The 56,984-nt window shown below is 58.8% G+C and carries 51 protein-coding genes; 23 read left to right on the plus strand and 28 right to left on the minus strand.

Features of this window, described 5'->3' with window-relative positions:
* Positions 1-450: 450 nt before the first annotated feature.
* From proS to dnaE, 4 genes are all read left to right on the plus strand, one after another.
* The gene (gene proS / locus ACI3K0_RS09645) at positions 451-1,773 is read left to right on the plus strand and encodes a proline--tRNA ligase (protein WP_404945282.1); all 1,323 of its coding nucleotides are present in this window, start codon (positions 451-453) and stop codon (positions 1,771-1,773) included.
* A 97-nt stretch (positions 1,774-1,870) separates the two neighbouring features.
* On the plus strand, positions 1,871-3,178 hold the full coding sequence (locus ACI3K0_RS09650) for a lipoprotein-releasing ABC transporter permease subunit (protein WP_148147978.1): 1,308 nt from the start codon (positions 1,871-1,873) through the stop codon (positions 3,176-3,178).
* 14 nt (positions 3,179-3,192) lie between these two features.
* Positions 3,193-3,879 (plus strand): ABC transporter ATP-binding protein, encoded by a 687-nt coding sequence (locus tag ACI3K0_RS09655; protein WP_148147979.1) that lies wholly within the window; start codon positions 3,193-3,195, stop codon positions 3,877-3,879.
* Between the two features lie 957 nt (positions 3,880-4,836).
* Positions 4,837-8,331, plus strand: a complete 3,495-nt coding sequence (gene dnaE, locus ACI3K0_RS09660; protein ID WP_183826914.1) for a DNA polymerase III subunit alpha — start codon at positions 4,837-4,839, stop codon at positions 8,329-8,331.
* 55 nt (positions 8,332-8,386) lie between these two features.
* Here the strand turns inward: dnaE and ACI3K0_RS09665 are convergent, their stop codons facing one another.
* Positions 8,387-9,571: a diguanylate cyclase gene (locus ACI3K0_RS09665; RefSeq protein ID WP_183826911.1), complete on the minus strand. Its 1,185-nt coding sequence runs from the start codon at positions 9,569-9,571 to the stop codon at positions 8,387-8,389.
* 264 nt (positions 9,572-9,835) lie between these two features.
* Between ACI3K0_RS09665 and ACI3K0_RS09670 the strand changes: the two genes are divergently transcribed.
* A complete protein-coding gene (locus ACI3K0_RS09670; protein WP_148147982.1) occupies positions 9,836-10,423 on the plus strand; it encodes a hypothetical protein in 588 nt (195 codons plus the stop codon).
* 288 nt (positions 10,424-10,711) lie between these two features.
* Here the strand turns inward: ACI3K0_RS09670 and ACI3K0_RS09675 are convergent, their stop codons facing one another.
* The 4 genes from ACI3K0_RS09675 to ACI3K0_RS09690 all read right to left on the minus strand — a co-directional run bounded on the left by ACI3K0_RS09675 (position 10,712) and on the right by ACI3K0_RS09690 (position 14,537).
* The gene (locus ACI3K0_RS09675; RefSeq protein WP_183826908.1) at positions 10,712-12,043 is read right to left on the minus strand and encodes a L,D-transpeptidase family protein; all 1,332 of its coding nucleotides are present in this window, start codon (positions 12,041-12,043) and stop codon (positions 10,712-10,714) included.
* A gap of 138 nt (positions 12,044-12,181) precedes the next feature.
* Entirely contained in the window at positions 12,182-13,468 is a 1,287-nt protein-coding gene (locus ACI3K0_RS09680) for a DNA polymerase IV (RefSeq protein ID WP_183826904.1), read from the minus strand.
* A gap of 117 nt (positions 13,469-13,585) precedes the next feature.
* The gene (locus tag ACI3K0_RS09685; protein WP_148147985.1) at positions 13,586-14,227 is read right to left on the minus strand and encodes a hypothetical protein; all 642 of its coding nucleotides are present in this window, start codon (positions 14,225-14,227) and stop codon (positions 13,586-13,588) included.
* A gap of 1 nt (position 14,228) precedes the next feature.
* Positions 14,229-14,537, minus strand: a complete 309-nt coding sequence (locus ACI3K0_RS09690) for a DUF3572 domain-containing protein (protein ID WP_148147986.1) — start codon at positions 14,535-14,537, stop codon at positions 14,229-14,231.
* 131 nt (positions 14,538-14,668) lie between these two features.
* Here ACI3K0_RS09690 and ACI3K0_RS09695 point away from each other — a divergent pair, with 131 nt between their 5' ends.
* Both ACI3K0_RS09695 and ACI3K0_RS09700 read left to right on the plus strand, forming a co-directional pair.
* Entirely contained in the window at positions 14,669-15,040 is a 372-nt protein-coding gene (locus ACI3K0_RS09695; RefSeq protein ID WP_093003064.1) for a response regulator, read from the plus strand.
* Between the two features lie 16 nt (positions 15,041-15,056).
* Positions 15,057-16,427, plus strand: a complete 1,371-nt coding sequence (locus ACI3K0_RS09700) for a PleD family two-component system response regulator (protein WP_404945283.1) — start codon at positions 15,057-15,059, stop codon at positions 16,425-16,427.
* Positions 16,428-17,171: 744 nt separating this feature from the next.
* On the opposite strand, the gene rpmG is transcribed toward ACI3K0_RS09700, so the two are convergent.
* The 8 genes from rpmG to ACI3K0_RS09740 form a co-directional block, all read right to left on the minus strand.
* Positions 17,172-17,339 (minus strand): 50S ribosomal protein L33, encoded by a 168-nt coding sequence (gene rpmG / locus ACI3K0_RS09705; protein ID WP_112457312.1) that lies wholly within the window; start codon positions 17,337-17,339, stop codon positions 17,172-17,174.
* A gap of 90 nt (positions 17,340-17,429) precedes the next feature.
* Positions 17,430-18,614 carry an MFS transporter gene (locus ACI3K0_RS09710; RefSeq protein ID WP_148147988.1) on the minus strand — a complete coding sequence of 395 codons (1,185 nt, stop codon included), beginning with the start codon at positions 18,612-18,614 and terminating at the stop codon, positions 17,430-17,432.
* A gap of 10 nt (positions 18,615-18,624) precedes the next feature.
* Positions 18,625-19,308 carry an NUDIX hydrolase gene (locus ACI3K0_RS09715; protein WP_148147989.1) on the minus strand — a complete coding sequence of 228 codons (684 nt, stop codon included), beginning with the start codon at positions 19,306-19,308 and terminating at the stop codon, positions 18,625-18,627.
* Positions 19,305-19,739, minus strand: a complete 435-nt coding sequence (locus tag ACI3K0_RS09720; protein WP_183826898.1) for a DUF983 domain-containing protein — start codon at positions 19,737-19,739, stop codon at positions 19,305-19,307. Before ACI3K0_RS09720 ends, ACI3K0_RS09715 begins: the two co-directional genes overlap by 4 nt.
* Before the next feature lie 2 nt (positions 19,740-19,741).
* Positions 19,742-22,060, minus strand: a complete 2,319-nt coding sequence (rnr, locus tag ACI3K0_RS09725; protein ID WP_404945295.1) for a ribonuclease R — start codon at positions 22,058-22,060, stop codon at positions 19,742-19,744.
* A gap of 68 nt (positions 22,061-22,128) precedes the next feature.
* Positions 22,129-24,795: a type I DNA topoisomerase gene (gene topA / locus ACI3K0_RS09730; RefSeq protein WP_183826895.1), complete on the minus strand. Its 2,667-nt coding sequence runs from the start codon at positions 24,793-24,795 to the stop codon at positions 22,129-22,131.
* A gap of 417 nt (positions 24,796-25,212) precedes the next feature.
* Positions 25,213-26,358: a DNA-processing protein DprA gene (dprA, locus tag ACI3K0_RS09735; RefSeq protein WP_183826892.1), complete on the minus strand. Its 1,146-nt coding sequence runs from the start codon at positions 26,356-26,358 to the stop codon at positions 25,213-25,215.
* 578 nt (positions 26,359-26,936) lie between these two features.
* Positions 26,937-27,074 carry a hypothetical protein gene (locus ACI3K0_RS09740; protein WP_206825159.1) on the minus strand — a complete coding sequence of 46 codons (138 nt, stop codon included), beginning with the start codon at positions 27,072-27,074 and terminating at the stop codon, positions 26,937-26,939.
* Positions 27,075-27,171: 97 nt separating this feature from the next.
* Here ACI3K0_RS09740 and ACI3K0_RS09745 point away from each other — a divergent pair, with 97 nt between their 5' ends.
* Together ACI3K0_RS09745 and ACI3K0_RS09750 are read left to right on the plus strand one after the other, a co-directional pair.
* Positions 27,172-28,686 (plus strand): MFS transporter, encoded by a 1,515-nt coding sequence (locus ACI3K0_RS09745; protein ID WP_148147994.1) that lies wholly within the window; start codon positions 27,172-27,174, stop codon positions 28,684-28,686.
* A gap of 25 nt (positions 28,687-28,711) precedes the next feature.
* Positions 28,712-30,010 (plus strand): oligogalacturonate lyase family protein, encoded by a 1,299-nt coding sequence (locus ACI3K0_RS09750; protein WP_404945284.1) that lies wholly within the window; start codon positions 28,712-28,714, stop codon positions 30,008-30,010.
* A gap of 99 nt (positions 30,011-30,109) precedes the next feature.
* Here ACI3K0_RS09750 and plsY read toward each other — a convergent pair whose 3' ends face one another.
* Genes plsY through ACI3K0_RS09765 form a run of 3 tightly spaced genes read right to left on the minus strand, consistent with a single transcriptional unit; the run spans position 30,110 to position 32,960 of the window.
* Positions 30,110-30,727: a glycerol-3-phosphate 1-O-acyltransferase PlsY gene (gene plsY, locus ACI3K0_RS09755; RefSeq protein ID WP_343226863.1), complete on the minus strand. Its 618-nt coding sequence runs from the start codon at positions 30,725-30,727 to the stop codon at positions 30,110-30,112.
* On the minus strand, positions 30,724-32,025 hold the full coding sequence (locus ACI3K0_RS09760) for a dihydroorotase (RefSeq protein ID WP_404945285.1): 1,302 nt from the start codon (positions 32,023-32,025) through the stop codon (positions 30,724-30,726). The genes plsY and ACI3K0_RS09760 overlap by 4 nt, the downstream gene beginning before the upstream one ends.
* Entirely contained in the window at positions 32,022-32,960 is a 939-nt protein-coding gene (locus ACI3K0_RS09765) for an aspartate carbamoyltransferase catalytic subunit (protein ID WP_183826883.1), read from the minus strand. Before ACI3K0_RS09765 ends, ACI3K0_RS09760 begins: the two co-directional genes overlap by 4 nt.
* 195 nt (positions 32,961-33,155) lie before the next feature.
* On the opposite strand from ACI3K0_RS09765, the gene ACI3K0_RS09770 reads away from it, so the two are divergent.
* Positions 33,156-34,808 carry an acyl-CoA dehydrogenase family protein gene (locus tag ACI3K0_RS09770; protein WP_183826879.1) on the plus strand — a complete coding sequence of 551 codons (1,653 nt, stop codon included), beginning with the start codon at positions 33,156-33,158 and terminating at the stop codon, positions 34,806-34,808.
* Here ACI3K0_RS09770 and ACI3K0_RS09775 read toward each other — a convergent pair.
* On the minus strand, positions 34,790-35,725 hold the full coding sequence (locus ACI3K0_RS09775) for an AEC family transporter (protein ID WP_148148000.1): 936 nt from the start codon (positions 35,723-35,725) through the stop codon (positions 34,790-34,792). The two genes, ACI3K0_RS09770 and ACI3K0_RS09775, sit on opposite strands and share 19 nt — an antisense overlap.
* Before the next feature lie 172 nt (positions 35,726-35,897).
* On the opposite strand from ACI3K0_RS09775, the gene ACI3K0_RS09780 reads away from it, so the two are divergent.
* Both ACI3K0_RS09780 and ACI3K0_RS09785 read left to right on the plus strand, forming a co-directional pair.
* Complete coding sequence (locus ACI3K0_RS09780; RefSeq protein ID WP_148148001.1) at positions 35,898-36,542, plus strand: TetR/AcrR family transcriptional regulator; 645 nt, start codon at positions 35,898-35,900, stop codon at positions 36,540-36,542.
* 298 nt (positions 36,543-36,840) lie between these two features.
* A complete protein-coding gene (locus tag ACI3K0_RS09785; protein WP_148148003.1) occupies positions 36,841-37,173 on the plus strand; it encodes a DUF6105 family protein in 333 nt (110 codons plus the stop codon).
* Here ACI3K0_RS09785 and ruvX read toward each other — a convergent pair.
* Positions 37,110-37,604 carry a Holliday junction resolvase RuvX gene (gene ruvX / locus ACI3K0_RS09790; RefSeq protein ID WP_183826876.1) on the minus strand — a complete coding sequence of 165 codons (495 nt, stop codon included), beginning with the start codon at positions 37,602-37,604 and terminating at the stop codon, positions 37,110-37,112. The two genes, ACI3K0_RS09785 and ruvX, sit on opposite strands and share 64 nt — an antisense overlap.
* A gap of 17 nt (positions 37,605-37,621) precedes the next feature.
* The gene (locus ACI3K0_RS09795; RefSeq protein WP_148148005.1) at positions 37,622-37,927 is read right to left on the minus strand and encodes an alkylphosphonate utilization protein; all 306 of its coding nucleotides are present in this window, start codon (positions 37,925-37,927) and stop codon (positions 37,622-37,624) included.
* 460 nt (positions 37,928-38,387) lie between these two features.
* Here ACI3K0_RS09795 and ACI3K0_RS09800 point away from each other — a divergent pair, with 460 nt between their 5' ends.
* From ACI3K0_RS09800 to ACI3K0_RS09820, 5 genes are all read left to right on the plus strand, one after another.
* Entirely contained in the window at positions 38,388-39,098 is a 711-nt protein-coding gene (locus tag ACI3K0_RS09800) for a metal-dependent hydrolase (RefSeq protein WP_183826873.1), read from the plus strand.
* Positions 39,099-39,248: 150 nt separating this feature from the next.
* On the plus strand, positions 39,249-39,536 hold the full coding sequence (gene gatC / locus ACI3K0_RS09805; RefSeq protein ID WP_148148007.1) for an Asp-tRNA(Asn)/Glu-tRNA(Gln) amidotransferase subunit GatC: 288 nt from the start codon (positions 39,249-39,251) through the stop codon (positions 39,534-39,536).
* Between the two features lie 57 nt (positions 39,537-39,593).
* Positions 39,594-41,075: an Asp-tRNA(Asn)/Glu-tRNA(Gln) amidotransferase subunit GatA gene (gene gatA, locus ACI3K0_RS09810; protein ID WP_183826870.1), complete on the plus strand. Its 1,482-nt coding sequence runs from the start codon at positions 39,594-39,596 to the stop codon at positions 41,073-41,075.
* A gap of 20 nt (positions 41,076-41,095) precedes the next feature.
* On the plus strand, positions 41,096-41,560 hold the full coding sequence (locus ACI3K0_RS09815) for an N-acetyltransferase (protein WP_183826867.1): 465 nt from the start codon (positions 41,096-41,098) through the stop codon (positions 41,558-41,560).
* A gap of 20 nt (positions 41,561-41,580) precedes the next feature.
* On the plus strand, positions 41,581-41,847 hold the full coding sequence (locus tag ACI3K0_RS09820; RefSeq protein ID WP_183826864.1) for a hypothetical protein: 267 nt from the start codon (positions 41,581-41,583) through the stop codon (positions 41,845-41,847).
* A 40-nt stretch (positions 41,848-41,887) separates the two neighbouring features.
* On the opposite strand, the gene ACI3K0_RS09825 is transcribed toward ACI3K0_RS09820, so the two are convergent.
* Together ACI3K0_RS09825 and ACI3K0_RS09830 are read right to left on the minus strand one after the other, a co-directional pair.
* On the minus strand, positions 41,888-42,145 hold the full coding sequence (locus ACI3K0_RS09825; protein ID WP_183826861.1) for a YjhX family toxin: 258 nt from the start codon (positions 42,143-42,145) through the stop codon (positions 41,888-41,890).
* A 288-nt stretch (positions 42,146-42,433) separates the two neighbouring features.
* Positions 42,434-44,863, minus strand: coding sequence for a membrane-bound PQQ-dependent dehydrogenase, glucose/quinate/shikimate family (locus ACI3K0_RS09830; protein ID WP_183826858.1), 2,430 nt, complete (start codon positions 44,861-44,863; stop codon positions 42,434-42,436).
* A 301-nt stretch (positions 44,864-45,164) separates the two neighbouring features.
* On the opposite strand from ACI3K0_RS09830, the gene ACI3K0_RS09835 reads away from it, so the two are divergent.
* Positions 45,165-45,677, plus strand: coding sequence for a GNAT family N-acetyltransferase (locus ACI3K0_RS09835; RefSeq protein ID WP_183826855.1), 513 nt, complete (start codon positions 45,165-45,167; stop codon positions 45,675-45,677).
* Here ACI3K0_RS09835 and ACI3K0_RS09840 read toward each other — a convergent pair.
* A complete protein-coding gene (locus tag ACI3K0_RS09840) occupies positions 45,674-45,994 on the minus strand; it encodes a DUF1294 domain-containing protein (protein ID WP_404945286.1) in 321 nt (106 codons plus the stop codon). The two genes, ACI3K0_RS09835 and ACI3K0_RS09840, sit on opposite strands and share 4 nt — an antisense overlap.
* A gap of 125 nt (positions 45,995-46,119) precedes the next feature.
* Between ACI3K0_RS09840 and gatB the strand changes: the two genes are divergently transcribed.
* The 5 genes from gatB to ACI3K0_RS09865 all read left to right on the plus strand — a co-directional run bounded on the left by gatB (position 46,120) and on the right by ACI3K0_RS09865 (position 49,649).
* Positions 46,120-47,622, plus strand: coding sequence for an Asp-tRNA(Asn)/Glu-tRNA(Gln) amidotransferase subunit GatB (gatB, locus tag ACI3K0_RS09845; RefSeq protein WP_183826848.1), 1,503 nt, complete (start codon positions 46,120-46,122; stop codon positions 47,620-47,622).
* A gap of 3 nt (positions 47,623-47,625) precedes the next feature.
* Positions 47,626-48,129 carry a GNAT family N-acetyltransferase gene (locus ACI3K0_RS09850; RefSeq protein ID WP_148148014.1) on the plus strand — a complete coding sequence of 168 codons (504 nt, stop codon included), beginning with the start codon at positions 47,626-47,628 and terminating at the stop codon, positions 48,127-48,129.
* A 23-nt stretch (positions 48,130-48,152) separates the two neighbouring features.
* A complete protein-coding gene (locus ACI3K0_RS09855) occupies positions 48,153-48,614 on the plus strand; it encodes a GNAT family N-acetyltransferase (protein ID WP_148148015.1) in 462 nt (153 codons plus the stop codon).
* Positions 48,615-48,727: 113 nt separating this feature from the next.
* The gene (locus tag ACI3K0_RS09860; protein ID WP_148148016.1) at positions 48,728-49,126 is read left to right on the plus strand and encodes an NADH:ubiquinone oxidoreductase subunit NDUFA12; all 399 of its coding nucleotides are present in this window, start codon (positions 48,728-48,730) and stop codon (positions 49,124-49,126) included.
* A gap of 103 nt (positions 49,127-49,229) precedes the next feature.
* Positions 49,230-49,649 (plus strand): DUF2155 domain-containing protein, encoded by a 420-nt coding sequence (locus ACI3K0_RS09865; RefSeq protein WP_394353679.1) that lies wholly within the window; start codon positions 49,230-49,232, stop codon positions 49,647-49,649.
* 17 nt (positions 49,650-49,666) lie between these two features.
* Here the strand turns inward: ACI3K0_RS09865 and aat are convergent, their stop codons facing one another.
* The 6 genes from aat to ACI3K0_RS09895 all read right to left on the minus strand — a co-directional run bounded on the left by aat (position 49,667) and on the right by ACI3K0_RS09895 (position 56,717).
* Positions 49,667-50,284, minus strand: coding sequence for a leucyl/phenylalanyl-tRNA--protein transferase (aat, locus tag ACI3K0_RS09870; RefSeq protein WP_148148018.1), 618 nt, complete (start codon positions 50,282-50,284; stop codon positions 49,667-49,669).
* Positions 50,285-50,337: 53 nt separating this feature from the next.
* Positions 50,338-51,684: an acetyl-CoA carboxylase biotin carboxylase subunit gene (gene accC / locus ACI3K0_RS09875; protein ID WP_148148019.1), complete on the minus strand. Its 1,347-nt coding sequence runs from the start codon at positions 51,682-51,684 to the stop codon at positions 50,338-50,340.
* Between the two features lie 10 nt (positions 51,685-51,694).
* Entirely contained in the window at positions 51,695-52,162 is a 468-nt protein-coding gene (gene accB / locus ACI3K0_RS09880) for an acetyl-CoA carboxylase biotin carboxyl carrier protein (RefSeq protein WP_183826845.1), read from the minus strand.
* Between the two features lie 29 nt (positions 52,163-52,191).
* The gene (gene aroQ, locus ACI3K0_RS09885; RefSeq protein ID WP_183826842.1) at positions 52,192-52,629 is read right to left on the minus strand and encodes a type II 3-dehydroquinate dehydratase; all 438 of its coding nucleotides are present in this window, start codon (positions 52,627-52,629) and stop codon (positions 52,192-52,194) included.
* A gap of 141 nt (positions 52,630-52,770) precedes the next feature.
* Complete coding sequence (locus tag ACI3K0_RS09890) at positions 52,771-53,529, minus strand: DsbA family protein (protein ID WP_183826839.1); 759 nt, start codon at positions 53,527-53,529, stop codon at positions 52,771-52,773.
* A gap of 284 nt (positions 53,530-53,813) precedes the next feature.
* Entirely contained in the window at positions 53,814-56,717 is a 2,904-nt protein-coding gene (locus tag ACI3K0_RS09895; protein ID WP_183826836.1) for a ribonuclease E/G, read from the minus strand.
* Positions 56,718-56,984 lie beyond the last annotated feature (267 nt).

The raw sequence follows: 56,984 nt of genomic DNA on the forward strand, positions 1-56,984 counted from the left end.
AGCATTGTTGCCTGTCGAAAGGCAAAAAAAAACAAGGCATTGAAGCCTTGTTTTTCAGTTTCGCGTGATCCTAACCGTTTCCGGGGCAGCGTCTAGCGCGCCTAAGATCTGATCCTCCCAAGACTTTACCGCGATTGGCATGAATTTGAACTTCATGCCTGTTTTATGGGCTGAAACTAGCTCATAGGTTGGGCTTTGTCATCCTCTTTTTTTGTATTTTTGTGACAGGTGTGGAAAAAATTGCCTTTGGCGCATTTGTCGCACCCCTGCCTTCACGAAAATCACATCTTCCGCAAGTCCTTGCCGATTTTCGCTTCGGTCATCCACGGGCTTTTCGATAGGAGCCGGGTTTCCTTGGCGTCTGGGAACCGGTAATAAGCCACGCAAATGGTCTTCAAATCGGCCGATTCCTGCGAGATGCGGGAGGCCAGTCAAAAGTCGGAAATCACCATGCGCCTGTCCCGCTATTTTATGCCCATCCTGAAGGAAAATCCCAAGGAAGCGGAAATCGTCTCCCACCGTCTGATGCTGCGCGCGGGCATGGTCCGCCAGCAGAGCCAGGGCATCTATTCCTGGCTGCCGCTCGGCAAGAAGGTGCTGGACAAGGTCAACGCCATCATCCGCGAAGAGCAGAACCGTGCAGGCGCCATTGAGCTGCTGATGCCGACGCTGCAGTCTGCCGAACTCTGGCAGGAAAGCGGTCGTTACGAGGCTTACGGCAAGGAAATGCTGCGCATCAAGGATCGCCAGGAGCGTCCGATGCTCTACGGTCCGACCAACGAGGAAATGGTCACCGACATCTTCCGGTCCTACGTCAAGTCCTACAAGAACCTGCCGCTCAACCTCTACCATATCCAGCTGAAGTTCCGCGACGAAATCCGTCCGCGCTTCGGCACCATGCGCTCGCGCGAATTCCTGATGAAGGACGCCTATTCCTTCGACATGACCCGCGAAGATGCGATCCATTCCTATAACAAGATGTTCGTCGCCTACCTGCGCACCTTTGCGCGGCTCGGCATGCGCGCCATCCCGATGCGCGCCGATACCGGCCCGATCGGCGGCAACCACAGCCACGAATTCATCATCCTCGCCGACACCGGTGAATCGGAAGTCTTCAGCCACAAGGCATTTACCGATTTCGAGATCCCGGGAGAAAACACCGATTTCGATGATGTCGCAGGCCTGCAGTCGATCTTCGACAAGTGGACCTCGGTTTATGCCGCAACGTCGGAAATGCACGACGAGGCAGCGTTCAACGCCATTCCCGAAGGTGACCGGCTGTCTGCCCGCGGCATCGAGGTCGGCCACATCTTCTATTTCGGCACAAAATACTCCGAGCCGATGGGCGCAAAGGTGCAGGGACCGGATGGAAAGGAACATCCTGTCCACATGGGATCCTACGGTATCGGCCCGACACGCCTTGTTCCCGCCATCATCGAAGCATCGCATGACGAGAACGGCATCATCTGGCCCGAATCGGTCGCACCCTTCGATGTCGTGGTGATCAACATGAAGCCGGGCGATGCCGCCTGCGACGATATTTCGGAAAAGCTCTACGCCTCGCTCGGCAAAGCCGGCAAGGACGTGCTTTACGACGACAGCGACGATCGCGCCGGCACCAAGTTCGCCACCGCCGATCTGATCGGCGTGCCGGTCCAGATCATCGTCGGCCCGCGCTCTGCAGCCGCAGGTGAGGTCGAGGTCAAGGACCGTAAGACCGGTGCCCGCGAAGTGATGACGCTCGAGGCTGCACTGAACCGGGCAACCGGCTGATAATACTGCCGTTCGGGTTTCCGGCCGGATGACAGAATTGGGTGCTGGACAGGCCGGAATGGCCTGATCCGGCGCCGATCAAGACGAGGAAACGTGAATGGCAAGCGTCGCGGCGGGTCAAGAAAAGCAGAAAGTCGAAAAGGCTCCGAGTGCCGGCGCCTTTTCAGGCTTCGAGCGCATGGTTGCCTGGCGTTACCTGCGCTCGCGCCGCAAGGAAGCCTATATCTCGGTCATCGCCGGGTTTTCCTTCATCGGCATCATGCTGGGGGTTGCCACCCTCATCATCGTCATGGCGGTGATGAACGGTTTCCGCACCGAGCTGATTTCCCGCATCCTCGGCATCAACGGCCACATGATCGTCCAGCCGGTCGACACGCCGCTGAATGATTACGCCGAACTGACAAAGAAATTTTCAGCCGTGCCGGGCGTAAAGATGGCCCTGCCGCTGGTTGAAGGCCAGACGCTTGCCTCCGGTCGCGGTGGCGCAGGTTCCGGCGCGTTGGTCCGTGGTGTCCGCGCCGAGGATCTGGAAAAGCTCACCGAGGTCGCCGGCAATATCAAGCAGGGCGATATCGTCGGGTTTGCCTCGGGGCAGGGCGTTCTGGTCGGGTCCCGGCTTGCGGCACAACTCGGGCTGAATGCCGGCGACCAGATCACGCTGATCTCGCCTGAAGGCGATGTAACCCCGATGGGCGTCAATCCACGCGTCAAGTCCTACACGATCTCGGGCATCTTCGAGATCGGCATGTCGGAATATGACGCGACGATCATCTACATGCCGCTCGAAGAATCGCAGCTCTATTTCAATGCCGAAGGCATCGTTCAGTCGATCGAGCTGTTCATCAACGACCCGGAAGCCGTGGATGAGCTGCGCCCGAAGATAGAGGAGGCCGCCGGCCGTCAGATCTTCATCACCGACTGGCGCCAGCGCAACCAGACCTTCTTCTCCGCGCTGCAGGTCGAACGCAACGTCATGTTCATGATCCTGACGCTGATCGTGCTTGTCGCTGCCTTGAACATCATTTCCGGCCTGATCATGCTGGTAAAGGACAAAGGCTCCGACATCGCCATCCTGCGCACCATGGGAGCAAGTTCCGGCGCGATCATGCGCATCTTCTTCATGACGGGGGCAGCGATCGGTCTTGTCGGCACGCTTGCGGGCGTCGTCCTCGGGGTTGTCGTCTGTCTCAATATCGAAAGTATCCGGCAGTTCTTTTCCTGGCTTTCCGGCACAGTTCTGTTCAACCCGGAACTCTATTTCTTGAGCGAACTGCCCGCTGAAATGAGTGTCAGCGAGACCGTTTCCGTCGTCACCATGGCGCTGGTCCTATCCTTCATCGCCACCATTTTCCCGGCATGGCGAGCTTCCAGGCTCGATCCTGTCCAGGCGCTTCGCTACGAATAGGATCCCATCACCTCATGGCACCGCGTAAATCCGTATTGAAGCTTGCAAATGTCGAACGTCATTATGGCCAGGGAGAAACGACGCTTTCTATTCTGAAAGGCGCCGATTTCGAGCTGAGAACCGGCGAGATCGTCGCACTCGTAGCGCCTTCGGGTACAGGCAAGTCGACGCTCCTTCACCTGGCAGGCCTGCTCGAACATCCAGATAGTGGCGAAGTCTTTGTCGGTGGCCGCTCCTGCAACGATTTGCCGGACGACCAGCGCACCGCCATCCGTCGCTCGGAAATCGGCTTCGTCTACCAGTTCCACCATCTCCTGCCGGAATTCTCGGCGATCGAGAATATCATGATGCCGCAGCTGATCGGCGGCCTGTCCAAGGCCGAGGCGAAGGAGAGGGCAGCACAGCTTCTAGATTACATGCGCATCGGCCATCGCGCCGAACATCGCCCGGCGGAACTCTCCGGCGGCGAGCAGCAGCGTGTCGCGATCGCCCGCGCGGTCGCCAATGCGCCCCGCGTGCTTCTGGCCGACGAACCGACCGGCAATCTCGACCCGAAAACCGCATCTTACGTCTTCGACGCGCTGGAAGCCCTGGTGCGCCAGTCCGGCCTTGCTGCCCTGATCGCCACCCACAACCACGAACTCGCCGCCCGTATGGACCGTCGTGTGACGCTGGAAGCCGGCAAAGTGGTGGAGTTCTGAGGATTGCTTGGCTCCTGCTATCAACTGTGAGGTAGTAACGGCTCGGAGACCTTGCCTCTCCTTAAGAAGTTTAGCACTTAGCCTTTTGGCTAAGACGTTGATTTGTTTAGCGCCGCGATTGTTTCCCTCCCCTTGCGGGAGAGAAAGCAATGTCGAAATCTTAGCCAAAGACTAGGTTTCAGAAATTGCGAGAGAGGGGCTATTCACGCCCGGGGACGTTTCTCCCTCCCGCTCCAACAATCCCAACCATTTATCAATCTTCCATCCCGCACTCAAAGCCCGTGCCTACAATGCCCCGTGCCGCTTCGGCTACACCGGTCCGCATAACAGGCGAGGCGGAACCAGTGACCGGGTGACCCGCCCTTATGCATGCAGATCAGACGGGCTGCGCAGAAATGGCCGGCCCCTGAATAAGGCGTGCGTGTGTCGCACAATCCTGCCGGACGCCCAACCGCCGCTGACGGACCGGAGTTGCGCCGAAAAACACACCGAACGGGACACGCCGAGCGTCACATAGAAAAAAATTCAATTCGAGGCACCCGACGTGCCCCTACCGAAACAAAAAAGCCCAGGTACCGAGGGCGAAATCCGCCTTCAAGTCTGTCCGCTTTAGGAAAGTGTTTACTATCGGGGCGGGGATATGGCGCAAAATTCGTTTCCTTTTTGTTCTGTTATTGACTCCCGTACAAAAAGAGAACAAATTAAAAACATAACGAACACGGGAGACAACGATGACTGACCTTCTTCGTGATATTGCCGCTTTCGCGTCCATCGCAACCTTCGTCGCCACGCTGTCGATGTTGATGATTGCCATGTAACCTTGCTTCGGCGCCCGCACCGGGCGCCGCCGCCTCTGGAGTTCGCTGCCGAAAACCGTTGACCGGTGAATTCAAAACTGGACTTGAGCCGTCGTGCGCTTGAAAATAGAGCGATTGAATCACAGGTACGGCGATAGACATGGCGGAACAGGCAAAGACAGGATCGGCAGACGAAATCCTCGGGGAGACCCCGCAATTCGTCCATCTGCGCCTGCATTCGGCCTACTCGCTGCTCGAAGGTGCGCTTCCGCTCAAGAAGGTCCTCGGCAAGGCCGTCGCGGACAATCAACCCGCGATCGCCATCACCGATACCAACAATCTGTTTGTTGCACTTGAATTCGCCCAAAAGGCGACGGGAGACGGTCTGCAGCCGATCATTGGATGCCAGCTGTCGATCGACATGCAGGACCAGGAAGAGGATCGTCGCGGCAACCAGCTCGCCAAGCTGCCCGCCATCGTTCTCCTCGCCGCCAATGCCGAAGGCTATGAACGGCTGGTCGATCTCGTCAGCCGGGCCTATCTCGGCGGCGAAGGGGTAAGCGAAACCCATATTTGCGCCTCCTGGCTGGATGAGCTTGGCACTGCAGGTCTGATCGCATTGACCGGTGCCGCTTCCGGCCCGGTGGATCGGGCGCTCAAGGAAGGGCATGCGGGACTGGCTGTCGAAAGACTGTTGCGCCTCAAAACCCTGTTTGGCGACAGGCTCTATCTCGAACTGCAGCGACACGGCAATTATGATCGCCGCCATGAGCATCGCATGGTCGATCTCGCCTATGAGCACGATATCCCGTTGGTCGCGACCAACGAGGCCTTTTTTCCCTCCAAGGCTGATTACGATGCCCATGATGCGCTGATGGCGGTTGCCCATGGCGCGATCGTTTCCGACGACAGCCGCTTTCGCCTCACACCGGATCATTACCTGAAAAGCCGCGCCGAAATGGCGAAGCTTTTCGCTGACCTGCCCGAAGCGCTGGAAAACACCGTCGAGATCGCCCGCCGCTGCTCCTTCATCCTGAAGACACGCAATCCCATCCTGCCGCGTTTCACCGGCGTCAGTGATCATCCGGAGGAGGACGAACGCAAGGAAGCCGCCGAGCTTCGCCGCCAGGCGGTCGAGGGGCTGGATCATCGGCTTGAAGAACTTGGGCTGAGTGCCGGTTTCACCGAGAAGGATTATCGCGAACGTCTCGATTTCGAACTGTCGATCATCGAACGGATGAAGTTTCCGGGATACTTCCTTATCGTTGCCGACTTCATCAAATGGGCGAAGCAGCACAATATCCCGGTCGGTCCGGGCCGTGGTTCCGGTGCAGGATCGCTCGTCGCTTACGCGCTCACCATCACCGACGTTGATCCGCTGCGCTTCTCGCTTCTGTTCGAACGCTTCCTCAATCCGGAACGGGTCTCGATGCCCGACTTCGACATCGACTTCTGCCAGGATCGCCGCGAAGAGGTGATCCGCTACGTGCAGCAGAAATATGGCCGAGAGCAGGTGGCGCAGATCATTACCTTCGGTTCGCTGCAGGCGCGCGCGGCATTGCGCGACGTCGGCCGCGTGCTGGAAATGCCCTATGGCCAGGTCGACCGCATCTGCAAGCTGGTGCCGAACAATCCGGCCAACCCGACACCGCTCTCCAAGGCAATCGAGGAAGAGCCGAAATTCCAGGAAGAGGTGGACAAGGAGCCGGTCGTCGGCCGTCTTCTCGATATCGCCCAGAAGATCGAAGGCCTGTACCGTCACGCCTCGACCCACGCCGCCGGTATCGTCATCGGCGATCGCCCGCTGTCGAAACTGGTGCCGATGTATCGAGACCCGCGCTCGGACATGCCGGTCACCCAGTTCAACATGAAATGGGTCGAGCAGGCCGGTCTGGTCAAATTCGACTTCCTCGGCCTGAAGACGCTGACCGTGTTGAAGACGGCGGTCGATTTCTGCCGCAAGCGCGACATCCATGTCGATCTGGCCAAAATACCGCTCGACGACAAGCTGACCTATGAAATGCTGTCGCGCGGCGAAACCGTCGGCGTGTTCCAGGTGGAAAGTGCCGGCATGCGCAAAGCGCTGATCGGCATGAAGCCCGACTGTATCGAAGACATTATCGCGCTTGTGGCGCTCTATCGTCCGGGTCCGATGGAAAACATCCCGACCTACAATGCCCGCAAGCATGGCGAGGAGGAGGTCGAATCGGTTCATCCGTCGATCGACTACCTGCTGAAGGAGACCCAGGGCGTTATCGTCTACCAGGAACAGGTCATGCAGATCGCCCAGGTCCTGTCGGGTTATTCGCTCGGCGAGGCCGATCTTCTGCGCCGCGCCATGGGTAAGAAGATCAAGGAGGAGATGGACAAGCAGAGCGAGCGCTTTGTCGATGGCGCCGTCAAGAACGGCGTATCGAAGCCGCAGGCGAAGAACATTTTCGAACTGCTCGCCAAGTTCGCCAACTACGGCTTCAACAAGTCTCACGCCGCAGCCTACGCTATCGTCTCTTACCAAACGGCCTATATGAAGGCGCATTATCCGGTCGAGTTCCTCGCCGCGACCATGACCTACGATATGGCCAACTCCGAAAAGCTCAACGATTTTCGCGAGGATGCCGGCCGTCTCGGTATCAAGGTTTTCCCGCCGTCGGTTCAGACCTCGTTCCGCCATTTCGAGACGGGCGAGGCGAAGATTTATTATGCACTCGCCGCCATCAAAGGCGTCGGTGAATCGGCTGTCGAGCACATCACGGAAGTTCGCGGCGACAAGCCTTTCGCCGGCATCGAGGATTTCTGCATGCGGATCGACCCCAAGCAGATCAACCGCCGCGTTCTGGAAAGCCTGATTTCCGCTGGTGCTTTCGATTGCTTCGGCCATGACCGAGCCCAGTTGATCGCCGGTCTCGACCGGATCATCGGTTATGCGCAGCGCGCGCAGGAAGAGAAGGTCTCAGGCCAGTCCGATTTCTTCGGTTCCGGCTCCAGCAGTGGCCCCGAAAAACTGATCCTGCCGACATTCAATCCGTGGATGCCGTCGGAAATGCTGATGCGCGAATATCAGGTTCTCGGCTTCTATCTGTCGGCCCACCCGCTCGATACCTACAAGGACGTCCTGTCGAAACTAAGGGTGCAGACCTTTGCCGATTTTGCTGCCTCTGTCCGCCAAGGAGCGACCGCCGGGCGTCTGGCCGGTACGGTGACAGGTCGGCAGGAGCGCAAGACCAAGACCGGCAACAAGATGGGCATCATCACTTTTTCGGACTCATCCGGCCAGTTCGAAGCGGTGCTGTTTTCCGAGGCATTGGCGCAATACCGAGACCTGCTCGAACCCGGCAGGTCGCTGGTCATCACCGTCCAGGCCGACGAGCGGCCGGAAGGCATCGGCCTGCGCATCCAGACGGCTCAGTCGCTGGAAGAACAGTCGATCCGTATGCAGAAGGCACTGCGTGTCTTTGTTCGAGATGCAGGACCGCTGAAGACCGTCGCCAACCATCTGAACATGCGTGGCGAAGGCCTGGTTTATTTCATTGTCATCAAGGAAGACGGCCGCCGCGAGATCGAGGTGGAGCTTACGCAGAGATATCGGCTCTCGCCGGAAATGGCAGCCGCACTCAAGGCCGCGCCCGGTGTGCTGGATGTCGAACTCGTCCAGTAGCAGGCTCGGTTACTTTGGCTGACCGGAAAGAGCTGAGCGTTCGTGGAGGCCGATCCTAGAGACGGCTTTCTCCATGCTGTTCACTTGCCTCGGCCTCGTCGAGGCCCGTGAGCTTGACCTGATTACGCCCGGCATTCTTCGCCGCATAAAGCGCCTGGTCCGCCTGCCGGTAGGCCTCGGCCAGTCTGGCAGCCGAGGTCACGGGAGATACGCCGAAACTCGCGGTGACGATCAGGCCATCGGGCAGATCGGGCAATGTCATTGTTGCGGCCCGCAGCGCCTGAGCAAACAGCGCCGCGGCGCTGATATCGGTGTCGGGCAGGAATATCGCGAACTCTTCGCCGCCGATGCGGCCGAGTGCTGCCCTCTTGGGCGCGCTGTCGTTCATCAATTGCCCAAAACTCTGGATCACCATGTCTCCCACATGATGCCCATACGTGTCGTTGATGCGCTTGAAATGGTCGAGGTCGCAGAGAATGACGGCATGTTTGCCATGCGATGCTGCACTTAGGATGGATTGAACCTGCCGGTTGAACCCGCGCCTGTTGGCGATCGCCGACAGGGTGTCCCTTTCCGATTCACTCCGCTGGTCCGCCATGATCTCAAGCACAAGAGCTGCCAGCAGCGTCAGTCCCACGGCCACCACCAAGATGGCCGTGGCACTCTGTGAGATCAGCGCGTAGTTGGTGTGAATGTAGTCTTTGGCGGCAGAGCCTGCGCCGACCAGAACTGCCAGACCGGCCTTGGCAAAGAAATGCAGGCCGGTGAACAGCGTGAGCATTCCGAGAAAGCGATCGATCATCTGCCGCCCGCGGGAGGCGAGGATGACAAAGGCGCTGTCGAGAAGCACGATTGCGAACGGGCTCTGATAGGAGACGGCCTGTATCAGCGTTCCGCGGGGCATGTCATAGATCACATAACACAAGATGATGCTTGCGCTGACGAAAAACGCAGCGATACGCTTGTCGAGCCTGCGCCCATAGAGATGTCCAATTCCGATCCGCAGCAGCATCATGCCGATCAGAACCGTCGCGAATGCACCAATTGCCCATATCTTTGGGGTGTCCGTATAAGCGACCAGAAGCTCGCAGACCGCAGACAGTGATGCGACGCCGAACCCCGCCGCCAGCCAGAGCGCAGCCCGGCGCGAGCGGCTTCGGGTGGCAACAACGGCGAAGACCGCGCTGAAGCAAACCGCAACGACGAAATTCACGCCCAGGAAAAAAGCTACACCGTTCATCAATCCATCACGGCAGTCAGGATCGCGTTCTTGTACTTTGGAGCGCTGTTTCCTGAACAATAGGCAAGTGTTTTTTGCCGGTTATATCGATCGGCGATCAGCAATCAATTAGCAGATATGCCCTTTCCAAGATTGCTCTGCGGCGATCCGTCCGGTGAGTGCCCGTGGGCTCTCATGTCGAGGGATGTCTGATCGCGTCTCGCCGCTTGCCCGGCGCAGGGAATGCTACGATCATGCCGGACGGCTGAAACAGAGGGCGATCGCATGGAACTCCCGCCGACCCATGCTGAATATTTCGGACATGTGCGCACCATCATCGGCATGGTTCTGGCGCTGAGCCTTGCGCGTCTCGTCAATGGCCTGACGCGTTTCGTCCAGCACCCGGGAACGATCAAGGTCTATCCGGTTCATCTCGGCTGGGTCGTCTTTCTGCTCATCACCATCGTGCATTTCTGGTGGTACGAGTTTCACCTGATGTTCGTCCCCGTCTGGACATTTCCGCTCTACGGGTTCCTGATCTTCTACACGATGATTTTCGCCGCTTTGACAGCCTTGCTGTTTCCCGACCAGATGACCGACTACAGGGGCTTCGAGGATTATTTCGAACAAAGAAAACGCTGGTTTTTCGGGCTTCTTGCCTTTGCGGCCCTGCTTGATATCGGCGATACCATGGCCAAGGGTGAAGACTATTTCCACTCGCTTGGCATGGAATATCCCATTCGCCAGGCGGCGTTTGTCGCGATATCGATCATTGCGATGTTCATCAGGTCCAGACGAGGCCAGCTGGTTCTGGTCGTTGCCGCAATCGCCTATCAGGTAAGTTGGATTGTCAGGCTTTACGATATTCTGTGATGGATAGTTTGATGCCGTTCATCCACCCGGAGGACGGTCATGGAAGAAAAACAACACATAACCGTCCAACACTGATGGAAGCGTCACCCATGGGGGACACGGGTTTCGGGGGTACTTCCATGCCGCTCAGGTAGAAAGTGAACGTGGTCGCAATGTGGCGTAGTGCACGGTTTGACTTGCGACTTTCGTCTAGCCTGCCTCGGCTGAAAGCTTTGGTGTCGCCTTCCATGCTTCAAAGCGATACCATGTTTCAGACCGAGGCAAACAAGCTGGTCCGGATTTTGGCAATCAATACAGCCCGATACCGCCGATATATGATTCTTTTTTCGAACGGCGCGCGGGTTTCGGTTCGCTCTGGTTGAGACCTGCCTGAGCGATATTGGCCTGGGAGCGCGTAAGTGTTACGAAGTCGGTGCCTTTGCCGGTTTCCGGACCAAGACCCTGGTCCGTAATGGTCAGCGATGTGCCGTTTGCCATCAGTTCGCCGATACGCTCGCGCACGTCCTTGGGAATGTCTACCCGGTCGAGTGCCATCGCCGCAGCGTTGGGAATGCTTGAATCTGCCGGCTTGTCGATGCCGAACTCTTTCATTTCGTCAGCGGTCATCTCGTTCTTCAACGTGATCGCATGCCACTCGGCGGTCTCTGCATTCCGCTCAAGATGATCGGCTGTGAAGAAATACGTGCCGAGAGCCTGTTCCGGGTGCTTGATGCCAACAGGCGCCTCGAACAGCGGTTCGAAATTGCGGCGCACGAGGATCTGACCTGCCGGCGGCTCTTTTTCTCCGGCCGAATGATAGAGCGCAGCAAGAAAATCCTTGCTGATCATCGTGCCGCTGGCCGGAAGACCCTTCCACCGCTTATAGGCGGCGATCGCATCACGGGTCATCGGCCCTGCAATCCCGTCGGCAACACCAGCGTCGAAGCCGAGATCCGTCAGATGGGTTTGTATATCGAGCATGGTTTCGCGTGCGCCACGACGATGAATGAGTATGCGCAGCGGCGCTGGATCTTCCGGAACAACGGCCTGCAAGGAACCGGTCGACATAGGATCGGTGTCGGCCATTGCCACATCGTAGGATCCGTCGGCGGCCTTTTTCATCGCGGTCGGTCGCAGATCGGCATTCGGAAACAGCGGTTCCGATGGCAGACGCTTCAACGGCATGAAGAGGTTGGCGTTTTCGATTTTCACCGGCTTCACCGGTGCATCGGCGATCACCACATGCACGCCGCGTTCCGTCATGTCGTAGATCGCCTTGGCGGTCCCGGTCGGAATGCGAACGCAGCCATGCGATGCCGGATAGTTCGGCACATTGCCTTCGTGAAGTGCGATACCGGACCAAGTGAGGCGCTGCATGAAGGGCATGGGAGCGTTCGAATAGATATTCGATTCATGGTATTTGCGCTTCTCCAGAATCGAGAAGATTCCGCTCGGCGTCGTGTGTCCGGCTTTTCCGGTAGAGACCTTCGTGGTCGTTACGACCTTTTCGCCGTCATAGACCGTCATCGACTGCTGGTCTTTCGATACGATGATCTGGAGCGTTGCGGTGTCGGCAAAAGCAGACTGAGAAAGGATGGTCCCGGACAGGAGTCCGAGGCTGAACAAAACGCCACGCAACATGAAGACCTCTTACGCATTACAATGGTCGGCAATTTAGCGTGTTAAACTTAATCAAAATTTTCTGAAAAGTGGCAGGATCGTGTCAATTCATCACGTTCCTGCGATTTCGAAATGAATTCCCGACACGCTTCTTATGGCTCAACGACGCTTGTCGCCAAACGTGTAACCAGTCTCGACAGCCGCCTTGCCGAACTTGTCACGCAGCTTGTCCATTGCCGCTTCAGCCGCCGCCCGCCGCCCTGCCTGTTGATCGACGAGATCTGGCGGGTCCGCCAGTGCCGGACCGCAAAGATCGGTTACCCCGATCCCGAGCAGGCGGAATTTCGTGCCGTCCGTTTCCTTCTCCATCAGCGAAAGGCCGGTGCGGAAGATGCGGTCGGCAAGCTGTGTCGGGTCTTCCAGCCGCCTGTTGCGTGTCCGGCTCTTGAAGTCGGCCGTTTTCATCTTGAGCACAACCGTATGACCGGCGATCTCGTGCTTCTTCAAGCGTGCGGACACTTTTTCCGAAAGGCGTCGCAGGACAGGCACGAGGTCATCATGCCGGGAAATGTCTTCGAAGAATGTCGTTTCGGCCGAAACGCTCTTTGCCGCATCATTCAAATGCACTTCGCGCTCGTCCATCCCGCGGGAAAGCCTGTAGAGACGCTGGCCCATCGAGCCGTAGCGGCGCATCAGGTCGCCTTCCTCCATCTGCTGCAGCTGGCTGATCGTGCGGATGCCATCGGCCTCCAGCGTGGCGCTGAACGCCTTGCCGACCCCCCAGATGGTGGTGACAGGACGAGGAGCTAGGAAATCCTTCGCTTCTGCCTCGCCGATGACGGAAAAACCACGCGGTTTCTGCAGGTCGGAAGCGACCTTGGCGAGGAACTTGCAATAGGAAAGCCCGATTGAAATCGAAATTCCGAGTTCGCTCTCAATGCGCTTTGCGAATTTGGCAAGGATGCGTGCCGGCGGATCGCGATGCAGCCGTTCGGTTCCCGCAAGTTCGAGAAACGCCTCATCGATCGAAAGCGGTTGAACGAGGGGCGTAAGCTCCATCATCAGCTGCCGCACCTGACGGCCAACGCCTACATATTTTTCCATATCGGGGCGTATGACGACAGCGTTGGGGCAGAGTTCCAGCGCCTTGAACATCGGCATTGCCGATCTGACGCCGCTGATGCGGGCAATGTAGCAGGCGGTGGATACGACACCGCGCTTGCCGCCGCCGATAATCACCGGCTTGTCGGCAAGCTCCGGATTGTCGCGTTTTTCGATCGTCGCATAAAAAGCGTCGCAGTCGATATGCGCCAGCGTCAGATCGTAAAGCTCACGATGATAGACAAGCCGGGGCGATCCGCATTTGCGGCAACGGCGCGTCTCCGCCTTCTGCTCGGCAAGGCAGTCGCGACAGAAACCCAAAATTATGTCGGCCGAAGAGGTCATGTCAGGAACAAAGATTGAACATCGGCACGATAAGCCGCAATCGATTGGCACTCAAGAGGATGAGGCAAGTCTGCAATGGTTTGTTGCCGGTGGACGCCCGCTTTGCTCGGTTACGAATTAACGGCCTATATGCGCGCGAATGAGATCTCCGGCCTGCGCCCAATCAAGCGCCCTTGTAATGCCGTCATCCGGCTTCGGTGCCAGAAGATGCAGCGGGGAATCCGGCATCATGTGCAGGACAAGGCAGTTGTCGACATGGTCGCGCACCGAATGAAGATTGTGCGCCATGTCGTCGATGAAGACTGAGGGCAGGGCGCGTTCGCCATGGATGCGTCGCATTACCGGTCCCTTCGGTTCTTCCGTTGCGACAAGCGGAAAGTCGAAGCCGAGCCGGTCGAGCAGGCGTCGTCGTGGCTCGCTGTAGCGGGGCGGCATCGCGGTAAGGAACATCACGTCGGCATCGGCGCCAAGCGCATTCAGCGTATCGAGCGCGAGATCGAAAGGTGTCTGCCACTCTTCCTGTTGCTCGAAGAACGAACCGATCAACTGTTTGACCGCCATGTCCTCGACCGCGACATCCGTGCCGACAGTAACGATATTGCCGGTGAGCCTGAATGAACGCGGCAGCAGTTCCAGCCCATCCTTTTTCAGGTAGTGTTCAAACGGGGCAAAGAATTGCAGCACCACGTCATCCACGTCGCAGACGATCAGCGGCCTGTCTTTCAGGCTGATATGGGACAGGTCGAGGATTTCGCTCATCTCAGAAGTCTCCGGGACCAATATAGGGACCGGAATAATGATGATGCGCGGCAATGACAGTCTCTGGCTTGGTCCCTGTGGCTTCGCAGAATGCCAACAATGTCGGTTCATGGCCCATCACGAAGTCGATCATGCCGGCTAGGAAGCCGGGATCTGATATGGCTGACCGTATCTGATCAGGTGACACGCCGGACAGCGCAAGAAAACGCTGCATCATGTCCGGTTCGCCGGCCATCCAGCCAAGCACCGCGGCAGCCGTCTCTTCAGCGTTGACGCGTCTGGCGTCCTGTTCGGTCGTTTTCGGCGGCATTGTTCGGGAGTTACCTCTTCTCAACCAAATGGCCCTAGTCTTGGCGAAACTGAGCTCAGTGGAATCAACCATTTTGGAGCTTATATACCGAACATACGCTTTTGAAGGCGCGATTTGAGGAATGGATCGCAATGCCCAAACGGGTCATGATTGTTGAAGACAACGAGCTGAACATGAAGCTCTTCCGCGATCTGATTGAGGCGTCGGGCTATGAAACAATCCAGACCCGAAACGGCATGGAAGCGCTCGATCTCGCCCGCAAGCATCGTCCCGATCTTATCCTGATGGATATCCAGCTCCCCGAAGTTTCCGGTCTGGAAGTCACTAAGTGGCTAAAGGAAGACGACGAACTTCATGTCATCCCGGTCATCGCCGTAACTGCCTTCGCCATGAAGGGGGACGAGGAACGCATTCGCCAGGGTGGATGCGAAGCCTATGTTTCCAAGCCGATCTCGGTGCCGAAATTCATAGAAACAATCAAGACTTACCTCGGCGACGCATGATGCGGGGAGCACGGGCATGACAGCGCGGATACTGGTGGTCGATGACATTTCGGCCAATGTGAAGCTTCTCGAAGCGCGTCTGCTGGCTGAATATTTCGACGTGCTGACGGCCGATGACGGCTACAAGGCACTGGCGATCTGCGAAAGCACCCCACTGGATTTGATACTGCTCGACATCATGATGCCCGGCATCGATGGTTTCGAAGTATGCGAGCGTCTGAAGGCCAATCCCAAGACGGCTCATATTCCCGTCGTCATGGTGACTGCCCTCGACCAGCCCTCCGACCGTGTACGCGGGCTGAAAGCCGGTGCCGACGATTTCCTCACCAAGCCCGTCAATGACGTCCAGCTGATCTCCCGCGTTCGCAGCCTCGTGCGCCTGAAGGCTCTGAGCGACGAGTTACGAATTCGGGCCGACACGGCCCATAGCCTCGTTATCGAGGATATACTCAGGGGCGCAGACGGCCGCGACGATATCGGCCAGATTTTGCTTGTCGACGGTCGCGCAAGCTCGCAGGAGCGCATTACCAAGGCGCTGAAGCCGGTTTGCAACGTCGTCGCGATGTCTGATCCACAGGCCGCTATCTTCGAAGCCGCGGAAAACAGTTTCGATCTTGTCATCGTCAATGCCAATTTCGACGACTACGATCCCCTGCGCCTATGCTCTCAGCTACGTTCACTGGAACGGACGCGCTTCCTGCCGATTCTGCTGGCGGCCGAAGCCGGTGCCGAGGACATGATCGTTCGCGCGCTCGATCTCGGCGTCAACGACTACATCGTTCGTCCGATCGACCCGAATGAATTGCTGGCGCGTACGCTCACCCAAATCAAGCGGAAGCGTTACAACGATCGCCTGCGGATGAGCGTGAAGCACACGATCGAGCTCGCCGTCACGGATGCCCTGACGGGTTTGAATAATCGTCGATATCTCGACAATCATCTGAAGATACTCTTCAACCGAGCCGCGGCTCGTTCGCGCCCTCTGTCGATCTGCCTCATGGATATCGATCGGTTCAAATCAGTGAACGATACATACGGCCACGACGCTGGCGACGACGTGCTGCGCGAGTTCGCCTCCCGGATTCGCTCGACAGTTCGAGGAGCAGATCTTGCCTGCCGGTACGGGGGTGAAGAATTTGTTGTTGTCATGCCGGACACGGATGCAACAGCATCGGCTGCTGTCGCAGAGCGTCTGCGCGCCATCATCGAGAAGACGCCGTTCGTACTCAAAAATGCCGGAACCGCAATCGAGCTGACGGCATCTTTCGGCCTCTCCTGCAGCACCGGAGATGCCGACACGCCGGAGCAATTGCTGAAGCAGGCCGATCAGGCGCTTTATAAGGCCAAAGCTGACGGACGAAACCGCGTCGTTGCAAATGCAGCTTGATCACGAATCGGCGACAGAAATGACAGTCGTTTCGTAAGCGGTTGATCTCGTTCAATGGTTCCGTGCCGTGGTGGCGATTTACAGACGGAATAAATCACAGTTTTGTGGCGATCTGGAAATTCTTGAGCCTAGTGAGCCGGTGCAAAATGCCGCACGCAGTTTCACTGTTTCCAATGGGTTGAAATCCCCGGATGAAATTTGGTGAAAAGCATATCCGAGTTTAGTTGTTTGTAATTCGGTAGGCGGTTGGGCCAGAATGTCATTTTCCTTCGGAATTAATTCCGTGGCGGTTGTAGCCTCCAAGAAAACAACCCGCCTTCAGGTTGGTTTTACTTCACTGCTATTGACGAGCGTTAAGTGGTTGGACGCCGTGAGGCGCAAATTTTAACCAACAGCGAATCCATTTTTTCCTCCCAGTTAAGAATCTATTGATTTTCTTTTTCCTTTGCGCAATTTTGAACCTAACGACAAATATGTGCCATATGCGGCACTGCCATACCCCATGATGCTCAGGTCCGCCGCATCTCCTGGGTCGTGGGGTCGGTCGACCGGCAGGCATGCCAATGCGGTTCCTCGTGCCGTTATTGCAGGCTGGTCGACCCCCAAATTCAAAACGCCGCTTCCTGATGGGATGCGGCGTTTTTTCGTTTCGGCTTAAGTCGCGCTATTCGGCAGATCAGCAGGTAAAAGAAAAGGCGCCTGACCTTGCGGTCGGCGCCTTGTTCAAACCCTAAAGATCAAGTCTTACTTGATCTTGGTTTCCTTGAATTCAACGTGCTTCTTGGCAACCGGGTCGTACTTGGTCTTGGTCATCTTGTCCGTGAACGTACGGCTGTTCTTCGTCGTGACGTAGAAGAAACCGGTGTCAGCCGTCGACAGCAGCTTGATCTTGATGGTCGTAGCTTTCGCCATGGTTGTTCTGCCTCTAGAAAATAGGAAGTCGCGAGCGCAGCGTGCGCCCCGGCTAAATCTGGCGCGAAATTACAAATCGCGCGCCAAAAGTCAACTCTGTTTTGAATGGAAAAGCGTACGACACAGGGCAATCAGCACGTAAAAGCCGAAGAATGCGGCCAGTGCCCAGGCATAACCGTCGTTTCCGACGACATCCATGGCGGCCCCGATGCCCTGCGGACCGACCACGGTGCCGACCGCATAACAGAAAATGAAGGCTGCATTGGCCGCTGCAAGATCCGCTCCGCTGAGTCGCGCACCCAGATGCGCTAAGCCCACCGTATAGAGACCGGAGACGCAACCGCCCCAGAAAAACAGCACGACAGCCATGAGTAGCCAGTTGTGGATGAGCATGGGCAGGGCGAGCGAGCCCAATACACCGAGGACAGCCATTGCGGCGAGCAGCGGGCGGCGGTCTTTCAGTTTGTCGGAATAGAGACCGAGCGGGATCTGGAATGCCATGTTTCCGATGCCCATCACGGTCAGAAGCACGGCTGCCTGAGATTCCTGCAATTGTTCGCGTAGTGCATAGATAGGGAACAGCGAAAGCCCGCCGGCCGAAACCGCGCCGAAGGCGAACACGGCGGCGGTCGCCGTCGGCACGAGGAAGATGTAGTGGAAGAAATGGCGATCCGGCTTGGTGTCGAGGACCGGGCTCTCGTGCCGTGCAATAAAGATCGGGATCAGCGCCAGTAGGATGATGATGGCGCCCACCAGGAAGGGAAGGATGCCGTCGCTACCAAGCGCGGAGAAGAGCAGGGGGCCGACTGCAAAGCCGACGGCGAGCACGGTGGCATAGATGCCGAGCACAAGACCGCGGCGACGCGGCGGGGCCGCCTCGTTGATCCAGAATTCCGACAGGATGAATAGCGTGGTCGTCGCGCCGTGGAAGGCGAAACGCAGCGGGAACCACATCCAGAAGGATTGTGCGTAATAGAAGCCGAGCCCGCTTATCGAAGCGACGACAACGGCAAACATCATCGTACGCGCCACACCATAGTCATGCGCTAGCTTTGTCGTGACTGGAGCCGCAAGCATCGAGGCGACGCCGGCCATGGCCGCGTTGAGGCCGATCAGCGTCGAGGGGATGCCGCGTTTTTCAAGAATTATCGAAAGAAGTGGGAGTCCGAGCCCGATCGCAATGCCGACCGCGCTGATGGCCGCAATGGCAGCAACGAGGGACGGCCAGTGGATTTTCTCGACATGCCCGTTTTCGTCGGTCGCAGGCTGCGGCATTCATTCTTCCTTACAGTCGTGTCTGGACGAAGCGCCCGCGACGCATCGAATAGAAGGGGACGGGATTTCCAAAAGGGACGGAAGGATCGAGTTTCAACAGGTCCTTGACGTCCTCCAGTACCGTCTGAGTGATCCGCGCGAGTTTCAGACTGGAAACCGCTGCAATGTCAAGCCATTGCAAGTCTTCAAGTTCGTCCGTATCGCCGAAATGCGACATGTCGAAGACAGTCTCTTCGCAAAACCCAAGAAAGAAGCGGGTGTCATAGCGGCGAACAGCTCCCGGCGGGGTTATCGCCCGCGCGACATAACGTAACATGTCGAGATCGGGGCCATCGGCATTGACCGGCCGTATGCCGGTTTCCTCCTGCAACTCGCGAAGCGCTGCAAGCGCGAGCGCCCTGGCGCGTGCCGGTCCCATGCGGCTGGATGTGTGGGCCAGCAGCCTCTCCATCACCAGCGGGTGGAGATCATTGTTGAAGGGCAGCGCATGGTCGCCGCGGTCGCGCCGCCCGCCGGGAAACACATAGACGTCCGGCATGAACACGTGCTTGGACGCCCGACGGCCCATCAGGATCTTTGGTTGAGCGCCGGAGCGATCAACAAGGATCAGGCACGCCGCATCCTGCGTGCGGACGCGATTAGGTCCCTCGAAACGATCATCCGGCTCCGCGACATCTGCGCCTGTCGGCTTCATGCGGAAGGATCGCCGTGCTCCGGCTCCTTGCTGAACCCATGCATCCGGTAGGCCCATTGCAGGCCAATGACCCCGCCCTTGATAGGCTGAACCGTCGCGATTGCGGTCAGCACGGCAAGCGGTATCCAGATCGCCATGTGAACGAAGGGGGAGACGCGCCAGATCATGTCGGTCAGCAGGTAGCCCGTCATTAGCACATGGCCGACAACGACGATGACGAGATAGGCCGGCAAGTCGTCGGCGCGTTGAGGCGTATAATCCTCACCGCAGACGGCGCAGTGATCGACCGGCTTGAGGAAGGCGCGGAACAGTCGGCCGTCGCCGCAATTCGGGCAGCGGCAGAGAAGGCCGCGTTTGATCGAGCGGCCTAGCGGACGTTCGGGCGCGCCTTTGCCGCCATATTGGATGGTCGATCCGGCGCGCTCGTCCATTGTTATCTCCTGCGTCCGCGGGGAGGGCGTGTGCCCGGTTTTTTGGGTCCGCCGCCCGGCCTGTTGCGTCGACCCGCCTTGTGGAAGGATCTCATTGCCGTCGGAAGCTTCTTGCCTTCGCTCAGCATCTCGAACTGCAGCGCGCCGGCAAGCGGAATGGCATCCTTCAGACGCACGTCCACCGTATCGCCCAGCTGGTAGCCGAGCCCCGAGCGCTCGCCCGTTAGCGCCTGATGCGCCTCGTCATAGATGTAATAGTCGTTGCCGATTGTCGAGACAGGCACGAAACCGTCTGCGCCATAGGTGGGCAGCGAGACGAACAGGCCCGCCTTGGTGACGCCGGAAATGCGGCCTTCGAATTCCTCGCCTATACGGGTGGCAAGGTGATGTGCGATCAACCGGTTGATCGTGTCGCGCTCGGCGGCCATCGCCCGGCGCTCGAATGTCGAGATTTCGGCGGCGATATCGTCGAGCTGCGCTTCTTCCGCTGGCGTAATCCCGCCTTCGCCAAGCCCCAGCGAACCGACAAGTGCGCGGTGCACGATAAGGTCCGCGTAACGGCGGATCGGTGAAGTGAAATGCGCGTATTTCATCAGGTTGAGGCCGAAATGCCCGATATTGTCCGGGCTGTAGACGGCTTGGCTCTGGGAGCGCAGCACCATCTCGTTGACCATGACCTGATGCGGCGTGCCTTGCGCTTGCGAAAGGATGCCATTGAACGAGTTGGAGCGCATGTTGCCGCCCTTGGCCATGGAGATGCCAAGCGTAGTCAGAAACTCGCGCAGCGTCTCCTGCTTGGCGAGCGACGGGCCGTCATGGGCGCGGTAGATCAGCGCCTGGCGCTTCTTTTCCAGCGTTTCGGCGGCACAGACATTCGCCTGGATCATCATCTCTTCGATGAGCTTGTGCGCATCCAGGCGATCAGGCACGAAAACCCGGTCGACTGTACCGTCGGACTTCAGCAGGATCTTACGCTCCGGCATGTCGAGTTCGAGCGGCTGGCGGCGGTCGCGACCGATCTTCATGATCTTGTAGGCGGCCCAGAGCGGCTTCAGGATTGGCTCGAGCAGCGGCCCGGTCTTGTCGTCCGGCTTGCCGTCGATGGCCGCCTGTGCCTGCTGGTAGGAGAGTTTTGCAGCACTCTTCATCATTATGCGGTGGAAGGTGTGACCCGCCTTGCGGCCTTCTTTGGAGAACACCATGCGAACGGCCATGGCTGGCCGGTCCTCGCCCTCACGCAGCGAGCAGAGATCGTTGGAAATCCGCTCCGGTAGCATCGGCACGACGCGATCGGGGAAGTAGACTGAGTTGCCGCGCTTCAGTGCTTCGCGGTCGAGCGGCGAGCCAGTGCGCACATACCAGGAGACATCGGCGATCGCGACGGTGACGATCACGCCACCCGGATTGTCGTCAGATGTGTCCGGCTCGGCATAGACGGCGTCGTCATGGTCCTTGGCATCGGCCGGATCGATCGTGACGAGCGGCACATCGCGCCAGTCTTCACGCTTCGACATCGAGGCCGGTTTGGCCTCTTCCGCCTCATCCATGACCTGCTTCGGGAATATGTGGGGGATACCATGCGAATAGATGGCGATCATCGAGATCGCCTTTTCCGACGCGACGGATCCGACGACCGAGAGCACACGGGCGCGCGGCAGGCCGAAACGACCGGAACGTACGGTTTCGCTCTCGACCAGATCGCCATGCTTGGCATCGCCCAGACCATCGGGCTCGATCACCATTTCCTCGCCGCGCCGGTCTGTCGGCAGGAGGCGGATCTCGCCATCGGCAAGTTTGTGCACGACGCCGAGGGTGGCGCCGCGACGTTTGTCGATCACCTTGATGACGCGTGCCGTATAGGCGGGACCGGTGCGATCCTTGTTCGGGAAGATCTTTGCGAGAATTCGGTCGTTGAGGCCGGCGGCAGGGGCCTTACCCTTGCCGCGTTGTTCCGACGACTGACGGATCAGCACGGCCGGTGCCGCACCCTGGTCTTCCGGCCATTCCGCCGGACGGCCGATCAATTCTCCATCCTTGTCGCGGGTGGTGATGTCGAGAACCGTGACCGGGGGCAGGGCGCCGGGACGCGACAGGGATTTGCGGCTCTTGTTGACCAGACCCTCGTCTTCCAGCTGGCGAAGCAGGTCCTTCAACTCGACGCGCGTTTCTCCCTTCAGCCCGAAAGCCTTGGCAATCTCGCGCTTGGAGGCCTTGTCCGGATTGTCGGAGATGAATTCGAGCAGGACTTCGCGCGGCGGGATGGCGCCCTGAATGATCGCAGGTTTTCCCTTGGAACCGGTCGCCCCCGAACCAGAGGTCATGCCGCGTTCGGCTCTCTCCGCCCGCTTCCGCTGCCGGTGCGATCTGATGTCGTCGTCCTGCTCTTCGCTCACGTATCCGTCTTCTTTGTTTTCGCAGCAGTCTTCTTCGCCGGCGCCTTCTTGGCCGCCGCCTTCTTCGGTGCCGCCTTCTTGGTCTCGCCGTCAGCCTTGGCAGCAGCCTTCTTCGGCTTTGCCTTGGCCTTTCCGGAAGAGGCCTTGCCACCCTTTTCGATGATCAGCGCCATGGCCTGTTCCATCGTCACCGACTGCGGGTCCATGCCCTTGGGCAGTGTCGCGTTGACCTTGCCCCAGTTGACGTAAGGGCCGTATTTCCCGTCACGAACAGTGACTGCGCCGCCATCCGGATGGTCTCCGAGTTCCTTGAGCGCTGCCGGCGTGCCGCGGCCGCGCCCGCCCGGACCCTTGGCTGCCTTTTCGGCCAGCACGGTGACAGCGCGGTTCAGGCCGATCGAAAATACGTCCTCGATGCTTTCCAGGTTGGCATAGGTGCCATCATGCAGCAGGAACGGCCCGTAGCGGCCGAGGCCCGCCGAGATCATCTTTCCGGTTTCCGGGTTCTGACCCACGTCGCGCGGCAGGTTGATCAGCGCCAGCGCCTTTTCATGGTCGATGTCTTCCGGCCTCCAGCCCTTCGGCAGCGAGGAGCGCTTGGCTTCTTTGCCTTCGCCGCGCTGGATGTAAGGCCCGAAACGGCCCGAGCGCAGTGTCAGTTCTTCGCCGGTATGCGGATCTGCCCCGAGCGCCTTGGGTTCGTTGAGGCCGGATGCTTCAGCTTCATTGCCGTCAGACGAAAGCTGACGAGTGAAATTGCATTCGGGATAGTTTGAGCAGCCGACGAAAGCGCCGTATTTTCCGAGCTTGAGCGACAGGTTGCCGGTGCCGCAGACTTGGCAGATACGCGGGTCGGAGCCGTCCTCGCGCTTCGGGAAGACCAGCGGCGCAAGTGCTTCGTTCAGCGCGTCGAGCACGTTGGTGACGCGCAGCTCCTTGGTGTCTTCGATCTGGGCGAAGAAATCCTGCCAGAAATCGCGCAGGACCTGTTTCCAGTCGAGCTCGCCGGCGGAGATCCTGTCGAGCTTCTCTTCCAGATCGGCAGTGAAATCGTATTCCACATACTTGGTGAAGAAGTTCTCGAGGAAGGCTGTGACGAGACGACCCTTGGAATGCGGGATCAGCTTGCGCTTTTCGGTCACCACATATTCGCGGTCGGACAGCGTCTTAAGCGTCGCGGCATAGGTGGACGGGCGGCCGATGCCGAGCTCTTCCATCTTCTTGATCAGCGAAGCTTCCGAATAACGCGGCGGCGGCTCGGTGAAGTGCTGGCTGGAATTGATCTTCTGCTTGGCGAGATTTTCGCGTGCATTGATCTCCGGCAGGCGACCATCCTCGTCGTCATCCTCCGACTTTTCGTCTTCGTCGCGACGATCCATGTAGGCGCTCAAGAAACCATCGAAGCGAACGACGGTGCCGACAGCACGAAGGCCTGCCTTGTCCGCGCCATTCGAGGCAATGATTTCGACAGTCGTGCGTTCCATTTCAGCGGAGGCCATCTGGCTGGCGATACCGCGCTTCCAGATCAGTTCGTAAAGGCGTGCCTGATCGGCATCGAGGAATTTCCTCACCTGATCCGGCGTGCGATTGAAATCGGTCGGACGGATGGCTTCGTGCGCTTCCTGGGCGTTCTTTGCCTTGGTGGAGTAGAAACGCGGCTTTTCCGGCAGGTAGCGGTTGCCGAACTGATCGACGATGGCCGCGCGGGCTGCATCGATCGCTTCGGGCGCCATCTGCACGCCGTCGGTACGCATATAGGTAATGAGACCGACCGTCTCGCCGCCGATATCGATGCCTTCATAAAGCTTCTGCGCCACCTGCATGGTACGCGATGCGTTGAAGCCGATATTCGACGAAGCTGCCTGCTGCAGGCTCGAAGTGGTGAAAGGCGGGCCGGGATTGCGCTTTACGGGCTTCGCCTCGACACTGTCGACCACAAAGCTTGCGCCTTCGAGCAGGGTCTTCAGCCGGTTGGCATCATCGCCCGTCTTGACTGCGCGTGGTGCCAGGCGCTTGCCATCGGCAGACACAAGCTTGGCCTCGAACTCATCGCCGCGCGGTGTCTTCAGGAGAGCCGAGAGGTTCCAGTATTCTTCCGAAACGAAACGCTCGATCTCGTTTTCGCGATCGCAGACAAGGCGCAGCGCCACGGATTGCACACGGCCGGCGGACCGTGCGCCCGGCAGCTTGCGCCACAGGACCGGCGACAGGTTGAAGCCGACGAGATAGTCGAGTGCACGGCGGGCCAGATAGGCGTCGACCAGCGGCACGTCGATATCGCGCGGAGCGGCCATCGCGTCGAGCACGGCCTTTTTGGTGATGGCGTTGAAGACGACACGCTTTACCGGCTTGTCGCCGAGCACCTTCTTCTTCTTCAGGAGATCGAGAACGTGCCAGGAAATGGCTTCACCTTCGCGATCCGGGTCGGTCGCAAGAAACAGGCCGTCGGAGCCTTTTACGGCATCGGCGATGTCCTTCATGCGTTTCTGCGACGCGCTGTCGACCTCCCAGGACATTTCGAAATCCTGATCGGGAAGCACGGAGCCGTCTTTCGCGGGAAGATCGCGGACGTGGCCAAAGGATGCGAGAACCTTATAACCCGAGCCCAGATACTTATTGATCGTCTTGGCTTTGGCGGGAGATTCTACAACGACAACATTCATTTTCGGTTCTCTGTAATAGAGCAGGGCCCGGCACCGCATTCGGTCCAGGCGGAGATTTGCTTCCCGACATGGAGGGCGTTTGTCCCGCGGTCAAGGGCTTAAGTGAAATTAGCACATTTCGAAGGATGCAATCGGTGGATGCTTTAATCGGACTTGCAATCATGAATATCTCAAATAAAGTCCATAAAGTTTCTTATAGTGAATAAAAATTCACTGAAACTTCTGGTGGGGTGGGGCATGTCGATTCACATGGGTGGGCTCCGCGAGGGGCATTCTGTCGATAACGTTGCATATATATGCCAGATGCTTGGCGAGCTGCGGCAGGTCGCTTTCTCCGAAGGGGCAGACATGCTCTGCTATCTCATCGAGATGGCCTATGTCGAAGCCGGTGATATCAAGTCCGGCCGCCGGCCGCGCTCAGCCGGGAAGCGCGATGGAAACGGATCCTCCGGGATGGCGGTATAGACGTCCGGCCAGATCGAGTTCTAGCAGTACGAGATAGACGGACGACGCGGGAAGACCCGTGTGGCGGATGATGTCATCTATTTCAGCAGGTGTGGGGCCGAGAGCTGAGATGATCGCATACCGGTCATCGTCATCCGGCGGCACGATGGCGCCTGTCTGCGCATCCGGCTCCTCGATCATAGGCGGCTCGAAAAGATCGAGTTGCGATAACGGGGCGAGAGCTTCCAGCACATCTTCCGGTCCGGTGGTCACAACCGCACCCTGCTTCAGCAGGGCGTTGGTTCCGTGGCAGCGCGGATCGAGCGGGGAGCCTGGCACGGCAAATACGATCCGGCCGAAATCACCGGCCATCCGGGCGGTAATCAGCGAGCCGGATTTTTCCGCCGCCTCGACCACGACGACGCCAAGCGAAATGCCGGCGATCAGCCGGTTACGGCGAGGAAAATCCCGTGCTCTCGGCTCCCAGCCGAACGGCATTTCGCTGATCGCGAGACCTCCACCTTTGGTGATCTCATCGAGAAGCCCGAGATTTTCGGGCGGATAGGGGCGGTCAAGCCCGCCCGCAAGCACTGCGATCGTGCCGGTCTCGACGCTGGCCCGGTGTGCGGCGGTATCGATCCCGCGCGCCAGCCCCGAAGTGATAACATAACCGTTCTGGCCGCAGCGCCTGGCGATCATCGCCGCAAACTTGGCGCCGACGACCGAAGCGTTGCGCGAGCCGACGATGCCGACAGACGGACGTGTGGCGCTTGTCAGGTCGCCCTTGATGGCGACGAGCGGTGGAGCGCCATCTATATGCCTGAGCGCGGGCGGATAATCCGGCTCTCCGATGCCGACAAAGCAAGCCCCATGTCTGCTGGCGACTTCAAGCTCCCGCTCGGCATCCTCGATGCTGGAAATACGTAACGAGCGCGTGGCGCCGCCTCGCCGAGAAAGTTCCGGCAGCATGGCGAGTGCATTTTCTGCAGAGCCGCAATGGTTGATCAATTGCCGGAAAGTGGCCGGGCCGACATTGTCTGAGCGGATCAGCCTCAGCCAGGCGATCCTCTGCTTCTCGGTCAGCGCAATTCCCGATCTCCGTGCGCTGCCATCAGGCATGAATCGCCTCTTCGGGCAGATTGCCCGTTTGAGCCGATCTTGCTTTCGGTGCCGGCGATCAACCGCTCGATATTGGTGTTGTGCTTCACCCAGAAAATTACGGTCATGATTGTCGAATGGCTGCAATCTTGACGACACGTATGAACCACGACGCAACCGGAAAGGCAAGGGCGGAAAACGGTACCATGCGCTGTGAGCACGTGCCGGGCCCGGTGGCGGCGAGTGACGCAGTAGCGGCGAGCGCCGCCTGAAGTGACGCGGGCTTTTCCGCAGGCGCAATCGGCTTTCATGTCGTCGGACGGTCGGCTTTGATCCGCTTTTGTCGTTTTCTTTACAGGAAAGCCAAGCAGCCAGATTTGATGGCGGAAAATTTAAGGTACTGGCCGGGTCCAAAAATTAAAACAGAACGACAGGGAGCGTAAACTATCAGGAGGATAGGGAGGACAGTCTTTACATCACAGTTACGGCAGGCCGCGAAAGGCGTTTGAGACGCGCCGTATTTCGTGCCGCTGTCGCAAGCGATTTCGCGCAAGACTACGCGCGGCAATTCGGACGATGAAAGCGCTATCGGCTGCCCGTCATTTTTGACGGTAGCGCGCCATTCCGTCTTCACGCCCGGACAAAACCGGCTGCTCGCGCATACGGTTTGTTCTGATCCAGACGACCAGCTTTCGCTCTCCGCTGCCGAATGGCGGCGGCGTGATCTGCTGCGCCATTGCCTTCATCGAATAACGAATTCCCGACCGTATTGTGGTGAGAGACACAATGCGATGGGCTTCCTTTTTTCTCTGAAAACAGAAAAGACCCACGAAAATGAATGCAGCAAGGAAAATAACCTGGAAGAATTACTTTGGTGTGTCTTCCGTTAATATTTTTATTGCCACCACGCAGAATGTTTTATCTGCGTGGTTGATGTATTACTATACAACATATGCCGGCTTGTCGATAATGGCGGTGGGGACCCTGTTTGCGATCAGCAAACTGGCCGGGGCCTTTTTCTCTCTGTTTTTCGGTGAACTGTCGGACAAATTCGGCCAGACCCGCCTTGGCAAGAAATTCGGTCGTCGCCGCTTCTGGCTTCTCGCCATCATTCCGGTCCACACCATCCTCTTTCCGTTGGTGTGGCTCCCCGGCATGGGGGTGGCTTACTACTATTTCATCTACATTCTCTATAATTGCGTGCTGCGTGTTCCGCAGATCATCATCCCCACTTTGACAACCGAGATGACCACGGATTCGACCGTGCGCGCCAAGATCGAGGGTATGAAGCAGGCCGTTGGTGCGATCGCCACCACGGCGCTTTCGGCGCTGCCCGGCATCATGTTCCTCTATTTCGGCAAGGATCTGGCTGCCTTTACCTGGACCATGATTATTTGTGACGTTCTGGCCTGCGTGGCATTGTTCCTGCAATACAAGTGGAGCTTCGAACGGCCGGCGGAGGAACTGCATTTCACCCCGGGCCGAAGCGCCTGGCAGGACATGAAGTTGATGTTCCGCGATCTGGGTTCCACGCTACGGGTCCGTGCATTTCGTCAGTTGCTGGCCATGTTCGTTGCGCAGATCTCGGAGCGTACCATCTCCGGATACGTCAACACCTATTTCATCATTTTCGTCATGTTGATGAGCCCGACCGTCGTTGCCGGTGCCAACAGCGTCGCTTACCTTTTAGGCCTGCTGTTTCTGTCCTTTTTCCTCTGGTACACGATCAAGACTGACGGTGCGACCTCGTTCCGCCTCGGCGCATGGGTAACGCTGCTTGTCTTTGCCGCTTTCGCCTGGCTGGCACTGGTACGCCCACCCCACGCGGAGATCTGGCTGATCGGTCTGACGATCGTCCTGAATTTCGGCAAGACCGGCATTGCCAACGCGTCTTTCTACCTGATGTCATTCATTCCCGATGTCGACGAAATGGTCACCCGCGAACGGCGTGAAGCTCTGTTCTCCGGCGTGTTCAACTTTGTCGATACTGTCATTCAGGCATCGATCATGTTCACCCTCGGTCTGGTTTTGTCGGCCACCGGCTTTCAGCAGGGCGTGGACGTCCAGCCGGAATCCACCGTTACCAGCATCATTGCCATCTATACCTGCGTGCCATTCTGCTTCGGGCTATGGGGTATCATCGTTTCCAAGCGCTTCAAGCTCAACCGCGAGAACCACCTGATCGTGTTGCAGGAAATCGCACGCCTCAAAAATGGAGGTGACCGCAGTGCGGTTGATCCGCAGACCCGCGCGACCGTCGAATTGCTGACTGGTCTTCCCTATGAGCAATGCTGGCAGGAACCGGCTGCGGCGACGGAACACCATGTGGCGGCTGCCGCAGCACGCTGATCCCCGCACTGAAAGGAATGGACAAATGATGATGGTTGAACCAGACGACTTTCCGACAGCGAAGGACGGCATTCCTGTCGCATGGCGTGACGAGGTGACGGGAAAGAAGATTATCCGGCTGTCTGCGCAAGCGGGCACGTCCTCCCTCTATTTCCATCAGCATGCCTATAGCCATGATGGGGAACGCATGGTCGTCAGCCGACCTGACGGAATTGGCGTGATCGAACTGGGTAGTCGGCGCAACAGCCTCATCCTGGCCGACCCAGGCGCCGAAGTTCTGATGGTCGGCAGGCGAACTTCGCGGCTTTGGTACATTGATGGCAGTGGTCCTGACCGTGAAGTGCGCACTGTCGATCTTGAGGGCCAACAACGGCAAGGCCACTATCGGCTGTCGCCATCCGAGGCGATCTTCGCGGTCAATGCCGATGAAACCCTGCTGCTTGGAAGCGAGACCCATGAGGGCAAGGCGTTCAACGACGAGTTTACCTCCGGTTCGTCTGATGCGGCCGGAGGCAACGCCAATCCGCAAGGAGAGTGGATGGTCGATAGCGACATGTACCACCCCGTCACGGGCCGGCGGCTGACATTCGCGGAACAGAAGGAGGTGCATATCAATAGGAGACTGGAGAGACGTCTTCCGATGACCATCTTCGTCGTCGATCTAAAGACCGGTCTGCGTCGCGATGTCTATCATGCCACCGACTGGTTGAACCACCTGCAGTTTTCCCCCACCGACCCGCAGCAGATCATGTTCTGCCACGAGGGACCATGGCACAAGGTGGACCGCATCTGGACAATGCGCCTGGGCAATGATCCCTGCGCTCCGCTTCGTGTGCATACACGTAGCATGAACATGGAGATCGCCGGGCACGAATTCTTTGGCCATGACGGTCAAACCATCTGGTACGATCTCCAGACGCCGCGCGGCGAAGTCTTTTGGCTGGCGGGCTACGAGCTTGAGAGCGGAAGGCTGCGTTGGTACACCCTGGAGCGGGACTTCTGGTCGGTTCATTTCAACGTGTCACCCGATGGCACTTGTTTCGCCGGCGACGGGGGGGATGAAGAAATGGTCGCTCACGCCAAAGACGGCAAATGGATTTCGCTGTTCGTCCCTGAGTCGGTTCCGGACGTGGCGGGTATATCCGCGGCCAATGCCGGAGAACTCATCGATCCCGGAGTGCTGCGTGCGGTGCGTCTCGTCGATATGCAAAACCATAACTACCGGCTGGAGCCAAATCTCTCCTTCACGCCCGACGGGAAACAGTTGGTATTTCGCTCCAACATGCATGGCGATGTGCACACCTATGCCGTGGATATCGGCTAGTACATTGAGCCGAAAAAAAACGGGGCTGAACAATGTTGCTCAGTCCCGTTTGTCATAATCTCTATTGTCCGCGGATGAACGGAGGTCAGGTTGAAAGGGCTATCCCTTCGAGCCGATCTTGCTTTCGGTGCCGGCGATCAGTCGCTCGATATTGGTCTTGTGCTTGACCCACGAGATTACTGTCATGACCGCCATCACGGCTGCAATCTTGGGCTCCTGTATGAACCACAGCACAACAGGAACAATAAGCGTCGCGACCAGAGCGGAAAGCGACGAATATTTGCTGAGCTTGGCGATCGTCAGCCACACGGCGGCAAAGACGAGCACCATCCATGGTGCGACGCCGAGCAGGGTGCCGATATAGGTCGCTACACCCTTGCCGCCCTTGAAACCGAGCCAAACCGGGTAAAGGTGTCCGATGAAGGCAGCGAAGCCTGCAAGCAGCCCGGCTTCGGAGCCGAAGAAATGCCAGCCGATGATGGCTGCGACAGTCGCTTTCAGCGCATCGAGCAGGAGCGTCGCTGCGGCGAGTTTTTTGTTGCCGGTTCGGAGCACATTGGTCGCGCCGATGTTCCCCGACCCAATCGAGCGGATGTCGCCGAGCCCTGCAGCACGGGTGAGCAGAAGGCCGAACGGGATCGAGCCGAGCAGATAGCCCAGGATCAGGGCGCCGGCTGCGATCGGCAGTGTGATCTGCCAGTTGAAGAGTTCGCTCACGCTCGGCCCCCATCGATTGCATGGACGCATTTGCCGGCCACATAGGTGGCGACCGCGCGGCCGGAGAAGCGCGCTTCGTCGAACGGAGTGTTCTTCGAGCGCGAGAGGATTGCATCCTTGGAGACGATCCAGGGATCATCGAGATCGATCAGCGTGATGTCGGCCTTGGCGCCCACTTTCAGCGTGCCGGCGTCGAGGCCGAAGATCTGTGCAGGGCGGGTCGACATGGCGTCGATCAGCCTCATCAGTGGCACCCGCCCATCATGATGCAGGCGGAGCGCTGCGGACAGCATCGTCTCAAGCCCGATCGCGCCATCGGCGGCGTCGGCAAACGGCAAGCGCTTGGTATCGACGTCCTGCGGATCGTGCGACGAGACGATGATGTCGATATCGCCTGCAGCCAGGGCATCGGTCATGGAAACGCGATCGTCCTCGGTTCTGAGGGGCGGCGACAGCTTGAAGAATGTGCGGTATTCGCCGATGTCATTTTCGTTGAGTGACAGATGGTTGATCGAGATACCGCATGTCACGTTTGCACCGCGGCCGCGAGCAACCTTCATCGCCTCTACCGATTCAGGCACCGAAATCTTGGCTGCGTGGTATTTGGCTTTGGTGAGAGACGCAATCCTCAGATCACGTTCCAACGGAATGATTTCCGCTTCTTTGGGAACACCGGACAGGCCGAGCCAGCTGGCGAACAGTCCTTCGTTCATCACCCCGTTGCCGAGATATTTGTCGCGCAGTTCAAGCGAGATGACCGCATCGAACTCCCGTGCGTAGGTCATTGCGCGGCGAAGCAGCAGCGAGTCGGAAAGCGCATGCCGGCCATTGGTGAAGGCGATGGCGCCGGCTTCCTGCAGCAGACCGAATTCCGTCATTTCCTTGCCTTCGAGGCCACGGGTCAGGGCGGCTGCGGCATGAACGTTGACGAGCGCCTTGTCGCGGGCCGTCTTGTGGACGAATTCGACGAGCGCGATGTCGTCGATCACCGGATCGGTCTCGGGCATCATGATGAAGGAGGTGACGCCACCGGCCGCTGCCGCGCGACTGGCCGATTCGATCGTTTCAGTATGCTCTGCACCGGGTTCGCCTACATAGACGCGGGCGTCGACAAGGCCGGGAGTGGCAACGAGACCCTGGCATTCACGGACGCTGGAACCGTGCGGTACACCCTGGTTCAGGGCGTCTTTGCCGCAAGCAAGGATATGTCCGTCTTCGCCGATGATGATCGTGCCGGTTTCGTCAAGATTGCGCGACGGATCGAGGATGCGGACATTTTTGAGAACGGTTGATTTCATGCGCGTTCTCCCTGGTTGGAGGTGAGGAGCGTTTCCATCACGGCCATGCGCACGGCGACCCCCATTTCAACCTGCTGCTCGATCACGCTCTGCGGGCCGTCCGCCACTTCCGAGGCGATTTCAACGCCGCGGTTCATCGGGCCGGGATGCATGACGAGCGCGTCTTCCTTGGCCGCCTTCAGTTTTTCCGCATCAAGCCCGTAGAAATGGAAATATTCGCGAACCGACGGCACGAAGGAACCAGCCATGCGCTCGCGCTGCAGGCGCAGCATCATCACCACATCGGCGTTCTTCAGGCCTTCTGCCATGGAGTGGAAGACTTCCACGCTCATGTCACGAATGCCCGAAGGAAGAAGCGTGGAAGGAGCAACGACACGGACGCGGGCACCCATGGCGTTGAGAAGGATGATGTTCGAGCGGGCGACCCGCGAGTGCAGGACGTCGCCGCAGATCGCCACCGTGATACCGGTCAGCGTACCCTTGGCGCGGCGGATCGTCAGTGCGTCGAGCAGCGCCTGTGTCGGATGTTCATGCTGGCCATCGCCGGCATTGACCACCGAGCAGGCGACCTTCTGGGCAAGAAGCGCTGCCGCACCGGCGGAAGAATGGCGAAGCACCAGCACGTCGGGGCGCATGGCGTTCAGCGTCATCGCCGTATCAATCAGCGTTTCGCCCTTTTTGACCGACGAGTTGCCGACCGACATGTTCATCACGTCGGCGCCAAGCCGTTTTCCGGCAAGTTCGAAGGACGACTGCGTGCGCGTCGAGGCTTCGAAGAAAAGGTTGATCTGGGTAAGGCCGCGTAAGGTGGACGTCTTTTTCTCCCGCTGCCGGGAAATCTTCACGGCCTCGTCGGCCTTGTCGAGAAGATAGGTGATGTCCTGTTCTTTGAGACCCTTGATGCCGAGGAGGTGGCGATGAGGGAAGAAGACCATTGGGCGTGTCTCCGCTTGCGTTCGGCGGTCTATAAGGTTTGGGGGGGCAAGCTGCAAGCGGCATGGTGCAATATACCATCCCACTTTCTTCATTCTGCTTGTGTTTTGGCAGGCGGAAACGGCCATTTGTTGAGAAGCCCAATTTAGGGTCGTGCGCCCGTTCCCACTCCCGTTAACTTCCGCTAGAAGCGGAGCATGAACGAGTTAACCCGCGCCGAAGAAAAATTCGCCGAATTGAACCAGCCTGCGCCCTGGTCCGGCATCAATGCCTATCGCTCCGATCCGCTTCTGGTCGATCTGACGGGTGGGCTCAATCGCGTCATCCGCGAGGAATACGATCAGCTTGGCCGCTACGTGACGTCGCCCGAAGCGCAGGAGCTGGCGCGTATGGCGAATGAAAATCCGCCGAAGCTGAAGACCCACGGTCCGCGCGGCGAGCGTCTCGATGTAACCGAATTCCATCCCGCATGGCATGCGCTGATGCGCCGTTCGATGCAGACTGGCCTTCATTCTTCCATATGGGAGAATATCCCGGAAGCGAAGGGCAGCGAGCACAAGGCGCGCGCCACGCGCTTCTATCTGACGGCGCAGCTTGAAAGCGGCCATCTCTGCCCGTTGACCATGACCAGCGCTTCCGTTGCAGCCCTGATGGCGTCGCCACGGGTGCAAAAGGAATGGGCTCCCAAAATCCTGTCGCGCAAGTATGATTCAACCAATCGTCCGGCCATGCAGAAAAGCGCGATCACGCTCGGCATGGGCATGACGGAAAAGCAGGGCGGCACCGACGTGCGCGCCAACCGCTCCACTGCCGAGCGGGTAGGTGAGGGCATCTATCGCCTGAATGGCCACAAATGGTTCATGTCGGCACCGATGAGTGACGGTTTCGTCATGCTGGCAAAAACCAAGGATGATGTCAGCTGCTTCCTCGTCCCGCGTCTTTTGGAAGACGGTTCGGCCAACGGTCTGCAGTTCCAGCGACTGAAGGACAAGATCGGTAATCGCTCCAACGCGTCGGCCGAAGTCGAGTTCTCCGATGCATTCGGTTATCTGCTCGGTGAACCGGGTGCGGGTATTCGCACCATCCTCGATATGGTCACGCTGACGCGGCTTGATTGCGCGGTCGCTTCTGCTGGCATCATGCGCGCATCACTCGCCGAGGCCGTTCATTTTACGCGCGGCCGTAATGTATTCGGCCGCAAGCTCGTCGATCAGCCTTTGATGACGCGCGTGCTTGCCGATATGGCGCTGGATGTGGCAGCCGCAACCGCGCTCGGTTTCCGCCTTGCCGAAGCCTTCGATCGCGCCGCCGGCAATCCGGCGGACGCGGCCTTTGCCCGCGTCATGACCCCGGTCGTCAAATATTTCAACTGCAAGATTGCCCCGTCGCTGATCTACGAGGCAATGGAATGCCTTGGTGGCAACGGTTACGTGGAGGAACGCCCGATCGCGCGTCACTACCGGGAAGCGCCGGTCAACGCGATCTGGGAAGGCTCCGGCAACGTCATGGCGCTTGATGTCCTGCGTGTCCTCTCACGTGGTCGCGACCTGTTCGAGCTGGTACTTTCCGGTTTCGAGCGGGATCTTGGCGCATCCGGCCGCAAGACGATCGAGGTTCTGCGTGCCGCCATGGCGCTTTGCGAACGGGATGAGGGCGCGGCGCGCCTGCTGGTCGAACAACTGGCCCTGGCCGCCGGTGCCGCCGAATTGGCGCGTCTCGGCGCCGGCAAGATTGCCGATGCTTATCTCGAAACCCGCTTGGCCGGTGGCTGGCGCTCGACCTACGGCATGCTCGATGCCCGTTTCGACGCAAGCTATATCGTCGACCTTCTTTATCCGCCGGCAGCGTAGTTCGCGACGAACATCGCGACCGGAATGGAAAAGAAGGCGAGCGCCGTCTGCACGGTTGCGGCTGCAGCGTAAAAATCTGCGTCGCCGCCCATCTGCTTGGCAAGCACATAGCCATTCATCGCGGTCGGGACTGCGGCGCTCAGCGCCAGCAGCGCCAGATTGGTGCCGGTAAGTCCGACGGCAAGGCCGACTGCAATGGCGAGAGCCGGAAATACGACCAGTTTCATGACCACGGCCGACAGCACGCCGATGCTCGGCTTCAGCGCATCCGCAACCTTGAGGCCTGCTCCAACCGTGATCAGGCCAAGGCTGAGCGAGGCCTGAGACAACATCTCGACCGTTGCCATCACCGGCCGATAGAGCGGCAAGCCGATCAGGTTGATGCCGATGCCGAGAATGGTGGCGATGATCATCGGGTTGCTGATGATTTTGATCGCGATGGCGCGATAGTCGCGTTTCTGCCCGGAGAATACGGCAAGTACGGCGATGCTTCCGGCGTTGACCGGTACGATCACCGCCGCCATCACCATGCCAACGACGACAAGCCCATGTGCATCATAGGTCTTGGCGGCGATTGCAAGCGCCATGAAGCCGTTCCAGCGCGTCGATGTTTGATAAAGCGAGGTGAAGGTGGATGGTGTCATCTGGCCGCGTTTGAGAACCGGCCATGAGGCGAGCACGACGATGGACATCGTCGTGAAGGCAAGGATAGCGATCAGGCTGACGTGGATGCTGCTTGCATCCGAGAAATCGGCCTTTGCCATGGTCTGAAAGAGAAGGGCGGGAAACAGCACATAATAGCTGCACTGCTCCATCCCCTCCCAGAAATTACCGTTGATGACGGTCGTCCGCTTGAGGCCGATGCCGAGAAGGACGAGCAGGAAGACGGGTAAAATGCTTTCGAATATGGTCAGCATGAGCCGCGGGCGCGCTTATCAGTTTATGTGTTATTCCTCCCGTGCGTCACTCTGCATGTAATCGGTGGCAAGGCATTGGCCGCAATTCTGTGCATCATGTCGCAACACGCTTGCTGCCCGGCGGCCGGGGGATTATCGCCTATGCTGGAGTTTCTTGAAGAATAGGCCGAAGATGCTGCAGATCCCCGAGATGACCACGCAACAGAACCAGCCATTACGGCCGCGCAATCGGGCCAATACCGAGCGTGCGATTTTCCTGGCGGCGCGTGGTCTCCTGTCCGAACACGGTTTCCAGGGTTTCGGGATCAATGCGGTGGCGCGCCGTGCCGGCTGCGACAAGCAACTGATCTACCGTTATTACGGCGGTCTCGATGGTCTGCTCGATGCAATCGGCGAGGAACTCGGCAGCTGGGTGAGCGACAAGATCCCGCAGGATACCGGCGGCATGTTCGTCCTCACCTATGGCGACCTGATGGAAAAGCTTTCGATGTATTTCATGGAAGCGCTGAGGGACGACCCGCTCGTCTGCAGGATCGTCGCCTGGGAAGTCTCTCAAGATACGCCGCAGGTTCGCCGACTTTCCGAGTCGCGCATGAAGGCGCTCGGCAAATGGCTGGAGCGGATGCAGGGCAGCCTGAAGCCGCCGAAAGGCGTCGATACCGCCACGACCAATGCGCTGCTGTTTGCGTCCATCCAGCATCTGGTCATTTCCGCTTCCGTCAGCGGCCAGTTTGCCGGTGTTGCGCTGAAGACGGAAAAGGACTGGGAAAAGGTGGCTGCCGCGGTTCGCCGCCTCGTTCGCGCCATATACGGCTGATCCCAACCATCATTGTCCACAGTCACACCTCGGAAATTAACCATAACCATGGGTTTCCGTTGCACCGAATTGCTGTGTCTTTAGGCTGGTTAATGTATTGTTAACCGAGTTTCGTAAGACAAATGCCAGCTGTGGTAACATTCCTCAGAGAGCGCCTTTTGCTGATCGTCCTGACGGGGGCTTTCGCCGCATTGGCGCTTAACATCGCGGTCCCTGCGTTGGTGCTGAGTGTTATGGCGCTGTCGAGATGGGTTGTCTCGGCGGATTTGGGTCTGGCAGAGCTTGAAGGTAAGGCCGCATGAAGTGGTTCTTGATACTCTGGGCAGGCCCGGTCGCACTGCTGTCGAGCTGGTATGGCTTGTCCTATTATGACATGAGCTTCGGCTTTTTCATGCTGACGCGGCACACCCACGATCTCGTTTTCGAGGTCTATGGAAACATTCTCGGCATTCCGCCCGAAACCATCCCGCCACTCGTTGCAAGGGCGATTGCGTTCGATAGCCTGATCGTCTTTGCCATCATCGCCTTCAGAAAGCGCAAGGCGATCGCTGCCTGGTGGCGCAAGCGTCAGTCTTCGAAGGAAGACGTCATTGCCGTACGCAGAGACGAGAGCCTGTCGAGCGCCCCCTGAAGAATGAAGCTTGCCGCAGCCGAATCGATCCGTTCGGCCCGCTTGGCGCGAGAAACGTCCATTTCCAGCAATGCCCTTTCAGCCGCGACAGTCGAGAGCCGTTCGTCCCAGTAGACGAAGGGCAGGGCGGTCTTGTCCGACATGGAGCGGACGAAGGCGCGGGTCGCCTGAACGCGAGCGCCAGCCGAGCCATCCATGTTCATCGGCAGGCCGATGATGAAGGCAGCGACCTTCTCCTTTTCAGCAAATGCCAGCAGCACCTGGGCGTCCTGAGTGAATTTCACCCGCTTGATCACTGGCCGTGGGGATGAAAACCGCCGGCCGAGATCTGACATGGCAAGCCCGATCGTCTTGGTGCCGAGGTCCAGCCCGGCAATTGCCTGGTTCGGCTGAAGCGCTTCGGCCAGTTCTTCGATCGTCAATGTTGCCATGTCTAAAAATCCTGCACTCAGCTTTTTTTACGCACGAACTCTGTGCGCAGCACCAGACCCTTGATCGTATCGTGCCGGCAATCGATTTCTTCCGGGTTATCCGTCAGGCGGATGGAGCGGATCACCGTGCCCTGCTTCAGCGTCTGACCTGCGCCCTTGACCTTGAGGTCCTTGATCAGCGTGACGGCGTCGCCATCGGCAAGCACATTGCCGGCGCTGTCATGAACCGCTGAAGCCGCAGCTGCTTTTGCGGCCGCTTCAGATGCAGGCAGCCATTCGCCGCTTGCTTCGTCATAGATGTATTCGTCGTCATTGCCCGCCATGTCGTTTCCTTTGGTGATGAAATGTCGTCCGCTGCCAGTATTGCTCGCAGGAGCTGGGAGCGGCTGGAGGTCGCTTAGCCCACGGTCTACTGGCTGGCAACCGTTGTCGTCAGGACATGGCTATAGCACGATCAGGTATCGGTGGCGCTCATGATCACCATTCCCGCTCGAATCAACCATCGCGAAGTTTGAAATCGGCGAGTGACATGCTATCTTTGGGGCAGGAGGTGAGACGACCTTCATTCCGGTGGGAGCCGGGCTTTCGCTCGACCCCCGTGCTGTTAACGGCTTATCGTCATTGTCAGGCGCCAACCGAACAAACTGACGATCACCGTAACCCGGATTTCAATCGTCTCACCTCCTTTCGTCGCGCCGGAACGTCCGTTCCGACCTTTCCTTTTTATCAAATTTCGATTTGGTTTGTTCCCCCTGATTCCCCTGTATTGGAGGACGATTACCCATGAAGATCACCTGGCTCGGCCATGCCGCTTTCCGTATCGAGACAGCCAAGGCCAAAATCCTGATCGACCCATTTCTCAGCTATAACCAGCCTTTTGCCGATGCCGGTCTCGACATCAAGGATGTGTCTGAAGGTGTGACCCATATCCTGCTGACGCACGGCCACGCGGACCATGTCGGCGACACGGTTGCGATTGCCAAGGAAAAGGGCGCGGTCGTTTTAGCCAACGCCGATCTCGGTTCCTGGCTCGGCACCAAAGGCGTCGAAAAGATCGAGATGGGCAATACCGGCGGCACGGTCGCATTCGACGGCTTCACCGCCACTTTCACCCAGGCACTGCATTCCTCCGGCCAGGTCGATGAAATGGGCGTTGCCCATTCACTCGGCTCCGCCAACGGCTTGATGCTGCATTTCGACGATGAGCTTTCGGTTCTCCACATGGGCGATACCGACATCTTCACTGATATGGGCCTGATCAATGAACTGCACCAGCCGGATCTCGGCATCGTGCCTATCGGCGACCGTTTCACCATGGGCGGCGCGGTGGCGGCTTTGGCCTGCCAGCGCTTCTTTGATTTCAAGCACGCCATTCCCTGCCACTACGGCACTTTCCCGATCATCGACCAGACGCCGGAAAAGTTCGTCAAGGGCATGGAAGGCAGCCGCACCCGCGTTGAAACGCCAGCGCCGGGCACTGCGCTGAGCTATTAATTCCTTGAGCAAGTTTGGCGCGTCGCCACTGCGGCGCGCCGACTGCGGCCAAATCGTTGCGCATTGTTGCTATTCCGGTTGCGCTTGTTGTTGCGATCACAACACATGGCCATTATAGCGAAGTAGATTTTTATTGCCCGGAGTTGAGCCATGTCCGTCGATCTCGCCACCGTAAAGCGCGTTGCGCGCCTTGCCCGCATTGCCGTCACTGAAGACGACGCCAATCGCATGGTCGGCGAGCTGAATGGCATCATCAATTTCGTCGAGCAATTGGGCGAGGTCGATGTGACCGGCGTCGAGCCGATGACGTCTGTCACCCCGATGGACATGCGCAAGCGCGTTGATGCCGTGACCGATGGCGACAAGGCTGACGACATCGTTGCCAATGCGCCCGTGACCGACCGCAATTTCTTCCTGGTGCCGAAGGTCGTTGAATAAGCCGCTTTTCAAAGCGCTTCCGACCCTCTCCACGCATTCGAACATTTTGAAGAGCCCATGACCGAACTCACCAGCCTCACCATTGCCGAAGCCCGCGAAAAGCTCGCCTCGAAGGAAATCACCTCGGTCGAACTGACCAAGGCCTATGTCGACGCGATCGACGCATTCAACAGCACCTTCAATGCCTACATCACCACCACGCCGGAAAAGGCGATGGAAATGGCCAAGGCTTCCGACGAACGCCGCGCGAGCGGCAAGGTTGGCGCGCTGGAAGGCATTCCGCTCGGCATCAAGGACCTGTTCGCCACCGAAGGCATCCACACCCAGGCCTGCTCCCACATTCTTGACGGCTTCAAGCCGAAATACGAATCGACAGTTACCCAGAACCTCTGGGACGATGGCGCCGTCATGCTCGGCAAGCTGAACATGGACGAATTCGCCATGGGCTCGTCGAACGAGACCTCCTTCTACGGACCGGTCATTAACCCATGGAAGGCGGAAGGCTCCAACCAGCAGCTCGTTCCGGGCGGCTCGTCCGGCGGTTCGGCTGCAGCCGTTGCTGCCCATCTGTGCGCCGGCGCCACCGCAACCGACACAGGCGGCTCGATCCGCCAGCCCGCCGCCTTCACCGGAACCGTCGGCATCAAGCCGACCTATGGCCGCTGCTCGCGCTGGGGCACGGTTGCTTTTGCCTCCTCGCTCGACCAGGCTGGCCCGATTGCACGCGATGTGCGCGATGCCGCGATCATGCTGAAGTCGATGGCCTCCGTCGACAAGAAGGACACGACTTCCGTCGATCTTCCGATCCCGGATTACGAAGCAGCGCTCGGCCAGTCAGTCAAGGGCATGAAGATCGGCATTCCGAAGGAATATCGCGTCGACAACATGCCGGAAGAGATCGAGGCGCTCTGGCAGCAGGGTATCGCCTTCCTCAAGGATGCCGGTGCCGAGATCGTCGATATCACCCTGCCGCATACGAAATACGCCCTGCCGGCCTATTACATCGTCGCGCCTGCCGAAGCCTCGTCCAACCTTGCCCGTTATGACGGTGTTCGTTACGGCCTGCGCATCGACGGCAAGGACATTGCCGACATGTACGAAAAGACCCGCGCGGCCGGCTTCGGCACCGAGGTCAAGCGTCGTATCATGATCGGCACCTATGTTCTGTCGGCCGGTTATTACGATGCCTATTACCTGCAGGCGCAGAAGGTCCGCACGCTGATCAAGCGGGACTTCGAGACCGTCTTCCACGCAGGTGTAGATGCGATCCTGACGCCGGCCACCCCGTCGTCCGCCTTCGGTATCGCCGACGAAAACCTCGCAGCCGATCCGGTCGCCATGTACCTGAACGACATCTTCACGGTGACGGTCAACATGGCAGGCCTTCCGGGCATCGCCGTCCCGGCCGGCCTCGACAAGAAGGGCCTGCCGCTCGGCCTGCAGCTTATCGGCAAGCCGTTCGAGGAAGAAACGCTATTCCGCACCGCCTATGTCATAGAACAGGCCGCCGGCAAGTTCACGCCGGCCAAGTGGTGGTAAGCGGGCTTGAAATTCGAGAAATGACTATCGCCGATCACATTGTGGTCGGCGAAGTCGGTTTTGCGGCCTGGCAATCCAGCGATGCCTTCAAGGATGTCGAGCTCTCAGCCGACGTCCTGGAGCGGACCCGCAGGGCCTACGAGATTTTTGCCGGGGAAACCAAGGGCGACGTCTGGATTGCCGAACTGGACGGCAAGGTCGTTGGCTGGTGCGCGCGCGATGGCGCGCCGAATTATATCTCCGATCTCTGGATTCTGCCCGACCATCAGGGCAGGGGCATCGGCAATGCGCTGGTTTTGGATGCAATCGCTCGCATCAAGGCGGAAGGGCATAGGACGGCCACCATCCATACCCATGGCCGCAATGCCGGTGCGATCAGGCTTTATCAGCGTTGTGGCTTTGTCATCGTCTGGCGCGGCACCGAATATTCCAAGAGCATGGGCATCGACCTGGAAAAGGTTCATCTGCAACAGTCATTGACCTGACCAAAGCCGAGGAGATTAGGATGAGCGCTGAACTGGCGTCTCTGATCGCAGCTTTCAACCGTCTTGCCGCCGCCAATTTCAAGATCGGGCCGGACTGGGACAAAGTGCACAATCTCTGCCAGCAGCATGAAGGCGAACAGGCATTCGACTGGGGACACGCGCTTAGCCATCGTATCGAAGGCGACGACTGGAATGCCGGTTACTGGTACCGGCGGGCAGGAAAGCCTGTGGCAACAGGGTCGTTCGCCAATGAATGGGCCGCGATGAAAGCCGTCTTTCAGGGCTGATAGGAAGCCGGCCTTTCGGCGAAAGACCGGCTGCCATTCTCTATCGGTTATTCAATTCGGCTCTCACCAGCACCAATCCCCGTTCGGTAATCCGGTAGGGTCTGCCGCCTTGCGATCTGATCGCCTTCTTCTGCTTCAGCTTGCGAAATGTGATGAGGTCGAGGCCCGAGAAGATCCAGCCTTCACGGGTGAAGAGTTGCAGTTTTTCGATCTTGCGATCGTCGTCTCGGGTGATTTCGATCCTGCCGCCCTGAGCGAGCAGGTGGAGAATGCGCTGTTCGGCGCGGGAAATATCCATTGTTTCGATGTCCGGAGAGGCGCTCGCATTGGAGCGCACAAAAACGGTTCCGATACCCGGATTGGGTGTCGGGGCTTACGTTTTTGTCTGGGCCAGTCGCCTGACGGCTACCGGCCCCTCAACGGGTCTCTTGGGACGAGAACATCAAAACTCCATCAATGCTTTTTCGGGTTAAACGCCTTGCGGGCGGCGGTCAAGTTTCGCAACCGTCGCGGTTCTTGAAGTCAGACGCAAAAAAAACGCGCCGGTTGCCCGACGCGTTTCCTGTTTCGAATGGGCGTTATCCGCTCAGTCGAGCGTGTAGGCGATGACCGAATCGCCGGGCGTGGTGCCGAGCGAGCCGTGGCCACCCGCTGCAACCACGATATACTGCTTGCCGTCTTTGCCGCGATAGGTCATCGGCGTTGCCTGGCCACCGGCCGGAAGCGCCATCTTCCACAGCACTTCGCCTGTCTGCATGTCGTAACCACGGATCGAGTCGTCGAGGGCTGCGGCCGTAAAGGCAACGCCGCCGGCGGTCGTCAGCGTTCCACCATGGGCGAGCATGCCCATTTCGAACGGGATCGGGAACTTCACTCCGGCGAACTGCTGTCCGGCCACCGTGCCGTTGCGGTATTTCCAGGCGGTCTTGCCGGTCTTCAGGTCGACGCCGACGCGCACACCCCAGGCCGGGGCATTGCATGGAGCGTTGAGCGCCGAACGGAAGTGCTGGATCGATACGGCATAGGGGCCGCCGAGGTTTTCGTTGCCCGGCTTGGATTCGCCGCCCGAATTGTCCCCGCCGAACACGCGCTTGTTAAGGTCGCCTGCCTGACGCGGATAGAGCTTGTAGAGATAGGCGAGATATTGCGGTGTACCGATCAGCCACTTGTTGACCGGATCGATCGCAACAGAACCCCAGTTGAACACACCGATATTCCCCGGCCATACGAGCGAGCCAGTCGTTGTCGGTGGCGTCCATGGATTGCCGTCGTAACGATACTGGTTGTAGGTCGTGCGGCATGCCATCTGGTCGAACGGCGTTGCCCCCCACATGTCGGCTTCGCGCAGCGGCGCCGGCGTGAAGTTGAGCGAGGACATCGGTTGCGTCGGCGAAAGCTTCTCGCCGGCAATATCGGTATTGGTGCTTACCGGAACGTCGCTGATCGGCAGAATCGGCTTGCCGTTGGTACGGTCCAGAACCCACAGGTTGCCGATCTTCGTCGGGATGATGATCGCCGGCGTGTCGACGCCGTCCTTCGGCAGGTTCAGGAGAACCGGCTGGGAAGGGTTGTCGCGGTCCCACAGATCGTGATGCGAAGTCTGGAATTTCCACTTCAGCTGGCCGGTCTTCAGGTCGAGGGCGGCGAGCGCATCGACGAATGCCTCCTGCTCGGGCGTGCGCGAAATGCCGACCTGGTCAGGCGAGGCGTTACCGAACGGGATATAGGCGAGACCGAGAGTTTCGTCCGCGGCAAACTGCGTCCAGGCAACGACCGAATTCGGCTCATAATGCTCGCCGGGAGCAAGCGGAGCCGTGTCGTTCGGCTTGCTGGCGTCGAATTTCCAGACGACCTTGCCGGTACGAACGTCGAAGGCGCGGATAACGCCCGACGGATTGTTTTCGTAGTAGTTGTCGGCGATCGCGCTGCCGAGGATGATCAGATCCTTGGTCACAAGCGGAGCGGATGTCTGCTGGTAGGTGGCACGATTGGTATCTACCATGCCTTCCATCAGGTCGACATAACCGTCGGTGCCGAAGGTCTTGCACAGCTCGCCGTTATCGGCGTTGAGCGCAAACAGACGGGCATCGACCGTCGAGGCAAGAATACGGCGCGGGCATTCGGCAACGGCGGCTGTGGTCGCCGCCTGCTGTTCCGGCGTGCTGCTGGCGGGAGCGGCATAGGCCGTCGAATCATTCCAGGATACGCCGCGGCATGTCTGGTGCTGATAGAACGGATCGCGCTTCATCATCGGGTCGAAGGACCAGAGGACCTTGCCACTTTCCGGCTCGAGCGACTGGATGATGTTATGCGGCGTGCAGAAATAGAGCGCGCCATTCACTTTGATCGGCGTAGCTTCGAACGTGTATTCCTTGGAGTCCTGATCTTCCTTGCGCAGGTCGCCGGTGTGATGTTCCCAGGCGACCTTCAGGCCTTTGACGTTGTCAATATTGACGTCCTTCAGAGCCGAATAGCGCTGGCCGAGATTGGTGCCGCCATAGGCCGTCCAGTCGTCTGCGGGATATGCAATACCGCTCGGATCGATCGCAGCGTCTGCAGAAGCCGTCTTTTCAAGCTTCCCGGTAATCGAGAGCGGATCGTAGAACCAGGCGACGACGCCGAGAACGGCAATCACGGCGACGACGGCGCGCAGGGCAAAGACGCCATTCTTGAGGCTCGGTACCCAGGGCTTCTGCGGGCGGTCACTCAGGCTGCTGGTGACGAAGGAGAGGCTCAGCAGCAGGCCGAGGAAAATGACCAGCGCGCCGCGGGGGATCCACTGCCACTTGTCGAAGCCGACTTCGTAAAGCGTCCAGATGAAGGTGACTGCCAGCGTCAGCGCATAGATCCAGAGACCGGCCTGGCGCCGCGCAATCAGCAATGCGCCCGAGACGATGAGGCCGAGGGCCATGATAACATAAAATGGGGAACCACCCGCCAGCGCCAGCTTTGCTCCATACCAGAGAATAGCCAGGCCAAGCAGAGCGGTAATAACCCCTCCGATACGAGACATCATTTCGATGTGCTCCTTTATTGGGTTCAGGAATTGCGGTCGAAAAATTGAATTTGAGAGGGTCGAGAGCCCTTAATCGGTGCGGCGTAAGGCCGCGGCCCTACGATGAAGGAGGTAGGCCGCATAATTCTTGGACACAATGCTTTTAAAGTTGTGTTGTCGTGCGTTTTGTCAATTGCCAAGCAAGGTGCTGCAATTGAAAGTAGTTTTGTCGATGAAACGGCGGTGCGGGACCATCTCGCTGGCCGGATTTCGCGCATCATGTTCTCTCGCCCGGGGAAAAAGGCAGGTGACAGGGGAAAGAATGGCCACGACACGCAACGCACGGGAAGAGGATGTCGATGTCCTGGCCGAAATCGGTTTTCGCGCTTGGGAGAAGGCGATGGAAGCGATCGGCGAGATGGCTGATATGCGAGTGAGCGCACGCGAAGCCTTCGCCAATTTCACCCGTTCCTCCTGGCTCACAATCACGGTGGTGGAGGAGTTCTCAACTGTTGCCGGATGGGCTGCGCGCGAGCATCTGGACGAACTGATCTCCGATTTCTGGATCGATCCCCAATATCAGGGACAAGGTCTGGGCAGGGCGCTGCTTGAGGAAGTCGAGGCCGAAATCCTCCGCCAGGGGTTCAAGAAAGCGCGTATCGAGACACATGCGCAGAACAATGAGGCTATCGGCTTTTTCGAAAAGCACGGTTATGCCATCCATTGGCTGTCAGTTGCCTATTCTCCTAAGATCGATCGCGACGTCCAGTCCGTCGGGCTGTCCAAGATGCTTGTCGAAGTGCCGCCGACGGCGATGTACGGTCAGGAATTCTAGCCGAGGCCAAGCTTTTCCAGTAGCGCGATTGCTGCCTCCGGTGCTGTTACCGCCACGACAAGCCATGCCATTTGCAGGACGAAGAACAAGGGCAAGGCGAAGTTGAAAGGCGGCTTGCGGGTCTTGTGGCGCAGCAGTCGCTGTGCCGCGAGCGCGCCCGGGCCGCCGGCGGTAAACGCCATCAGCAGCAACGTCGATTCCCTGACGCGCCAGTTGCCGTTACGCGCCGCGCGCTTGTCCCACCAATAGACGCCGAATACGAGCGCGTTGTAGGCAACAGCCAGCGCCGCCAGAGGCAGGATCGGGTTGATCCCCATGAAATTCTTCCTTCTGCCCGCATGCCGCGGATGAACGGCGCGGCGAAGGCCCTCAAGTCTTGCGCCACCACGGCATTTGTTCTACCTCACGAATTCAAAGAATTCACGCATGAGACGAGCCCAAGATGACCATTGTCGACGTCCGTACCCCTGATCCCAAACGCTTCATCCCCGGCGCCACCGGCGACTGGGAAGTGATCATCGGCATGGAGGTTCACGCTCAGGTCCTCTCCAATTCAAAACTCTTCTCCGGCGCCTCGACCGAATTCGGCAAGCCGGCCAATGGTAATGTGTCGCTCGTCGATGCCGCCATGCCGGGCATGCTGCCGGTCATCAACGAGGAATGCATCAAGCAGGCAGTGCGCACCGGTCTTGGCCTGAAGGCGCAGATCAACAAGCGCTCGATCTTCGATCGCAAAAACTATTTCTATCCGGATCTGCCGCAGGGCTACCAGATTTCGCAGTTCAAGGACCCGATCGTCGGCGAAGGCAAGATCGTCATCTCGCTCGGCCCAGACCGTCAGGGTCAGTTCGAGGATATCGAGATCGGTATCGAGCGCCTGCACCTGGAACAGGATGCCGGCAAGTCGATGCATGACCAGCATCCGACCATGTCCTATGTCGACCTCAACCGTTCGGGCGTCGCCCTGATGGAAATCGTCTCGAAGCCTGACATGCGCTCCTCGGACGAAGCCAAGGCCTATATGACCAAGCTGCGCTCGATCGTGCGCTATCTCGGCACCTGCGACGGCAACATGGACGAAGGCTCGATGCGCGCCGACGTCAACGTCTCCGTCCGCCGCCCGGGTGCTGAATTCGGCACGCGCTGCGAGATCAAGAACGTCAACTCGATCCGCTTCATCGGCCAGGCGATCGAATACGAGGCACGCCGCCAGATCGGCATTCTGGAAGATGGCGGCTCCATCGACCAGGAAACCCGTCTCTTCGATCCCGGCAAGGGCGAAACCCGCTCGATGCGTTCCAAGGAAGATGCGCATGACTACCGTTATTTCCCCGATCCGGACCTGCTGCCGCTCGAATTCGACGACGCCTTCATTGATGCCCTGCGCGCTGATCTGATCGAACTGCCGGACGATAAGAAGGCTCGTTTCGTTGCCGAACTCGGCCTGTCGATCTATGACGCCTCGGTTCTTGTTTCGGAAAAGGCGATCGCAGATTATTTCGAAGCCGTTGCCGAAGGTCGTGACGGCAAGACTGCCGCAAACTGGGTTATCAACGACTTGCTGGGTGCCTTGAACAAACTCGGCAAAGACATTGAAGAGACTCCGGTTTCGCCTGCCCAGCTCGGCGGCATCATCGACCTCATCAAGGCCGAAACCATTTCCGGCAAGATCGCCAAGGACCTCTTCGAGATCGTCTTGAACGAAGGCGGCGATCCGGCCGAAATTGTCGAATCCCGCGGCATGAAGCAGGTCACGGATACCGGCGCCATCGAAAAAGCCGTCGACGAAATCATCGCCGCAAATCCGGATCAGGTCGAGAAGGTCAAGGCCAAGCCGACGCTCGCCGGCTGGTTCGTCGGCCAGGTGATGAAGTCGACCGGTGGCAAGGCCAACCCGCAAGCCGTCCAGGCGCTGGTCAAGGCCAAGCTCGGCATTGAGGAATAGGTCTTGTTCTTCGTACGCACCGCCGGCGACGAGGACGTGGAGAAGATCCGCGTCCTTTTAGGCGAAACGTTTCATGATGCTTATGATCCGTTCTATGGAGCGGATCAGGTTTCGCAGATGGTGAGCGGTTGGCATTCGACGAACGCGATCCGCTCGCGCATCGGCAAGCGTGACGGCGAGTTTCTCGTGGCCGATGATGGCCGCAAGCTCGGCGGCATCGCTTATGCGGCCATCTATCCCAAGATGGCCAGGACCGTGATGCTGCACCAACTCTACGTTCGCCCTTCCTGCCAGAACGAGGGTATCGGCCGCGATCTGTTTGCCGAGATGGAAACCTGCTTCCCGGACGCGGAAATCATGCGCGTCGAGGTTGCCCTTCCGAATGTCCGCGCCATGTCTTTTTACGAGCGCCTTGGTTTCTCCGAGGTCGACCGGATGGAAGAATGGGGCGCACCGAATTCGGGCCTGCCCGCCATCATCATGGAAAAACGTCTGCAGCAGCATTGAATGCGGGCGAGGGGGAAAGAGCTATGACCGACTTGATCATCCGACGCGCACATGAGGAGGATCTGAGCGCGATCGTTGCCATGTTTGCTGACGATCAAAAGGGCGGCCACGGCGACACGACCGATCCCGAAGCGTATGAGGATTATCTTCGCGCTTTCCACATGATCGATGCTTCCGCCAATGAGCAGCTGTTCGTGGCTGAGTTGGATGGCGAGGTCGTCGGCACGTTTCAGTTACTCTACACCCGCACGCTTACCTCGCGAGGATCCCTGGCGATGATCATCGAGGCGGTGCAGACGCGCTCGGATATGCGCAGCCGCGGTATTGGGGGTCGGATGATCGATTATGCTGTGCAAGAGGCAAGGCGCCACGATTGCCAGCTGGCGCAATTGACCTCCAATGCAGTTCGCACCGATGCCCATCGTTTCTACGAGCGGCAGGGCTTTGCCAGGAGCCATGCCGGTTTCAAGATGAAGCTCAAGTAGTCTTGAAGCCTAGAATCGCTGGACAGGACCGGCGGCAGGCGTCATAAGCAGGATAGCCATTTTTCGGCGTCCACAAGTCCAATTCGACGATTGTCAAAGCGACGGAATACCCCATGAAAGAACTTCTGCTGCAGATATTCACCTGGTGGAACGGTCAGACGATGGGGACGCGTTTCTTCACCTGGCGGCACGGCAAGAAGGTCGGCGAAGACGAAATGGGCAACGTCTATTACGAAGGTCCGATGACTTCCTGGGGCAAGCCCAAGCGCTGGGTCATCTACAAGGGCTACGCGGACGCTTCCGCCATCGCTCCCGGCTGGCACGGCTGGATGCATTATCGCACCGATGTCCCGCCGTCGCTGGAGACCTACGCCGCCCGCGAATGGCAGAAGCCGCACAAGCCGAACATGACCGGCACGCCGCTCGCCTATCACCCCAAGGGCTCCCTGGCTTCCACAGGCGAACGCCCCCGCGTCACCGGCGACTACGATGCCTGGACGCCCGGCAACTGAGACTGCTGGAGATCGGCTGAGACCTTGACGGTCATTTGGCCATAATCGCAATCTAGTCATCGACCGTTAACGCGGGCGAGACGGGATGAAAATGACACGGACTATGCCTTTTCCACGCAAACTCATTCTCGGTGCGCTGATCGCGGTGGCACCGCTGCTTGCCACGGAACAGGCCGTTGCTGCCCGGATTTCCAATCCGGTTGCCGTCTTTGCCGGCATCGACAAGATCACCGGCCGCATCACCACCTTCGACGTCTATGTCAACGAGACGGTGCAATACGGCGCGCTGCAGGTGACACCAAAGGTCTGCTATTCCCGCGACGACACCGAGGCACAGAAGATCGACGGCTTTATCGAAGTCGACGAGATCACCCTCGACCGCAAGATCCGCCGTATCTTCTCCGGCTGGATGTTTGCCGACAGCCCTGGCCTTAACGCCGTCGAGCACCCGATCTATGACGTCTGGCTGACTGGCTGCAAGCCGCAGTCCGATATTCCTGCGCCGGCAAAAGCCACCAATTGATCGATTAGAACTTTCCCTCAGAAGGGCAGGTGCGGCCGGTCGACGGCGTCGCGCAACAGAACCAGATATTCGTCCTTGGGGATATCGATCGCGCCGAATGTCTTCAGGTGGTCGGTGGTAAACTGCGTGTCGAGCAATCTGAAACCGTTCCGGTTCAACCTTTCGACCAGATGTACGAGGCAGATCTTCGAGGCATCCGTTTTCCTCGAAAACATGCTTTCGCCGAAGAAGGCGGCCCCCAGAGACACGCCATAGAGCCCGCCGACCAGAGCGCCCTCCTGCCAGGCTTCGACGCTGTGTGCGTGGCCCATGCGGTGAAGCTCGCCATAGAGTTGGCGGATGGTCGCATTGATCCAGGTGCTCGGGCGGTCGGCGGCTGATTCCGCACACATGCCGATCACCTCGTCGAAGGCCGTGTCGAACCGAATTTCGAATGGCTGCTTGCGGATGGTTTTAGCGAGGCTTTTCGAGATGTGGAAATCGTAGAGCGGGATGATGCCACGCATTTCGGGCTCGACCCAGAAGATCTCCGGGTCATCGGCGGACTCCGCCATCGGGAAAAGGCCTATGGAATACGCTCGCAACAGAACGTCCGGTGTAATTGCCGGGTAATATCTGCCGCGCCGCCCTGCCATTTCGCTCCCTAAAGAATGTGCCCGGAACTTTCTGCTCCGGGCACATCATATACCTAGTGTTGGTCGCCGCCAGCCAGATAGTTTTCCAGCCAGTGAATGTCGTAGTTACCCTTCTGGATATCCGGGTTGTCGACCAGATCCCGGAAGAGGGGCAGCGTCGTCTTGATACCGTCGACGACAAACTCGTCGAGCACGCGGCGCAGCCGCCTCATGCATTCCTCACGGGTACGGCCATGCACGATCAGCTTGCCGATCAGGCTGTCGTAGTAAGGCGGGATCTTGTAGCCGGCATATGCGCCTGAATCGACGCGAACACCGAGACCGCCAGGTACATGGAAATGCGTGATCGTGCCGGGTGACGGCACGAAGGTGCGCGCATCCTCGGCATTGATACGGCATTCAATCGCGTGGCCCTGGAACTGGATTTCTTCCTGGGAAACGGAAAGTCCCTCGCCGGAAGCGACCCTGATCTGCTCGTGAACGAGATCGATATTGGTGATCGCTTCGGTTATCGGATGTTCCACCTGCAGGCGGGTGTTCATTTCAATGAAATAGAACTCGCCGTTTTCGTAGAGGAATTCGATCGTACCGGCACCGCGATACTTCATCTTCTTCATTGCGTCGGCGCAGATCTGGCCGATGTTCATCCGCTGCTCGACCGTCAGGGCAGGGGAATTGGCTTCTTCCCAGACCTTCTGGTGACGACGCTGCAGCGAGCAGTCGCGCTCACCGAGATGGATCGCATTGCCTTCGCCGTCACCGACCACCTGGATTTCGATGTGCCGCGGCTTGCCGAGGTACTTTTCCATGTAGACTGCGCCATTGCCGAAAGCATTGAGCGCTTCGGTGCGGGCGGTGTCGAACGCTTCCTGCAAGTCGGCTTCGGTCTTGGCGACCTTCATGCCGCGTCCGCCGCCACCGGCGGTCGCCTTGATCAGGACCGGGAAGCCGATCTCCCTGGCGATGTCCATGACGTTTTCAGGCGTGACTTCGCCTTCGGAGCCCGGAACGACCGGGATGCCGAGTTCTACGGCCGTCTGCTTGGCGGTGATCTTGTCACCCATCAGGCGGATATGTTCGGCGGTCGGGCCGATGAAGGTGATGCCATGCGCTTCGAGGATTTCCGCGAACTTGGCATTCTCCGACAGGAAGCCGTAGCCCGGATGCACGGCGTCAGCGCCGGTGATCTCGCAGGCTGCAACGATCTGGTGGATGTTGAGATAGCTCTCGCGCGACGGCGGAGGGCCGATGCACACGCTCTCGTCGGCGAGGCGGACATGCATGGCGTCCGCATCGGCCGTGGAATGCACGGCGACGGTTGCGATGCCGAGTTCCTTGGCGGCTCTCAGGACACGCAGCGCGATCTCACCGCGATTGGCTATGAGGATCTTGGAAATCATAAAAAGCGCCTTACTCGACGATGACGAGCGGCTGACCGTATTCCACGGGCTGCGCGTCGTTGACCAGAATTTCAGTGACCTTGCCTGAGCGCGGCGCGGGGATCTGGTTCATGGTCTTCATCGCTTCGATGATGAGCAGCGTCTGGCCTTCCTTGACGGTCGCGCCGACTTCGATGAATGCCTTTGCGCCCGGAGCAGGCGACAGGTAAGCCGTGCCGACCATCGGTGCGGTAACCGCGTTCTTGTTGTCGGCAGCTGCGACAGGTGCTGCTACCGGAGCGGCGGCAACGGGTGCTGCGGCTGCAACCGGGGCGGCTGCCGCGATCGGCGCCTGTACGTACTGCATTGCCGAAGCGCGCGAAACGCGGATGCGCAGATCGTCCTGCTCGACTTCGATCTCGGTGAGATCGGTATCGTTGAGGATGTCAGCGAGGTCGCGGATCAGTCCCTTGTCGATCCCGTTCTTCTTCTCAGACATGGCAAACCCTATTGTTCTGTTCTATCTTGTCAGGCGATTGTGTATTTCAAGGCATGGAGCGCCAGAATGTAGCTCGCCGTGCCGAAGCCGCAGATGACGCCCTTGGCAGCCGGCGCGATCATCGAGTGATGGCGAAACTCTTCCCGTGCATGAACATTCGAGATGTGCAGCTCGATGACCGGTACCGACACCGCCTTGATCGCGTCGTGAAGCGCGATCGATGTGTGCGTATAGGCACCGGCATTGATGGCGACGCCGACGGCCTTGTCGCCGGCTTCGTGAACCCAGTCGATCAGCGTTCCCTCATGGTTGCTCTGCCGAAAATCGACATCGAAACCAAGCTCTTTGCCCGCTGCAATGCATTGCTGCTTAACGTCATCCAGCGTTTGCCCGCCGTAGATGCCCGGCTCTCTTTTGCCAAGCATATTGAGGTTTGGGCCGTTGAGGACGAAAATCGTCTTGCTCATACCGATCTTATGTTCCATCCGAATTCAGCGGCCACCTATAGACCGGTAGGCCGGCAAGGGAAAGCCCCTGCCGCGCCGAAACGCCGCTGGTCCACTAATCGATTCGCAATTCGTCAAAGATAGTCGGAAAGCAGGCCGGTCTCAGCAGCTTGCCTTGCCGCAAGAGCGGACATTGCCGACCTTTTCCTCGATCTGCTGCAGGCCGACGGCGCCGAACACCGCTTCATCGCCCACGACATAGCTCGGCGTGCCGGTGATTCCGATCGCGTTTGCCAGCTGATAGGCCTGCCGAACGATGTCGTCATTTGGCTTGTCGGTCATCGTCTTGCGAATCTTGGCCTCATCGACGCCGAGTTCGGTCGCAACGGAAATCGCCGTTGCTTCGGAGGCATGCTCCTGGCCGACGAGAAGTTCGCGGTGAAATTCCGGATACTTTTCAGGTGCGAGAATGCGCACCGCATCGGCCACCTTGTGCGCCGCCAAGGAATCCGGGCCAAGGATCGGAAATTCCTTCAGCACGAAACGGATATTCTTGTCCTTCGCAAGAATGTCGTCCATGTCGCTCATGGCCCGTTTGCAATAGCCGCAATTGTAATCGAAGAACTCGACCACCGTCACATCCCCCTTGGGGTTTCCAAGCACGATGTCATTGGGAGACGAGAAGATTTCGTCCTTGTTGGCGGCAACCGCCTTAGTCGACTGATCCGTCCGCTGCGCCTGCTGCTTCGCTTCCAATGCGTTCTGGACCTCGATCATGACCTCGGGGTTCTGGATCAGATATTCTCGGATGAACGCACCCATTTCCTTCTTCTGGCTGTCGTCGAGCGCAACGGCCGGTACTGCAGCGAGAGAAGCGGCAATCGCCGCTCCTGCGGCGAAGGTTTTGAACAGGCGCGTCATGAAATTCCTCTTGAAGCTTTGCGCCACGAATCTCGTGACGCCGGCGTAATTGTGCCGCAAGGCTAAGCCAGCCGGCGCATCCGGGAAATAGGAAATGTGCATCGCGGCACGATCAAGGCTTCAAATCTCCGTAAGGCAACTGGACCACGGAGATTCCGATAGGCAACCACATACAGGAGCTTGCGGCTGTTTCCTAAACCGATTCCCCAACGGTTGAGACCGGAAAGCCAAAAACAAAAATGGCCGCATAAGCGGCCATTTTTTTACATCAAGTCAGTTGCGGATCAGAAGAATCCGCGGCGTTGCCACCAGCCGGCCTTTTTCGGCTTGGCTTGGTCAGCGTCACCTTCCGGCGTTGAATTGCCTTCAGAGCTTTTCACCACAGCCTCGCTAGAGGACGAGATGTTAGAGGCACGGTTCGCGCGGGCAGGCTTGGCGTCTTCATCGGCTGCCGGCGTTGCTTCGACCGGTGCGGTCTCGGTTGCAGGCTCTTCGACCTTGATCTCGGCTGTCGGAGCGGCTTCCACAGTTTCGGCAACAACCTCTGCCGCCTCTGTGGCTGCAACTGCGGCAGCAGCTTCGGCTTCGATGGCCTTCTTGCTACGGCGTGCACGCTTCGGCTTTGCCGGAGCTTCTGCCTCTGCTGCAACTTCAGCCGGTGCAGCTTCCGCAATCGCTTCTGCCGGAGCAGGTTCTACGGCTTCAATCGTAGCCTCGACCACTTCGGCAACTTCGGCCACAGGGGTTTCTTCACCTTCGTTGTCCGAATCATCTTCCGCGCCGGCTTCTACACCGTCCTCGCCATTGCGGTTACGGCGACCACCACGCTTGCCGCGGCGACGGCGCTTGCGACGGCCGTTTTCGTCCGTCTCCGAATCTGCGGAAACCTCGGAGGTTGCGGAGACTTCGGCGGCATCGTCTTCGCTCTCGTCGTCACCATCCTCGGCGTCCTCGGAGATTTCGTCGATATTGCTGCCCTGTGTCTGGGCATCGCCATTCCGTTCGCCGTTACGGTTACGACGACGACGACGACGCTTGCGCTTGCGGCCGTTCTGGTCGTCGCCCTCGGCGCGTTCCGGCTTGCTGACAGCCTTGGCTGGCTCGATATCGTTTTCTTCCTCGTCCTCCTCCATGTCGATGACGACATCATCGTCTTCCTCGACAGGGATGGCGGCAAACTGCATCAGGCTTTCAATCTTGATCGGGTTCTCGACGGCTTCGCCGCGATCGATCGCAAAATGGGTCGAGCCGATGCTGACATCGGATTCGATGAAGATCGAGACCCCGAAGCGGTTTTCGTAATCCACCACGGTGCCGCGCTTGTGGTTCAGCAGGAAGAGCGCGATGTCCGGAGTGGTGCGCACGGTGATGTCGTGCGTGGTGTTCTTCAGCAGATATTCTTCGATGCCGCGCAGCACGTGCAGGGCAACGGAAGACTGCGAACGGACATGGCCGGTTCCGCCGCAATGCGAGCAGATCTGCGTTGTCGATTCAAGAACCGAAGCGCGGATACGCTGACGCGACATTTCCAGAAGACCGAAATGTGAGATTCGGCCGACCTGGATGCGGGCGCGGTCGTTCTTCAGGCAATCCTTCAGCTTCTTCTCGACGGCGCGGTTGTTGCGCTTTTCTTCCATGTCGATGAAGTCGATGACGATCAGGCCGGCAAGGTCACGCAGGCGAAGCTGGCGGGCAACTTCTTCGGCGGCCTCGAGGTTCGTCTGCAGTGCCGTGTCTTCGATCGAGTGCTCGCGGGTCGAGCGGCCGGAATTGACGTCGACAGCCACCAGCGCTTCCGTCTGGTTGATGATCAGGTATCCACCGGACTTGAGCGTCACCTGAGGTTGCAGCATGCGGTCAAGCTGCGCCTCGATGCCGGAGCGGGCAAAGATCGGATGCAGGTCGCGATAAGGCTGAACCACCTTGGCATGGCTCGGCATCAGCATCTTCATGAAGTCTTTCGCTTCACGATAGCCTTCTTCGCCGGAAACGACGATTTCGCTGATATCCTTGTTGTAGAGATCGCGGATAGAGCGCTTGATCAGCGAGCCTTCTTCATAAACGAGGCAAGGCGCGGTCGACTGCAGCGTCAGCGTGCGGACGTTTTCCCACAGGCGCATCAGGTATTCGAAGTCGCGCTTGACCTCGACGCGGGTGCGGTTGGCGCCGGCAGTACGCAGGATGACGCCCATGCCCTGCGGCACGTCGAGCTCCTTGGCTATTTCCTTCAGGCGCTTGCGGTCCTGCGGCTGGGTGATCTTGCGGGAAATACCGCCACCACGCGCAGTGTTCGGCATCAGAACCGAATAACGGCCGGCAAGCGACAGATAGGTGGTGAGAGCCGCACCCTTGTTGCCGCGCTCTTCCTTGGCGACCTGCACGAGCAGAATCTGGCGGCGCTTGATGACTTCCTGGATACGGTACTGCTTGCGCGGCTTGCGCACGACGCGATCCGGAACCTCTTCCATGGCGTCTTCGGCGCCGACGGATTCGATCACTTCCTTTTCGTGGTTGTCGTCATCGTCGTCATCATCGTCGCTGTCACGACCACGGCGGGCATCGACATCTTCGGAAATCGAATCGGTATCGATCATCGCCGCCATGCTTTCTGGCGTCGAATCGTCGGCTTCGTCGGAAGGTGCGCTTTCAGCAGCTTCTGCGGTGGCCGCAGCTTCTTCCGGAGCGGCTTCCACCGCCTTCTTGCGCGAACGGGTGCGCTTCGGCTTGGCCTTCTTTTCAGGTTCGGCTTCAGCGGCAGCCTCGGCGACCGGAGCTTCCTTGGCCTCTACGGCTTCAGCAGCCACAGGGGCTTCAGCCGCCGGAATGCCGACATCTGGCTGTTCCTCGTTGGCTAGGTCCACCACCGGATCGGCGGCGTCTGCCTCGGCGATCTTGCGCTGGTCTTCCGCTTCCTGCTGCATCAGGGCCTGACGGTCCGCGAGCGGGATCTGGTAGTAGTCAGGGTGGATTTCCGCAAAGGCCAGGAAGCCGTGACGGTTACCGCCGTAATCGACGAAGGCCGCCTGAAGCGAGGGTTCGACGCGCGTTACCTTGGCGAGGTAAATATTGCCCCGGATCTGCTTCTTGTGCTGCGATTCGAAATCGAATTCTTCGATGCGGTTGCCGCGTACGACGACTACGCGCGTCTCCTCTTCGTGAGACGCGTCGATAAGCATTTTGTCTGCCATTGAAATTCTGCTCCTCGGCGCCGCCGTACAAATGCACGAAAGCCTGCCGCGAGGACAGGCTCGTTATGCACAACGGTCATGACGCCGGATAAGGGTGATCCCGCGGGGTCAAGGCGAGACGGCAAGCGGAGAGGCAGCGAAGCCGTGGGCTTCTTCCTTCTTTCCGAGACTTGAAAAATTTGCCGCAACATTAAGGACCAAGCGAGAATGACGATAACTGAACCCTTGCGGGTCCGATGGGGTGCTCCGTGCGAGCGGTGGGTGGCG

The organism is Rhizobium sp. ZW T2_16, from assembly GCF_044987325.1.
GTDB classification, from domain to species: domain Bacteria; phylum Pseudomonadota; class Alphaproteobacteria; order Rhizobiales; family Rhizobiaceae; genus Neorhizobium; species Neorhizobium cellulosilyticum.

Bases quoted from the DNA above. Each gene is read 5' to 3' on its own strand.
- ACI3K0_RS09695 (WP_093003064.1), top strand. From the start codon at position 14,669: ATGCCCAAACGGGTCATGATTGTTGAAGACAACGAGCTGAACATGAAG.
- ACI3K0_RS09720 (WP_183826898.1), bottom strand. From the start codon at position 19,739: ATGGACGAGCGCGCCGGATCGACCATCCAATATGGCGGCAAAGGCGCG.
- ACI3K0_RS09665 (WP_183826911.1), bottom strand. From the start codon at position 9,571: ATGAACGGTGTAGCTTTTTTCCTGGGCGTGAATTTCGTCGTTGCGGTT.
- ACI3K0_RS09690 (WP_148147986.1), bottom strand. From the start codon at position 14,537: ATGCCGCCGAAAACGACCGAACAGGACGCCAGACGCGTCAACGCTGAA.
- gatC (WP_148148007.1), top strand. From the start codon at position 39,249: ATGTCCGTCGATCTCGCCACCGTAAAGCGCGTTGCGCGCCTTGCCCGC.
- ACI3K0_RS09890 (WP_183826839.1), bottom strand. From the start codon at position 53,529: ATGACGCGCCTGTTCAAAACCTTCGCCGCAGGAGCGGCGATTGCCGCT.
- rpmG (WP_112457312.1), bottom strand. From the start codon at position 17,339: ATGGCGAAAGCTACGACCATCAAGATCAAGCTGCTGTCGACGGCTGAC.
- ACI3K0_RS09825 (WP_183826861.1), bottom strand. From the start codon at position 42,145: ATGGATATTTCCCGCGCCGAACAGCGCATTCTCCACCTGCTCGCTCAG.
- accB (WP_183826845.1), bottom strand. From the start codon at position 52,162: ATGTCTGAGAAGAAGAACGGGATCGACAAGGGACTGATCCGCGACCTC.
- aroQ (WP_183826842.1), bottom strand. From the start codon at position 52,629: ATGAGCAAGACGATTTTCGTCCTCAACGGCCCAAACCTCAATATGCTT.
- ACI3K0_RS09815 (WP_183826867.1), top strand. From the start codon at position 41,096: ATGACTATCGCCGATCACATTGTGGTCGGCGAAGTCGGTTTTGCGGCC.
- ACI3K0_RS09795 (WP_148148005.1), bottom strand. From the start codon at position 37,927: ATGGCGGGCAATGACGACGAATACATCTATGACGAAGCAAGCGGCGAA.
- ACI3K0_RS09770 (WP_183826879.1), top strand. From the start codon at position 33,156: ATGAACGAGTTAACCCGCGCCGAAGAAAAATTCGCCGAATTGAACCAG.
- ACI3K0_RS09650 (WP_148147978.1), top strand. From the start codon at position 1,871: ATGGCAAGCGTCGCGGCGGGTCAAGAAAAGCAGAAAGTCGAAAAGGCT.
- ACI3K0_RS09860 (WP_148148016.1), top strand. From the start codon at position 48,728: ATGAAAGAACTTCTGCTGCAGATATTCACCTGGTGGAACGGTCAGACG.
- ACI3K0_RS09855 (WP_148148015.1), top strand. From the start codon at position 48,153: ATGACCGACTTGATCATCCGACGCGCACATGAGGAGGATCTGAGCGCG.
- rnr (WP_404945295.1), bottom strand. From the start codon at position 22,060: ATGACCTCTGGTTCGGGGGCGACCGGTTCCAAGGGAAAACCTGCGATC.
- dnaE (WP_183826914.1), top strand. From the start codon at position 4,837: ATGGCGGAACAGGCAAAGACAGGATCGGCAGACGAAATCCTCGGGGAG.
- ACI3K0_RS09785 (WP_148148003.1), top strand. From the start codon at position 36,841: ATGAAGTGGTTCTTGATACTCTGGGCAGGCCCGGTCGCACTGCTGTCG.
- ACI3K0_RS09775 (WP_148148000.1), bottom strand. From the start codon at position 35,725: ATGCTGACCATATTCGAAAGCATTTTACCCGTCTTCCTGCTCGTCCTT.
- ACI3K0_RS09820 (WP_183826864.1), top strand. From the start codon at position 41,581: ATGAGCGCTGAACTGGCGTCTCTGATCGCAGCTTTCAACCGTCTTGCC.
- ACI3K0_RS09835 (WP_183826855.1), top strand. From the start codon at position 45,165: ATGGCCACGACACGCAACGCACGGGAAGAGGATGTCGATGTCCTGGCC.
- ACI3K0_RS09760 (WP_404945285.1), bottom strand. From the start codon at position 32,025: ATGAAATCAACCGTTCTCAAAAATGTCCGCATCCTCGATCCGTCGCGC.
- ACI3K0_RS09745 (WP_148147994.1), top strand. From the start codon at position 27,172: ATGAATGCAGCAAGGAAAATAACCTGGAAGAATTACTTTGGTGTGTCT.
- ACI3K0_RS09670 (WP_148147982.1), top strand. From the start codon at position 9,836: ATGGAACTCCCGCCGACCCATGCTGAATATTTCGGACATGTGCGCACC.
- proS (WP_404945282.1), top strand. From the start codon at position 451: ATGCGCCTGTCCCGCTATTTTATGCCCATCCTGAAGGAAAATCCCAAG.
- ACI3K0_RS09865 (WP_394353679.1), top strand. From the start codon at position 49,230: ATGCCTTTTCCACGCAAACTCATTCTCGGTGCGCTGATCGCGGTGGCA.
- ruvX (WP_183826876.1), bottom strand. From the start codon at position 37,604: ATGGCAACATTGACGATCGAAGAACTGGCCGAAGCGCTTCAGCCGAAC.
- ACI3K0_RS09765 (WP_183826883.1), bottom strand. From the start codon at position 32,960: ATGGTCTTCTTCCCTCATCGCCACCTCCTCGGCATCAAGGGTCTCAAA.
- ACI3K0_RS09830 (WP_183826858.1), bottom strand. From the start codon at position 44,863: ATGATGTCTCGTATCGGAGGGGTTATTACCGCTCTGCTTGGCCTGGCT.
- ACI3K0_RS09750 (WP_404945284.1), top strand. From the start codon at position 28,712: ATGATGATGGTTGAACCAGACGACTTTCCGACAGCGAAGGACGGCATT.
- ACI3K0_RS09655 (WP_148147979.1), top strand. From the start codon at position 3,193: ATGGCACCGCGTAAATCCGTATTGAAGCTTGCAAATGTCGAACGTCAT.
- ACI3K0_RS09685 (WP_148147985.1), bottom strand. From the start codon at position 14,227: ATGAGCGAAATCCTCGACCTGTCCCATATCAGCCTGAAAGACAGGCCG.
- gatB (WP_183826848.1), top strand. From the start codon at position 46,120: ATGACCATTGTCGACGTCCGTACCCCTGATCCCAAACGCTTCATCCCC.
- ACI3K0_RS09680 (WP_183826904.1), bottom strand. From the start codon at position 13,468: ATGACCTCTTCGGCCGACATAATTTTGGGTTTCTGTCGCGACTGCCTT.
- ACI3K0_RS09895 (WP_183826836.1), bottom strand. From the start codon at position 56,717: ATGGCAGACAAAATGCTTATCGACGCGTCTCACGAAGAGGAGACGCGC.
- aat (WP_148148018.1), bottom strand. From the start codon at position 50,284: ATGGCAGGGCGGCGCGGCAGATATTACCCGGCAATTACACCGGACGTT.
- ACI3K0_RS09700 (WP_404945283.1), top strand. From the start codon at position 15,057: ATGACAGCGCGGATACTGGTGGTCGATGACATTTCGGCCAATGTGAAG.
- ACI3K0_RS09715 (WP_148147989.1), bottom strand. From the start codon at position 19,308: ATGAAGCCGACAGGCGCAGATGTCGCGGAGCCGGATGATCGTTTCGAG.
- ACI3K0_RS09780 (WP_148148001.1), top strand. From the start codon at position 35,898: ATGCTGCAGATCCCCGAGATGACCACGCAACAGAACCAGCCATTACGG.
- accC (WP_148148019.1), bottom strand. From the start codon at position 51,684: ATGATTTCCAAGATCCTCATAGCCAATCGCGGTGAGATCGCGCTGCGT.
- ACI3K0_RS09710 (WP_148147988.1), bottom strand. From the start codon at position 18,614: ATGCCGCAGCCTGCGACCGACGAAAACGGGCATGTCGAGAAAATCCAC.
- ACI3K0_RS09840 (WP_404945286.1), bottom strand. From the start codon at position 45,994: ATGGGGATCAACCCGATCCTGCCTCTGGCGGCGCTGGCTGTTGCCTAC.
- ACI3K0_RS09740 (WP_206825159.1), bottom strand. From the start codon at position 27,074: ATGGCGCAGCAGATCACGCCGCCGCCATTCGGCAGCGGAGAGCGAAAG.
- dprA (WP_183826892.1), bottom strand. From the start codon at position 26,358: ATGCCTGATGGCAGCGCACGGAGATCGGGAATTGCGCTGACCGAGAAG.
- ACI3K0_RS09800 (WP_183826873.1), top strand. From the start codon at position 38,388: ATGAAGATCACCTGGCTCGGCCATGCCGCTTTCCGTATCGAGACAGCC.
- ACI3K0_RS09675 (WP_183826908.1), bottom strand. From the start codon at position 12,043: ATGTTGCGTGGCGTTTTGTTCAGCCTCGGACTCCTGTCCGGGACCATC.
- gatA (WP_183826870.1), top strand. From the start codon at position 39,594: ATGACCGAACTCACCAGCCTCACCATTGCCGAAGCCCGCGAAAAGCTC.
- topA (WP_183826895.1), bottom strand. From the start codon at position 24,795: ATGAATGTTGTCGTTGTAGAATCTCCCGCCAAAGCCAAGACGATCAAT.